Here is a 52,618-nt window from a genome sequence, read left to right as displayed (position 1 = left end):
GTTGGTACTGTTCGATAATCTTGTTAGCTAATTCTACGGAGTTTGGATCTCTTTTCAATTTTCCCATTGAAAACACTCCTTTAGCTTTATACTTATTATTCTATCAAACAAAAAAACTGTGTGAGTAAGGAATCGTACGCATTCCTTACTTACACAGTTAATATTACACTCCCAGGTTTCATGAAAAATTATTAGATATTTCTTATTTCTAGAAATTCACAACCAGTAATATTACTTTCTTCAACTAATTGCTTAAAAGTTTCTGACACGAATAATGGAATTTCATCTCCCTTTAATTTGAATAAATTTTTGTTATTAATTTTGTCCTCTGATACTGCATATTTTCTTACAGAATATATTTTTTCACCGTCTAAATCCAAAACACTATAATCAGAGTTTTCTAGGTTTAATGCGTCAACTATCCCTAATACATTTGCAACAAAATATTCATCATTCTCTATTTTATATTTACTTTCAAAATCAACAACATTTACAGGTAGAAATTGGACATCTTCTTCAATTTTTTTTATTAAATCCTTAAACTTTTTTGATACAATGAACCAGCCTAAATTATTTGCTAAATAGTCAGTAAATCTATTTCCATCATGTAGATTAAAATAAAAAGTGATATTGTCATTCCAATTTTCTAAAAAATTCCCTTCCTTTAACTCATACTGTTCAAATCCATGTGTATCCTCACAATGAACAACTACATCATCATCGTTGCTGTCATCTAAAATTAGTTTAAAATATTTCATTTTGACCTCCAATATTCTTTATATAGCATATCTGGATTATCCCTTACTTCCTGCTTTAACCCTTCATACAATTTAAGAAATTTCTCCCTATCTCCTTTAGCTAATCTATCATAAGTACTCAGTTTATCTAATACATAATCATGATATGCATTTGGATGTCTCCCTTGATGAGGTAATAATTCCTTATTCCATTCATCATCTAAATCTAAACCATACTTTTTTGTTATATTCTCCATTTGAAGAGTGTATTTCTTACTTTTATTTGTTGCATAGTGGTGATTTTGTAAAGGTTTAGTAGTACCCTTACCGCTCCCATAAACCTTATCGACCTCCGAATTTATCTGGGATAAAAGTTTATTGTCATCGATCACATTATAAGGTACAGGTTTTGAAACAGCTTGAACCCCAGCCAGTGCCGGCTCTGGATTATTATAAATATTCGGAATATATTTAGCAGACTTCGCCGTGAAATTTGTACCTTTAGCAAGTTTAGAAACTTTGTCGAGACCTTTTCCACCAATCAATCCTAATCCTATCTGCGTTAAGGTATAACTAAACCACCTTGTACCACTTTCTAAATCACCATTTATCACATCATTAATAAATGAATCTGACAATACATTCCACGTAGCAGGTAACGCTTCGTCTAAATGAGTAACTGCATACCCCATATTCTCCCACGTTTCCCATTTACCAAGTGCTACTATACCCTCTATCGTATCTCCAACAGCTTGCCCTGAACCATCCCAAACGCCACTCAAAAATTTCTCTGGGTTGGTTTTTTCAACCGATTCTTCTTCAAACAGACTGTCATCCTTAAATTTATCAGCTTCACGTACTTTCTCTTCTGCAATTTTTTGAATAGGTGTAGTCCACTCCATGTTCAGTCCTTGAGTACTAAATGTACCACTGGAGGCAGAAAAACCTTTTCCACTTTGAACTTCCGCAAGACCTTTAGTGATACTAGCGACTAGTTGAAGTGCCATATCATAATTACTGCTAGATGTTTGATTGAATTCATGCAGATGTATTAACAGTTCTTCAAGCTTCTGTTTCATAGCATAATAAATCTGTGTCATCGCTTGCGCGCCCGGCATGTTTTCACTCATTGCCTCCATCGCTGCTATCATTTGCTCAAGCTCTTTAATTTGTTCTAGTACTTTTTGTTCGATAACATCTGTTGAAGAGACTTGTGATTGAAAATTATTTGGAAAGGCATCGTTTTGGCGAATTAATTCTTCACACAAGTAAATAATCCCTTGAGCTAAAGGACGATAAGTTTGTGCAAAGAATGTTTTTGCACTATCATAGGCTTTTCCTTGAAGAACTACATCACATACAAAAGCGTCAATGGAATTGATGACTTGTTCCATACCTTGAATAGTGGCGATACACATATCATTCATACTTTTTGTTTGAGTTTGTACTTCCCCTAGGTACATATCTAAACTCATGAATTTATCTCCCGTGCTAGATTTTGCTTTTGATAGCAAAGGTCATTTTCTAAATCACTCAGATATTCTTTCTCTTTTAGCAACGTTTCTTCTTTGTCTTCCAATTCATAGGTGAGTTTTCGTTCGATTTGTTGTACATCTTGACGCATATTGTGAAAGAACTGCCCTAGTTTTCTATCTTTGTGCCAAGTTTCTAAAATGCGGTCAAACAAACGGCTGCTTCGACTTTTCCATTCATAAAAATCTGCTTCCGTTTGTTCTTGTCTTTGAATCGCCCGTTGATTTTGATGTTGTTCTTCGGATAGACTTCTTAATTTGTGATTCAGTTGATTGTACTGTTTTTCGAGATCATGCTTCATCTTTTCCCTCCTATTTTTTCTCGTTCGCGTAGATTGTCATATCGACTAAAGGAGCTTTCATGAAAGGAGACTGACTAAAATTCTTTTGGAGTTCGTTATCTATACGCACAAACTCTTGGGCTACAGAATGAATGTTGTTAACCCCTTGTTGAAAGGCCATATAAAATTGTTTAGTTAAATCTAAAGCTTGTTGATTGGCTTCTTGTGCTTTGGCGTTAGCAGACAACGTTGTACGTTCTGACTTAGTTATGACTTTATTTGTTGCACTTTGAACTGCATCAGATGCCGTCCCCATTTGCGTAGCAATTTGCTCTGCCTTTTGAAAATTACTTTGAATTTGTCCCATTTCTTAAATCCTTTTCATATTTTTTGAATACATCAAGAGAGTTATATATAGGAGTAATTGTTTCTTTAGTATATGTATCTACCTTAATTGAGCTGTTTTAAAACCTAGATTGTATGTCTTGTATATAAGTTTGCATTTGTTGAATGTTTTGTTCTATAGGTGTAAGCATACCTGTTGTTTGATAATCAAAGGTGTATACTTGTTCAATGGTTTGATTGATCTTTTGTTTTGCATGATCCACTTTTTGAAGGAACTGATCATTATGTAACCTGAAGTTAGTGAGTCCACTTCTACTATTTTCATTTTGGACTTCTCTCCCTATTTTAGTGCTTTTATAGTAGATGAAAGTTGATCATCTATTTTACGCATTGATTGTATTGCATGGTCCGTTGCTTCTTTATTAGAGAGTAATAATGATTTGTATGATTCATTTACTTGCTGCAAAGATTGTTTGATTCGGTTGATTACTCTAACTAAATTAAGTATATTATGCTTACCAATAGAAGTAGGTAGGGTTGTTTGAAACGCATTAGATGAGGCGTTTACCTTTGAAAGGACTTGTTCCACATCAGCGTATTGTATTTTGATTTCGTCACCCATGTATCGTGTCCTCCATGTATAAAGTCGAAATATGTCATGATATCTAGTGAAAAATAAACAAGTTACTTTTACTATACTGTTAGAGAATTATAATGCAAGGTAAATATAGGCTATTTTTCCATTCACCTAAACTACACTTTTTAGGATTGTGTAAGGGAATAAGGATTTGTGCATTACTTGAATAATCTAGTTTAATAGAAATGTATCAAGTCGTATTCACTTCAAATTACATGAGGAACAGCAACTTTTTTGTTGTTCGCCTAAAGGAGGTATAAAAGAATTCCTATTAACATCATTTGTATATGAAATGACGGACACATATGACAGTTTACGACTGTCAAAATTCAAAGTGTAGTTACTGTTCACAGGCAGTTTAGTTGAATTTATTAAGGAGGCGAGTTTTTTTGGAAAGGAAAAATTTAAAGGTATTCACTAAAATTTCGTTTTATATAGCATTGTCTACGATTATTGTTTTCCCGATTTCCTTATATTTATCCTCTATAACGTCGAACGATAGCTTGGATTCTATATTACGTCCCTTCACATTAATTGTGTTTTATAGTTCTTTGATTGGTATTCCTCTAAGCATTATTTCAATGTTCAGTAAAGAAAATTTAGTTAAACGAATTTTTGCTTTAATTGTAAATTTTTCGCCTATAAGCCTTAGTGTTTACGCTTTAATTATGGAATTTACAAATGAATTCTTCTGTACTTCATCTTGAAAAACACTAATTTACGGGTGTGTTCGTATTATATGGTTAACCAGTTTTTACTGGTTGACCTTTTTTTAATAGAATCTATTATATCAGTAGCCAGGGTAGGACGTACGGGTGCGTGGGACAAAGATCCCGTCAACTAAACTGTCCGCCCCCTACTTGGAGAAACATGTTTGAGGCTGGTTGGGACAATGATCTCGTATAACAAGCGAAGCTATGATACTGCATGGAGGAATAGGGGTTACTGGCAAATAAATGGAGAGGAAGAGATAAAAAATGAATCCAGTAGTTGGTCTGGATGTTTCAAAAGGGGAAAGTCAGGTTCAAGCATTTTTAGATAGAGGAAAGCCATATGGAAAAAGTTTTACTGTATCTCACACTACTGAGGAATTAACAAATTTACTTCGCTTTTTAGAGGAGGTGGAGAAGGAGTCTAAGGTTGAGCCAACAATTATATTAGAATCCACGGGGCATTACCACATACCTGTAATTCAATTTTTAGATGAACAGAATTACGTGTATATTCTGGTTAATCCGTTACTTTCTTATAACGCTAAAAAGTCAAGTTTACGAAAAGTAAAGACGGATGAAATAGATGCATTTCGTTTGTGTGAACTGTTTTACAAAGAAGATTTTGAGCCGTATAAGAAAAGGGGAATCCAACTTTTAAACCTTCGTAATCTTACAAGACAGCATGAAACAATTACTGGTCTATATGTTCAAGCTAAATTACAGTTCCATGCGATTCTTGATCAGGTATTTCCTGAATACAAAGGGGTATTTGGAGATACGTATTCTAAAGTGTCTTTAAATTTACTGTTGGAATTTAGTACTTCAGAATCTGTGTTACAAGCTGGAGAAACTAGATTAACAGAAAAGATTTCAAGTTTATGTTTGAGTCGTTCAGAGCGTTGGGCTAGGGACAGAGCAAAGAAGCTCCTTGAAGCAGCGAAACGCAATCCATTTAAGAGCACATTGTATCAAAGTCATTTGATAAGCCTTGAAATGTATATCCAAATGCTTCTCCAATACCAAGAGCATCTAGCAAAGTTAGATGATCAAATAGATGCCCTTGCAGGAGAAATAGAAGAATATAAGATTATCCAGTCAATCCCTGGCATCGGAGAAAAAATCGCGGCAACGATTATTTCCGAAATTGGAGAAATTGAACGGTTTAATCATCCTAAAAAACTGGCTGCTTTCTCTGGAATTGATCCAAGTGTACATTCTTCAGGTAAATTTACAGCGACAATAAATCGGATTACCAAGAGAGGTTCAAGCAGATTGCGTCATGCCTTATATATGGCTGTTCTCTGTGGGATAAGAGGTTCTCGCAATAAGAAACTTAAAGCGTTCTATGATAAAAAGCGAGAAGAAGGAAAGCCTTTTAAAGTAGCTATGATAGCCTGTACAAACAAACTTGTTCATTGGATTTTTGCCTTACTAAAAAGCAAAGAAACTTTCCTTGATTTGGCTTGAGAGATACAATTAAGTAACTAATGAAAAACCTTCCAATAGGATTGAGGAAGGTTATTTGGCATGAGCATTTTTAGTATAGCATTTATTTTTATAGAATTTTAATGAAAAATATTGACATCCTATTAGCTGGTTTAGTTGAACAAGAATTAAGGAAACTAAATAATTAGGATTTCCTTTAATTTTTAGGAATAATCAACATTAAAATTTAACAGAGCCAATCGAAAAAAGGGAGGAATTTACAAAAATTGCAAAAGAAGATAGAATTATTGATTTCTCGTTTAAAAATAATTATGTAGTTTACACAGAAGATAGATTAGTTAACATTTATAACAAAAAGAAACCAAATGAGCTCATGTCATTTGTTGCTGATGAACCTATACCATTAGATACTCCTATTTTTATTAACGCTAATACTATTATATTTCGTTCTGGAATGAGTGATATATATATACTTGATTTAAAAAAGGGAATAGCTGGCTCGATAACTAGTTCTAAAATGGAATTATCTAAACCGATCTTTACTAATGGGATATTATCTTATGGAGTATATGATAGTGATGGTGAGACTGTAAATTTAGATTTTTATGTGGTTAATATACAATAATTTGGGACATAAGGATAGGTCGAGACCACTGAAAAAGTACCCTTGTTTGAGGACTAAAAAGGCTCCGTTCCCTGATTACAACTGGGAAATGGAGACTTTTGTCTGTATTTTTGAAATAAATGTAAGTTAATTGAGTAGATGACTGCTTTAAAGAGGATAGGATACTCGCTATCCTCTTTAAATTTACGGCCAATACTGTTAATTTCGCTTGTATGGACATGCTTTTTAGACCGTACCCTCTGGCACGATCTAGCCCGTGGAAGTTTTTCATTTCCCCGTTTTTCCATTCATGACAAGCTCTATTTTTGTATTTTTCTTTGAACTCATCCGTTTTTTGTTCTTGACTATATTGATAGAATTCTGGGGTATTAACTCCTACCTCCAATATTTTCCCTACGTTTTTTCCATTTATACACTGCTCTCTTAAAGGACAGCTTCTGCATTTTTCCTTTTCAAAATAATATCGATAAGTTTGTTTTCCATTCTTACGTACCTTATGAACCTTTTTAACGGTTTGATTTCCCTGATCACAAAACCACTCATCTGAATCTTTGTTGTAGCTGTATCTTTCTTCATCTACACGATAGGCCATTTCACTTACAGGTATGTATGGCTTAGCTTCTATTTCTTTAATATTGTCTAAAATAGACTTTTTAAAATAGGCTTTATCTCCGTACACTTCTTTAATCATTACACCACTTTTTTTCGTTTGTTCCATTAGTTCATCGAATTGTGTTCCATCCACATAAGCTCCACTATTTACTCCTACAGCTGTGATAATGCGTTCCTCAGTGGTCATCATAAATTCCGTTTTATATCCAAAAAAGTGATCCGTTTTACTCTTGTGTCCTACCCGCGCATCCTGATCCACAATCGAACGTACCCCTTTTTGTTCAATAAATTGGGGGTCGACTAATATTTGTTTTGCGCTTTCAATGATTTCCCTCGTACGAGAATGGTTATTCAAATCAACGTTTTCTTCGACTTGTTTGATTGTTTCTTCTAGATATGTTTTCATTGTCTCTTTTGCTTCTTTTGGATTTTCGATTTCTTTATAATTCGGTATCTCTTGATTGACAGTTTCAGGCACTTCACCATTGTCTTCTTTCAGATTCTTAAAGATTTTTTTGGCTAATCGTTTCATTACTCTTTCAGGAGTTGCCTTGAAGGTGTTGGCTTCTGAATGAGTGGAGTCGATACTTAATCCGGTTCCCTTAATGATTCCCATTTCAACACATTGTTTCACAATGGCTGTGTTGATGTCATCAACGGTTATGCCTGCTTCCTCATCTAACTTATATCTTCTGAATTTGGCTAGAAGACTTGGATCTGGCAATTCATCATCAGGGTTTATTCCAAGAAAATACATGTAGGCAAGATTTAACGAAGCATCTTCAATTACACGGGCGTCAGAAAGATTATAAAGATATTGAAGGACTAAAAGTTTTACCATCAATACCGGATTTTTAGCTGGTCTACCATAATATTTACAGTAGGAGTCTTCTAATAATTCATTAATAAAACTGAAATCAACGTTTTCATTTAAAATTCTTAATATATGATTTTCCGGAATTCTATCGTATAATAATGAGTAGATATTCAATTGAATATGATCTTTAAGCATAAAGAAAAACCCCCGATTTGGTGATAGTTTCTGGACAATTCTATTATACCAAAATCCAAGGTTTTTCTTTTTTATGTTATAATTTTGATGTATTTCCAATAATTTGGAGACGTTTTTCAGTGGTCTCGGATAGGTCTCCTGTCCCGCTGAAAAATTTCAATAGAGTATTCTTGGAAACTAAATTTAAATAACCATGTAGAGAGTAAATCTCTTCAGGGCTTTACTTTTTGAAGGACATAGGAACAAGCACCTCGTCTTAACCATAAACTTAAAAAAGAGCCATCTTAGTAATAGATGACTCCCTTAATCTTGTAAACATTTGCTTATTTTATGATAAAACCTATCGCCAAATCTAGCACGATGGATAACACTTTTAGAAGTCCCTGTTATTCTTTAAAGCTATCTTATTTAAACACCATTCAAGCCCTTTAGCTTAGATATGGAAAAGGAACCTGTCCGAGATTGCTGAAAAAGTATCTAGCCATCAAAAACATCTTAATAGGAACATCTATAACTAGTATTTAAAGAATGTTGATTTTCAATATATTGTATTGTTTCGTCTTAGCTTTTAATCTAGTTGGACTTTTTCAGTGGCCTCAACCTGTCCCCGTGTCCCTAAGAAAAAACTTAATTATGATAAGATTCTCCTAATGCGTTTGCAGCAATAATGGCTTGATACACATCATCAGGAGTTACTGGATGAGGCATATTCCCCATTGTGTCTCCTTCAGCGCATGCTATTTCTGCTACTTTTCGCCATTCTTCTTCTCTAAATTCGTCAAGACCTAGATCTTTTAAAGTTAATGGCAGACCAACTTCTTTAATAAAATTAATAACCGTTTCAAATTCCTCTTTTGGTGCACTTTCTAAAACAAGTTGTGTTAATAAACCAAATACTACTTTTTCACCGTGTTGTGCATGGTGGAGTGATGGGACAGCTGTCATTCCGTTATGAATAGCATGTGCAGCAGCTAAACCACCAGATTCAGCGCCAACACCACTTAAGTAAATAGTTGCTTCAATTGTATTTTCAACAGCTGTTGTAGATATTCCATGATCAACTGCGGTTTTAGCTTGAAAACCATATTCTAAGATTGTATCATAGCACATTTTAGCTAAACCTAATCCAGCAAGAGTTGGTTTCAAATTTACTAGATTGTCACCATTTTTACGGTAACATGCACGTGCTTCAAAATATGTAGCAAGAGCATCACCGATTCCAGCTACAAAAAAGCGTGTTGGAGCTGCTGATAAAATATTCGTATCAGCTATGACAACGTCTGGATTCGATGGTAAGAATAAGTAACGATCAAATGAACCATCTGTATTGTAAATAACAGAAAGCGCTGTACATGGTGCATCTGTTGAAGCAATGGTTGGGAAAATCACTACAGGTAAATGCTCAAAATAGGCAGTTGCTTTAGCTGTATCTAATGTTTTTCCACCACCAATGCCAACAATTACATTTGCACCTGAATTTCGAACCGCTTCACGATGTTTATCAATTTCTTCTTGAGTAATTTCGTAATTAAATTTTACAAATTCACTTTTATGCCCAGCATCTTCAAATGATTTACTAGCTTCTTTATATGCGCGTTCCAGAATAAATTCATCACAAATAACATAAGCATGGTCACCATACGTCTTTGTATATGTAGATAATTCTTCTAATAAGTTTTGACCCAAAATAAATTTCTTAGGTGATGTGACAGACTTCACTGTTTTTGACATTTATAACATTCTCCCTTTGTTTATATTATTTACTTCTTAATTATTCTATGTGATTATTTACTATTAGTAAATTAATATGCACAATTTGTGTCATTAACTTTATCTATGACTTAATCAAGTGGAATCATATATCACAAAACCATTTTTTACGAAAAATATGATGATGGTATTACTCAACAATCTTGCCCTTTAATGGAATAACTTTATTATCACTTAACAGGTTCTTAATTCACAAGAAAAACCGAAATTCCTTCTTTAAAGAGATAGGAAATTCCGGTGCATCTTTTTTTCAAAACGGTGTAACTTTTTTATAAACTGTTCAACTTTATTTCAAAGCCACAAGGGAGGGGGTTCGCGTTAATCACGTTAGCGGATGATTACAGCATATGATGGGTAGAAACCTACTTGAAGAGGAGTTGCATGTCAATGCCGATTTCACCAGGCACCCATCTGCTGTATACCGTTCGCCCGGGTGACACCCTGTATTCGATAGCTGATCAATTGGGCACCAACGTACAGTCGCTGATGCAGATTAACACGTTATATCTTCCTGTTGCCGAGCCCGCCCAAATCTTTCCCGGACAAGTGCTGCTGGTGAGATTACCGGGTATGGCGGAGCAAAGTTCCGTTTTGTACCAAGTTCAGTCTGGAGATACGCTCTATCGGATTGCCGAACGGTTCTCCGTAAGCGTCGACATGCTGGCTGGACTCAACCAATTGCAACAGCCGGACATTCTTCGAGTCTCCCAACTGCTGTCCGTTGCCTCTTTCGTGTATGAAGTAGAGCAGGAAGATACTCTGTTCCAGATCTCCCGCCGTTTCGGAACAACGATGAGCGAATTGATTCGAGCCAACCAGAGACGCCCAGGTTTATCGCCTGATGTCATTTATCCTGGGCTCCGTTTAGTCGTCCCGCTTCCGTCCTCGACGAATATCGTCGTGTTCCAGCCCTTGCCCGGAACGAAGATTGCCCCCGGACAGCGTTTGACGGGCTGGGCTCGTGCGTTCGAAGCGACGATCAATTACCAAATTTGCAACGCGATGGGGCGTATCATTACGCAAGAACGGGCCGTAACGGCTTCACAAGGCGCTCCCGCATTCGGACTATTCGACGCACAGCTTCAATTCGATCAAACTCCCACTACGCAAAGCGGTATCTTGATGGTGTACACACGCAGCGCCCGGGATGGCAGTATTCAAGATTTGGTGGAGGTTTCCGTGACATTTTAATCTCAAAAGTGTGTGCTCTCTCGAATATTGAGTGAGGTACACCCCTTAAAGTAGACATTGGAAAAACCCTCTTGGTTTGACTGGCAGGTACTTGTGCTGTTGGCAAAAAAGAGCAGGCCGGCTCCCTGCAATAGGAGTCGGCCAACTCGACAAATTGGAATTTGAGAATCAAAATTTTGTTGCCATTGATTTAGAGAAAACTGGGTTCAAAAAGCGACTATCACAAGATATTTGAATTGCAGCAGTTAAAGTAGTTAATTTTTTCAGACAATATCTTCATAACATTTCCTGATTTGAAACAAACTTCATCCCACTATTCAAGTATTCTGAGACTTCAGTTTAAGTGAAAACCCCCACAATTTTCTCATCATTACCAATTTTCTTTAAATGTGTAAATCAAGAATATGGCCCGATTGTTGAAGTTGTTCTTATTTTAAACTTAATCATCTAAAGGATGTAAGGTGGTAATCACCTTTCATTTACTGATACATTCATTGTCATTTAGTGGTAAAAATTATGTCAACATTGGTACATTTCCTTGGCAGTAATCACATCAGGATTTAGAATCGCAGCTTCAAGCATTAGAAAAAGAAGGCTGTGAAGAAATCTATTCGGACAAATTCACTCGAACAAAAACAGAGCGACCACAATTTAAAAACTGCTACAACAATTAAATAAGGAGACACATTACTTGTTACCAAGATAGGCAGATTTGCCATGACAACAACAGATGGAATAAAAACTATTAAAGGCCTATTTGAAAGAGGAATAAAAGTACATGTCTTAAATATGGATTTAGTCGAAGATACACCTACAGGGCGGCTTAATTTTAAGTGTTATGTTAGCCTTTGCCGAGTTTGAAAAGGATATGATTGTTGAAAGGACACAGGAAGGAAAAGTAATTGTCAAGATTTTAAAGAGGGAAGGCCAAAAAAGTTCGGTAAAAAGCAAATTGAACACGCTTTGAAGCTCCTAGAAAAAAACTCCTACAAAGAGGTTGAAAATATGACAGGAATTAGTAAAAGTACGCTCATAAGGGCAAAGAGAACACAATCTGAGCAAAGATAATTGATTAGAAGTATTTTAAAGAACCATTCAATGCGGTTCTTTTTTTGTTTCCATAGTGCTCAAAATAGAAGTAAAAATAAGTATTTTTCCAGCTTTATTTAGGTTTTTTATTTTCTTTTAACATTAGAATGGAGAAGATCCCTAAAGCCATACATAGCACGAAGACCAATAAGATAAAAATTGAGCCATAACTATGAAAATTAGTATAAATAACTTCTTCTTCTTTGGTTTTATTATTTTTCACTTTTAGACCTGTAACACCATTTTCACCTGCTAACTTGCACATGAATTTTCAACTGAAGGAATAGCCTTTGGTATGCTTGTTAAATCGACTCCAAATACATCTTGTAGATTGGAAGCAGGATCCGTATTGACTAGTAATACCTATTTGCCGTAATCAGTTAATGCAACAGCTGTGGCACATGCTGTTAATGTTTTTCCTCCCCCACCTTTACCTGTCAAAAATACAAATTGAGCAGATTTCTTTGTGCAAATTTAATCCTTGTAAATGAAGACGATACTTGAACATGCAATAAGATACAGCCCTTTTTTAAACAATTTATAAATATTATTAAAGATCTGAAAGTAGCTGATGCTTGATTGCATAACGTACTAATGCTGATCTTTTAGATTCTCCAATTTTTTCAACAATTCTTGATTTATATGTTTCAACCGTTTTAATACTGATAAATAACTCTTCTGCAATTTCTTTCTGAGTATATCCTAAAGCAATAAACTTTAACACCTCTTTTTCCCGTTCACTTAAATTAATTTCCTTACTTTCTTTCTTTATTTCTTCATACTTCTTAGTAGTTTTATATAAATAAGGAACTAAGGTTGGATAGATATAATGTTCATTGTTTTCAACTGTATGAATTGCAGATATTAATTCAGTATCTACTGCTTTTTTTAATACATATCCTTGTCCCCCCGCATTTAGTCCTTCTTTTAGAAAGGCTTCGTCAGAAAACATTGTAAGATAGATAATTTTTACTTTAGGGTAACTTTTCTTTATTTCTCTTGCTGCTTCTATCCCATCTATTCCCGGCATATTAATATCCATAATAATTATATCTGGTTGCACTTCTTGAACTTTTATTATTGCCTCCTCTCCGCTCTGTGCTTCACCTACAATTTGAAATTCATCTTCATTTGATAAAATAGCCTTCAATCCAGATCTGAATACAGGATGATCATCTACTACCATAATATTTACAGACATTAATTATCGCCTCTCCTTACATGAGGAATTTTCGCCAAAATTGTTGTACCTTTCTTAGGTTCGGATTCTATGTCAAGGGTTCCATCGAGTATTGATATCCTCTCATGCATTCCAAGAAGTCCTAAATGTTCCTTTGATGGATCTCTTTCAAGTACTTCTTTTACATCAAATCCAATTCCGTCATCTTCAATGACAATAGAAACTTGATTTTCTACTGAAATCAAGATAATACTAACAAAAGTTGCACCTGCATATTTTGAGATGTTTGTTAATGACTCTTGTATCAAACGAAAAATAGCAGTTTCCGTTTCCTGCTTTAAGACTCCTAATTCTCCACTTATCACCAAATCCACTTCAACATTATTTACCTTTTTAAATTCCTCTACATACCTTTCAATTGCAACTTTCAAACCAAACTTATCTAAAATATTAGGTCTAAGTTGCCATGCCAACTGATGTACCTCCTCAATTGCTACTTGTACGAGCTTACGTAAATTTCCTATTGCTTCTATCTTCCTTTTTTCACTTCCTTCTTGTAACATTTTTAACTCTACAAGCATTGAAGATAAGGAATGGCTCGTCTCATCATGTAGTTCTCTAGCAATCCTCTTTCGCTCATCCTCTTGTGCATGGATAAGTTTTTCTAATAGCATTAATCGAATTTCTTCTTTCTTTTTAATTTCATTCCATAATTGTAAATTCTCTACTGATACTGCCAATTGATTAGCTAATGAAGACAATATATTAATGAAAGTATTACCAAGCTCATTTACACAACAGATTGATATTCTCCCAATTATTTTCCCATTATTCATCTTTAAAGGTATATTATGAATATAATTGACTTCTCCCTTTATACAGCTCCCCTGTGCACAAACATTTTGATTTTCATACAGATTCCTGCAAAAAGCTTTGCGATCAAAAAAAACTTCTGTTTGCCCCTCAATTTCAACCTCAATATATGCACTATTCAAGTTCAATAATTCAACAAGCTCACTAGCAAATTTACTCAACATATCTCTTAATTGATTAACATTTGTTAGATTTTTAGATAAATTATTTAGTAATGAAAGCTCTTTGTTTCGGTTTTTTATTTGTTCAATATACTCTTCTTTCTCTTTTTCAACTTTTTGAAGAGAATCTAACATTTTATTGAATGACTTTGTCAATTTTCCAATTTCATCATCCGCTGAAGAATGAATTCTTTGTGATAGCTTCCCTTTTGATACTTCGTTCGTAAGGTGAACTAATTGATTAATTGGATATGTTAATATTTTAGTTAACCCAAATACAATTAAAGCGGATATAATGAGGAGGCCAATCATCGAAAAAATAAGTTGATTGGTTATTTTATCCAACGCATCATAAAGACTACTATAATTTAATCCAACTCTAACAGTTCCTCCCTGTAGTATAGGGGAAGCAGAATCCAATATAATTCCTTTCTCACTATTAATTTTTTTTGTATGATTTACTTCATCATTTGAATTTTTGATAATAGGTTTATTCGCCGTTTTCAGTTCTTCACTAATTGGCATATTAGGTTTTGACTGAACGATTAATTCCCCTTTATCATTTAAAATAAAAATATATTCAATATCATGGTAACTATTTAATGTATCACTAATTAAACTTTGCATACCATAAATATTATTTGTTAATATCAAATCCACACTTCTAGAAGATATATCACTACTAATAGATTTTGCCCTATCTTCAATCTGTGCTGTAAGTGTATTTTGAATTGAAATTCTAATTACAAATAGGCTAATAGATGTTACTAGTAGAATAACCAAGAATACCATACCATAGATTTTTAATTGAATTGATACTGCTGAAAGAGCAGTATATATTTTTTTATTAATCTTGTTCATGGCTTTTCTCCAAATAAATATAGGGATTTCTCAATCGTTTTATAATTTTCTTGATGAATAGGAACATAACGATCGATACCTAATTCACCTAAAATATTTTTACCTTCATTTGTCTCAGCTAAATTAAATAAAATGGCTTGAACTTTATTTACAATTTCTTGATTTACTTCTTTTGAAGATACAAATGGGGGAGATCCGGACTCTTCTCCAAATCCAATAATTTTTGTCTGAGAAATTAAATCAGGGTTCGTAGTTTTCATCGACTCATACAATTGACCGTCAACACTTGCACCATCTACTATACCTAACGCAACAGATTTTATAGAATTATCGTGGCTATAGGTATAATAAGTATGGCTAAAAAACTGTTCAGGATTTTTCCCTAATGTATGTAACTCCATTAATAAGGATAGTCTTCCTGAATAAGAATACGGATCTGTGAAGGCAAACTTCTTTCCTTCGAGATCTTTTATATTATGATAATTACTATTTTTCCCTACTATTGTGTATGAACGATATAGTGTACTGCCATTTATCTCAGGAACAGCTACACCCTCTAAATATCCTTCTTTCATTCCAATAACATAAGAAAGTGAGCATATAAATGCAAAATCAACTTTCCCGTTCTTTAACATATCATTTATTTCCTTGTATGTTTGTTTCTGTATTACTTCAATTTTTAGATGTAAATTTTTCTCCAAATAGCGAATTAATAAATTATATTTAGAAAGTGACAATTGCGGAGAATTAACAGAAGCAATCCCAATTTTTAATCGATGATCATTTTGATCATGCTCTTTTGTTTGAATTGTTTTCTTTGCGGAATATAAGCTGAGTTCTTCCTCATTTGATGATTTATTACTACAACTAGTAAGTAAAATAGTGCTAACAATCAAACTTATTGTTAAAAAGAGATGAAGTACTTTCATTCCACTCACCACAGTTCAGTTGATAATTTATATTATATCTCTCTTAGAATCTACATTGTTTTTTATTCGGTAAATGTTATAAATTTGTTTAAAATAATAAAATAAGATGCAATTCTATCTTTCCATTTTATTCAACTTATTTGTAATTAAGAAAATAAAACAGAAAATAGGGATATCCTAGATATGGACTCCCTAATTCATTTAATTATTAATATTTCAAAAGATTAAACTTAGGAAAGTTTATTTTTTTCTTCATTAGTTACTGTTTCGAAATCATCCGTTAATTCACGTGTTGATTTTTTAAATTCTTTTAATGTCTGTCCAAAGGCCTTCCCTATTTCTGGTAATTTTTTTGGCCCGAACACTATAAGTGCCAAAACTAATATAAGAATTAAACCAGGAATTCCAATATTGGATAGCATATGACCACTCCTCTATGCAAAGAATTGAAACATATCATTTTCTAATCTATCTTTTCTTTTACATTCATCACATATCTTATTTTGTGAAACCTCACCACATTTTTCACAAAAATATAACTGCTTTTCATATAAATCAATTTGATCTTTCATCAAATCATTTACAGAAACATTATACTCAAATTCAATTGCCTCTTTCGGACAAGTTTTTTTACAAGCAAAACAATCCATACAATTCATTAACTGTTGTGAAAGAAAAACCTTGTTATCACTTTTTTTAATTAAAAGAGAACCCGTTGGGCAATGAGCAACACAAATTCCACAAAGATCACAGTTACTATTTATTTTAGTTTTAGCAATCCCAATAGAACTTGAATCTATCATTAAATTTTTCCCCGAACCATCAACATCCTTAAGTAGTTGTTTTAAGCAATATTCAAGTAAAATATTCTCTTCATTCCTATTAAGCTTCTCTTTTAAGGAAATTTTTTTATTCCAATCTGGTAATACTTCTGATGTTGCATTAGTAGTATTATTAGCGATGTATTTAAAAAAGTCTGATCGAGAAAATATCTTTTCATCAGAATTCAAATTTTGATTATTAAATATCATCGTTATTTTTTTTTGATATTGTATTTTTTCGAGAATATTGCTCGCGTCCTGAATAAGGTTTTTTATATGATCTATTATATTTTCATTAAAATTTGAACATGTATAGCACAGATTTTTATCATACTTAATTCTAATTTCTTTATCTTTTAAAGCCGCATAAAGAATGTGCGGTAATTTAAGCTGTAAGAGGCATGTTAAGGGGAAAAATTTTTTCTCTTTATCTATTTTTTGACATGAAAATGTTACACTTTTTTGATATTTAATATTTTTTAGCTTCTGTATTAAATCTATATCTATAAAAACTGAACTATTACATGTATATGTACATTTCTTACAGTCTGTACAATAATTCACATCATACAATATTTTTTGATCTTGAATTACTAATGCTTTAGGTGAGGGACAAACGTCCACACATTTTGTACAATTCACATATTTATTTCTATTATTAATACATCTAGAATCATCAAAATGTATGGAAGAACGGCTCAACCATGAAGATAATAGTTTAAATGCTAAGCTCATATATTGTCCCTCCTTTATGAATATAATTTTTAAATGAATATTGACCTTTCTTCTTCTAAAAAGTCAATCGACATTTGTGCAATAGATCGATAAAAATCTGTTTCCGCTTTTTCCTCCATATTCTTTAATACTTCAAATCCCCATTTAAAGAGATGATCATTTAAAAATCCTTTTTGCCACTCAAAAAGCTTTTGTGCATCTACTTTTTGATTGTTTTCACTATTTGCACCCTCTAAGTAACAAAGTTCTGACATAAATAATAACTCAATACCAAGGTGATCTGGGATTTCTTTCTTATTAAATCTTATACTAAGGACTTTATAAATTTGGCTGACTTCTAGAGTAGTGCATCCATAAATTTTACCTATCGAATCATCAACAAGTCTTTCACGATAACAAGATTCAAAAGGATAAATATATTTTGGCCCAGGAATACAAAATAGTTCATTAAAATCTTCAATCATTTTCTCCTTGAATCCTGGTTCACATCTCCAATCAACAATTGCTTGAATTAAATTATCTCCATAGACAGTATATTCAACCATTTTTTTTATTGCATCAATAATCTTATTACTTACTAAAAATTGAAAGTTCTGTTCATTCGGTTCCAGTAAAATCATATTTGAAATCCATTGGTATACAATTCCTCTAGTTTTAGAAAGTTCCAGTGAAGTCTCAGTAATCATAGCAAATCACCCCCACCAAAATATAAGTTTATCTTTATCTGAGCTAATTTTATACTAAACCTTTAGTACTTTTATCTTCGTGTCATTAAATGAAGCACTGCCACCAACAGGATCTTCTAAGCAAACATTACCAATCGAAGTATCCAATCTCATAACTGGATTAGGATTAATTCCACCTTGCCTCATTTTATCCCCTTTTATCTTTTTACCATTTACAACAACATCTTGAGAACCTAAAGCCCAGTGCCCATAATGTCCCGAAACAGCTACGACCCCTGGTCTAATTCCTTGTAGCAATCTTGCTTTTCCTATTTCACCTTTTTTATTTGTTGCAGAAACAATACGAACTAGATTTCCATTTTTAATACCTAACCTTTTGGCATCATCTGCATTCATATCTACAAAATTTTCAGGTAAGATCTCCATTAACCATGGATTTGTAACTGTCCTTGATTGAGTATGAAAAGGAATCTTATATGTTATTAATGTAAAAGGATACTCCTTATCGTCAATTACATTTCCTTTTAAATCCTTAATAGGTTCATAGGTTGGAACCCCTTTGAAGAACTCTCCAGTAATGCTGTGTCTTGATGAACCAACTTCTTCTGAATAAATACGAGTTATATTTTCATACCTGTGAGCTAAATAAGATCCATCATAAGCCTTATCTGGACTTTCAAATATTCCTCCACGGTCTAAGACATATTTAATCTTAGCTTCTTCTGTATCACCAGGTACTCCGCCTTCAATCGCTATATTTGCTACTAACTTTAAATAAAAATCTTCGGGTTTATTTAATGGCATTCCTGAACCAAATCCATTATCACCAAATCCTGATAGATTCATTTTTTTTGAAATTGCAATAAGGATTTCCTCTAATGATTTAGTTTCAGGAAATACTTTTGTCATTGGCTGACGAACTTTTGATAATGCCGAAACAATAGTAGGTGCAGTATGTGGGGTATCCCACTGTTCAAGATACGAAACATCCGGCAATATATAATCTGCATACATAGATGTTTCCCCAATTAAAATATCACACGCGATAAATAGCGGTACTTTTTTTGTATCTTTTAATGTATTGATGACAATATTTTTAATACCTGGTGCAGTATAAGCAGGGGTTCCCATATGAAGGAATAATATTTTTGTTTTGTATGGATATCCATCCGCAAGACCTGCAATTACTTCTTGATACATACTTTCAGAAAACGGGAACCATGGTCTTTTTGCGGGATAACCGTTCTTTTTATATTCTGTTGAATCTTCATAATGCTTTCCTTCTCTTGAAAGTGGAATACCTGATGCAGTAAATTTATTAGGATGCATGTTCACTACATCATATTTTGTATTTTCTTCACCACCCATTTCATGAAGACTTCCTCCACCAACAGATAATCCACCCTTCCAATCTATGTTTCCTATTAAAACATTTAACAATATGATAGCGCGTCCATTATAGAAACCATTCGTATGTTTAACTGGACCACGATAGAAGTCAGCAACAGCTGTTTTTCCATAGGAAGTAAATTCCTCAGCCGTTTGTGCAATTTGTTTTTCACTTATTCCTGAAAGCTTAGCATACTCTTTCATTGAGAGTTTCATAACTTCTTCTTTTAAGAGAGTAAACGATGTTTTACATTTTATTCCGTTTATCTCCAATAATCCTTCTAAGTCCCCTCGATTAGCAGAAGTATTTAATTTGGGAACCCCACCATTTATAACAACGAAATCACTTTCGCTCCCCTTAATACCTACTTCTGAAGGTCTTAAGAACTTTCGTGTTTGTAAATTAACTAAATATGTCGCATCAGACCATGAAAATTCACCATCTGCATTGGCAGCCGTTTTTGATGGATTTTCTAAAAAATGTTTATCATATCGGTTGTTTTCAATTATCCACCTAAGCATTCCTAGTGCTAATGCACCATCACCACCGGGTTTTACCGGTAACCAAATATCTGCTTTAGCTGCAGTACCAGAAAATCTGGGCTCAACATCTATCAGTTTACCGCCCCTTTCTTTAAACGCACCTAACTTATAAGCTAGATTATTCATTGGAAAGTTAGCTTCACATAAAGAACCCCCGAACATGATAATATAATGTGCGTTAGCAAAATCCGGTTTAAAATTGTTTTTACCTGGCATTGTTTGCGTATATGCGATATGATGACTGATCTCACAAATACTTGTATGATCAAAGAAATTAATAGACCCAAATGCATTTTGTACAAATCGCTTTGCAAATTGTTTTCTACCATCTTCAATACGACCAGCCAAGAAAGTAAATTGGTTTGATTTTGGACCAAGCTCTGGGGCACTAGGATTAATAGGAGTGTTTGGATCATAAACATCCTTAAACCCATCTACTTGTCCTTCATTAAATAAATCTCCCCCATTAACTATTTCTTTAAATGCCTCATCCCAACTAATTGCTTTCCATTTTCCTGAACCCCGTGGGCCAACGCGTTTCAAAGGTTGTTTTATTCTCATAGGGTCATAAGCTGTTTGAATCCCAGCTTGCCCCCGTGCACACATTTTTCCTCGTATATTTACAACATCTTTTGGATTAGTTTCATAAGGAACAGGTTCAGGCATTGTCATAATACTATAAGGACTGCCATCAAGTTTTAATATTTGCCCGTTTTTTACCTTCCCTCTAATCGTGCAATCTGACCGGCATTGTAAACAAACACTATAAATAATATCAACATCCTCTGATGTGTCCAAGGTATCATAACCTGGTGCACCTGAGATGTAATCTGGGATTTCTTTATTTTTATCACTAGCAAGTACTTTAATAGAAGAACCAACAGCCAATGCTGTTCCAAGTACTGCTGAACCTTTAATAAAACTTCTCCTTGAAGTTTTCATAATCTTACGCTCCTTTCTGAGAACCTATTTGGTTCTTGTTTTTACCATGATTTGGAGTATAGTTATGATTCATTGGTAGTAAATAATAGAAGAAAGCTAAAATAATTGATGCTGCTATAGCAAACGAGATTACGATTGTCAATTGGGATGGTTCGATTTGATACTGTAGTATTTTGTTCCCTGTTAAAGGGATCTTTTGCCCTCCAATAACAAAATTTATTCTCATAGCTACTACGCCAATAATCGCTAAAATCGAAGAAATAACGATACAAACATTGCTTTCTTTTATCTTAGGAAGTGACATCAAGATTAAAGGTACTAGCAGACCCAAAATAAGTTCGATTCCGATGAAACCAACTTGTTCATCTCCCCTTAATAAAAAGTAACCTGCTGCATATGACTCTTGATTCCCATACCAAAGTGTAATGAAAGTAGAAATCAACATAGCACCGTCAATGACAATAAACCATTTCATTAGTTGTGTCATATCTACAATTACTTTTTTTACCTCTGGTACAAGCATTCCTACCTTTGATTTTTCTACAATCATCAATACAACTATAAATACTCCAGTACCTGATACCAAGGCAGACATCAAGAAGATCCATGGCATTAACGCATTATGCCATAATGCTCTTGTTTGTACATCGGCTAAGAGAAATCCCGTATACCCTTCTAGGAGCAATGCTAATAGTATTCCGAAAATTCCTAATCGCCTTTTCCAAGCAGCATCTCTATTCAAGGTCTTATTGTCTAATCGTTTATCCTTTAAAATAATGAGACTATAGAGTTTTGATCTCCAATTATTTTTCTCTATTAAATATCTTGCAAGATCCTCTCTAAATATAAACCATGCATAAATAATACAAGTAAGAAAATATATCAATAGTAAAAATACTCCATATGACATTGCAGAAGTAAAATGTATATTTACTAGTAGATGCCAGAACTTTGCTGGTTGCTGTAAATCTGCAATTAAGTGCAATGGAGCGATTGCTAAAAATACGATAGATAATATTACACCTGTTTTTTCAACCATTTTATATTTTTTAATTCCAAATACATTTCCCAAGCTAGAAATCAAGAAGGCTCCTGCACTTATTCCTGTATAAAAAAAATAAATGGCAATTAAGATTCCCCAATAAACATGATGATTCACATTATAAAGATAAGTTATATTATCCATTATTCTTCTCCTCCGAAAATAACCGAATAATCTGGTCTCGTTAATTTTTCGTCAGGCATAATATAGAATGTTTTTGGGTGAGTATTTTTCTCAGGTTTCAACACTTCAACTTTATTTTTGGCGATTATCATTGAAATTTCGCTTTTTGGATCGTTGATATCTCCAAAAACACGAGCATCACCAATACAGGTAGATACACAAGCAGGAAGTTCGCCTTTAGCAATTCTATGATAACAGTATGTACACTTCTCAGCCGTTTTTCGTAAAGGATTAATAAATCTAGCATCATATGGACAAGCCTGAATACAATAACCGCATCCAATACACTTATCATAATCAATCTGAACAGTACCATCATCAGTATAATAAGTTGCTTTAACTGGGCAAACTTTTTCACATGGTGCATTTTCACAATGATTACATAGTCTTGGAAGTGGAGACCTTGATACATCTGGAAATTTACCTTTTTCAATTTCTGAAACCCAATTTCTAAAATAGCCTAGTGGAACATTGTTTTCGCTTTTACATGCAACTGTGCATGCATGACATGCAACACACTTTCGTAAATCAATAAGCATTGCATATTTTACTTTATTTTCCGACATTTTTTTCCCCCCTTAAACGAAAACTATTTACATCCTTATTTTCTATAAAATAATTAGTATTGGGTATCAGGATTTTAACTAAACTTGCGATTTATTACCCTGACTTAATGTAAGGAATTTCCCCACAAGGCTTTTCTTTTTTTAAATTAGTTTATTGAAATTCAAAGAATCTTCCATAAACTGTATGTAATGATAAATTCAAAAAAAGAATGCCCTAATTTCAGAGGAAAGCAAATTTATATAATGAAAACAAAAAAGACCAGTCCTCCAATTCATTAAGTTTGAAGGCTGATCTTTTTTAATATTACGACCTACAAATCTACAACTGCTGAAGGTTTAAAATAAAGTTTAAACAAAATATGTTCGTATGCCTCTTTTTTACAGGTAGATTAAATGAATCTATTTTAAAAAAAGTTTGATCATTTTGTGCTCACTCTAACAAAAAGGATTCTTTTTACAATTCCCATTAAAAAGAATCTTCGATTTGTTTCAGATTTAAAGTATCCACTATTGGAATATCCGCTGTGCTCCTTATATTAAAATCTTCTCCATTACCATTACATCGACAAATTTGTTGTCTAATTTACCTTGATTCTTTAAAATACCAACTTCTCGATACCCAATTTTTCTATATAAGTATTGTCCCATTTCATTAAAAGGAAATGTAAATAGAACTATTTTATTGAAATCATTAATTTTTGCATTTCGTTCAATCTCTTTCAACAGAGTAGAGCCAATTCCTACCCCTCGTTGAAATCTTTTTATGTATATGGATAGATCTGTTACTCCATTGTAAGCGCAACGGTTAGAATACCGGTTTAAAGATGCCCACCCTACTATTTCTCCATTTTTCTCCGCAACCATAACCAGGTACCTTTGATTATGTTCTTTTTCAAACCAGTTTTGCATATAATTCAGGTCTTTAGGATTTTCTTCTAACGTAGCAATTCTGTCTTCAATACCTTGGTTATAAATGTCCAAGATGTCCGTCAAGTCTTTTTTGGTCGCAAGTCTTACTTTTAGATTAGATATCACAGTTACTCCTCCGTTAATTTTTTAACTTTATTATACAAAAAATATTTGTATTTTAAAAGTATAAATACTTGCAAATCACAAATATATAGTGTATAAATAAATTAGAGGTGAAAACATGAAAAATAATAACCTAAGAAACGTTTTCCAAATGATCGTAAGAAGATTTGGTTTCTTAAACGAACGTTGCTGTGAAGACTGCTGTGGAGATGATATTAGTCTCATTCAAAGTCACATCTTATACGAAATTTCAAGACAGAATGAGCCTTCCATGCAGGATGTTGCTGGAGCTTTAGGTTTAGATATCACGACCTTCAGCCGACAGATCAAGACACTAAATGAAAGAGACTTGGTTAAAAAGACTCCACATCCTAATGATAACCGTGTTAATCTTTTATCACTAACATCTAAGGGAAAAGCCACAGAACAAAAGATTAATCAAGAAATGAATATTTATCTTAACCAGATATTTTCTTCATTAAGTGATTTTGAAAAGGAAACTGTAATCCGTTCACTATACTTATTAGACGATGCAACGAGGAAGTCGGAAAGTAAACGCTGTCCTCCCAGATAAAGGAGGACAGCATTTGAGAATATAGTTGCAAATCACAAATAATATTAGAGAGATTTATACATGAAAAGATGTATTTTTCAGTTTTTTTATCTATTGCCTTAGAATTAACAAAAAATATATAGAAGGTGATTTCCATGAGGGAAAAAGAAGAAATTAGGGAACAAATTCAAAAAAAATATACAGGGATTGCATTAAATAACTCTAATAGCAATTGCTGCAGTGGAAGCTGTGGTTGTAACGAAACAACAACGGATATACAGGGTATATCACTCAAATTAGGATATACAGAAGATGACCTTTCAAATGTGCCATCAGAAGCTAATATGGGATTAGGGTGTGGGAATCCTACTGCCATTGCAGCACTAAAAGAAGGAGAAGTAGTCCTTGATCTTGGAAGTGGAGGTGGCATCGATTGCTTCCTCTCAAGAGAGCATGTAGGTGAAACTGGATTCGTAATAGGTGTTGATATGACTCCTGAAATGGTTAAGTTGGCTCGTAAGAATGCAGAAAAAAGAGGTTATACCAATGTGGAATTCAGGCTAGGAGAAATCGAACATTTACCGGTTACTGATGAATCAGTAGATGTGATCATATCAAATTGCGTAGTAAACCTATCACTTGATAAAATGCAGGTATTTAAAGAAGCATATAGAGTTCTTAAGCCTGGTGGAAGATTATCTATTTCTGATATTGTTGCAACAGCAAAATTACCACAAAAGATACAACAGGATTTAGAATTATTTGCAGGATGTGTTAGTGGGGCTGAATATGTGGGTGAAATAGAACTCATGCTTCACAATGCAGGATTCAAAGACGTACGAATGACTCCAAAGGATAACAGCAAAGAAATATTAAAAACATGGGTCCCTGATAAGAATATTGAGGACTTTGTTGCGTCCTTTATAATAGAGGCAGTTAAAGAAGAAAACAAAAGTGAAAATTAAATCCAATCATTGTTGACTACAATATTAAAAAACAAGGCTCAGAATAAACTGGGCCTTGTTAACTTATGTATTTACGCTTATGTGAATACCTTTAGCACTACTCCTTATTCCTATATTCGGATTAAACGGTATTTGGTGAAGTATCGCTATATCCTCTTTCATAAAAGGCATATTGTCGATCGTAATATTTAACGTTATATATAGGAGGAAATACCAACATGAAATTCAGTCTTTTTTCTAACCTTTCAAATAAGCAAATATTAGATGCTAACTTCGGGATTGAAAGGGAGGGATTGCGTGTTACTGACAGTGGTATGCTTTCTTTAAGTCCACACCCCAAAGTTTTCGGCGATAAAAAAGAAAATCCTTATATCACTACGGATTTTTCGGAAAGTCAATTAGAGCTTGTCACACCCGTATTTCATACTACAAGTGATGCTATTGATTTTTTAGATTCTTTGTATAACATAGCCGCATTGGAGCTGGATAATGAGTTTATTTGGCCACAATCTATGCCTGCTGTTACACCAGAAAATAAAGATATTCCAATCGCTACTTTCTCAAACCAAGGAAAAGATGAATGTTATCGTGAGTATTTAGAACAAAAATACGGAGGGAAAAAACAGTTAATCTCAGGTATCCATATCAATTTCTCTTTAGGTGAAAAATTAATACACACTTTATATAGCAAAACTAAAAAGCAAACGTCACTACATGATTTTAAACAAGAACTATATTTAAAACTTACACGTAACTATTTACGTCACCATTGGCTCTTAGTCTATTTTCTTGGTGCCACTAATACCATTCATAAAACATATGAGCAACAGTGTGTAAAAACACTTCAAGAAATTTCAGAGGAAACGTACTCTAATGAAAAAGCAATCTCATACAGAAATAGTATCTGTGGTTACCAAAACAAAGAATTCATTACGCTCGATTATTCTTCCATTGATCAATATGTGAATTCCATTACTTCCTATATCGATAAAGGTGTGATTAAAAATATAAGAGAGTTATATTCACAAATACGCTTAAAAAGTAAAGGAACCCCATATTCAGCTGAAAATTTATTTAACAATGGTATTGAATATTTAGAAATTCGCACTATCGATATTAATCCTTTTGTAAAGAGTGGATTATCTGTTGAGGATATGAATTTTATTCATCTATTTTTATTATATTGCCTCGAAAAAGAAGAAACATTGTATGATAACTGGCAACTAGAGAGTGAACTAAACTCCAAAAAAGTAGCGATTGAAGGACAAAATCTGCAATTAAGTCTCATTCAAAATGGTTCAACAATTTCATTACAAAGTTGGGGTATTAGCATTTTACATGACCTTCTAGAAATGAATCAACAGTATGAACTGCCTTTTTATAATCTTCTTAAAGAAAAAGAGGAATTGATGATTAACTATCAAAAGACTTATTCTTATCGTCTTGCTAGTCTGTGCAAAGAAAAAGGTTATATAAAAGCTCATTTGGAACTAGCTGAAAAACACAAAAAAGAAGCTTTCTCAGAACGCTTCAAGTTAAAACCTTATACAGATATGGAACTTTCCACTCAAATACTTTTGAAAGAAAGTATTAAAAGGGGTATTCATTTTCACGTTCTAGATCGAAAAGATAATTTTATCGAATTAACCAAAGAGGAAAATACACAATACATTAAACAAGCAACCAAAACGAGTAAAGATCAGTATGTCACTGTATTGATTATGGAAAATAAAAGTGTGACTAAGCAAATACTTATGAGAAATAACATAGTCGTTCCTGAAGGCGAAGAATTTTTTGATATTAATTCTGCAAAGGAATCGCTGAGCAATTGGATAGGTGTTCCACTCGTGATAAAACCTAAATCAACTAATTTTGGTTTGGGCATATCAATCTTTCCTAATGGAACAAATGAAGAAGATTTAATCAAAGGTTTAGAAATCGCTTTTAGTAAAGATTCCACTATCCTTATTGAACCTTTTATTAAAGGAAAAGAATATCGCTTCATGGTAATTGGAGATGAAACAGTCGCTGTCTTGCATAGAGTCCCTGCCAATGTTACTGGAGATGGAATATCTACAATTCAACAACTAATCAGCAAAAAAAACGTAGATCCACTAAGAGGTAAAGGATACAAAACTCCGTTAGAGAAGATTGAAATAGATGAAAACATGAAACTCTTCTTGCAACAAGAAGGTCTTACAATCAATACAGTGCTTCCTGAAGGTAAATTACAATATTTACGTGAGAATTCAAACATCTCAACTGGTGGGGACAGTATAGATGTAACAGATCAAATACCAGAAGTATTTAAACAAATTGCTGTTAAAGCATCACAAGCAGTGGGAGCAAAAATTTGTGGAGTGGATATGATGATCGAAGATTTAGAAGATAAACACTCCTCTTACGCAATCATCGAATTGAATTTTAATCCTGCAATCCATATACATTCTTATCCATTCAAAGGAACAGAAAGAAATGTTGCAATGAAAATCCTTGAGCTTGTAGAGTTAAATGAAAAAGAATAATTGTTTATATAAAAAATAAAAAGGTACCCTTTAAATCGAGTTCGTTCCCTTTTTATAATCTAACAAAATCCCCATTTTAGTAGTAAAAAACAACCTTGTCCTTCAAAAACCATCGGACAAGGTTGTTTTTTTCAACTCATTTAGCAACAAGATGAAGGGTTATAACCATCTAATATGATACCCATTTCACCATCTTGTTCTTCCACATCGATAGTTACATTGTTAAGTTGATCTTTAACATCTGGATGAATAGCAATTTGTACTCCATTTATTTGTTCAATTACATCATGTTCTTCAGCTTCTTGTAAACCTACACCTAAGTTCACTCCACAGCAGCCCGCAATACCATAAAAACGAAGTGTATTGACATTGTTATCTTTCATAGTTTGTTGAATGTATCCTTTTGCCTGTTCAGTTATTTTCATGGTTAAATCCTCCTTAATCATACAATAGTTGTTGCTCTTTTTTTCACATCAGCCATTAAATCTTGTAATTTTTCTTTATCATTAGTTGGTTGTTTTGCTTTCTCTTCTAATAATGCACCTAGCACTACGCAAAGAAGAGTTTCTTTTCGTTTCAAATCCACTCATGTTTGGTTTTCGTATACATATCAAAAAACTCCTAGATGATAAGATATTCTTATTTGTCTAATTGAAGTAATTGATGTAAACCTGTCATGCCTTTCGGTTCTTGAATACTCCACGGAATAATCGCAAACTGTCCATGTGATAATTCTTTTACATTTTCAATCCATACTTGTTCTTCTTGTGCTTTTTTTACTAACACAGGATCAGTAGTACTTGTTACATAGAAGCTTTGATTAATAACCCACCAATGAATCGCAATACCTGCACGATGTAAATCTTCTTCTAAACGCTTTGCCTCTAACACCGGCGTTGTTTCTGGTAAGGTCGTAATGATTATACTTGTATAAGCCTCGTCTCTTAACTTTGGTAATAAGTTTCGAACCGATTCTGGGATTTCGCCTGAAGAACGTGAAATCTCTTTATGATACGCTTCTGATGCATCTAGTAAAAGTAATGTGTGTCCTGTTGGCGCCGTATCAATCACAACGATTTGATCTTTCGATTGATCAACCACTTCCGCAAAAGCACGGAACACAGCTATTTCTTCTGTACAAGGAGACTCTAAATCTTCTTTTATAAAAGCCAAACCTTCTTCATCCATAGTCTCACTAGCCTTTGTTAAAACTTCATCTTTGTAATCCTGTACAGCTTTTTTCGGGTCTACACTACTAATCGTTAAATTTTCATGTAATGTATTACCACCTAATGTCCAAGCAACATGCGCAGCAGGATCGGTAGTTGTTAAATGTACTTTTTTCCCTTTTTCAGCTAATCCAAGAGCAACTAAAGAAGCTACTGTTGTTTTACCAACGCCTCCTTTACCCATTGTAAACACCACTCGGTGATTGTGCTGAGCATAGTAATCCACTAGTTCTCGAATCGTATGGTACGAAATAAATACTTGTGGACATTCTTTTAAAAAAAGGTCAAAATCATGTGACATCCACTTATCCATTTGATTTAATCCTAAAATCGTAAACGGTGCTAATGGTAAATAATAAATCGGATACTGTTTAATTTCGCTTGGGATATCCTGAATCGCTTGTTGCTGACGTTCATATAATGCTTTCGCATACTTATCTTCTAAGGCTGAATGTTCAAATAAACCATTCACAATTACTTGTTGATTTTCAATTCCAAGCTCCTTCAACTCTTTAGAGGCGCGTGCTGCCTCTAATAAAGGTCCTTCTTCTGGACGGCTTACCAATAAGAGCGTTGTTAAATTTCTATCAGAAAGTACTTGAACGGCTTCATTATACATCTGCTTTTGACTTTCTAGTCCAGCTAATGGACCTAAACATGAAGCACCACTCGTATTATCTTCTAAAAATCCTGACCAAGCCGTAGGCAATTGTAATAGGCGTAACGTATGACCTGTTGGTGCAGTATCAAAAACAATTAAATCAAATTCATCTGTAATTCGTTGATCGGTTAAGAGTGTTGAGAATTGGTTAAAGGCCGCAATTTCTACCGTACATGCTCCTGACATTTGTTCTTCCATTGTGGCAAGTACCGCATCTGGCATTTTTCCTTTATAGGGTGCAATGACGCGTTCTTTGTAGTCTGATGCAGCTTGCACTGGATCTAAATTTAACGCATACAAATGGGACGTACCTTGAATAAGCGATGGTTCATTAGATAACGTTTGACCAAAGACATCTTGTAAATTAGAAGCTGGGTCTGTACTAATCAAAAGAACTTTCTGTCCTTTCTTTGCTAAAACAAGTGACAATGAACTTGCAACAGATGTTTTACCAACTCCTCCTTTTCCGGTGAAAAAGAGAAATTTCGTTGTAGGAAAATGTTCTTCTGAAAACCACTGCATGATAATTGCCCCCTTTAGTTTCCTTTAGTTTCCTTTAATGACAAACGTATTTTTGGCTTTTGAGTCAATTCACTAGCAGGAATTCCTGTCCATCCTTCCATTTCTTCATTCGAAGGGTACTGATTTGTTAATGCTACTTCTCCTTCTACTAAGACGATTGGTAATACATCTGGGCCTTTGTCATTCAATAAATTGTTTACCTTCTCTTGGTTAATAAAAGCATCCGTATCCGTTCCCAAATTAAAGCGTTCAATAGGATAATTACGTTTCTTCAAATTACTCACAATAAACGACATACGTAACAACTCTGGATCAATAGAAGGTCCACAAACTCCTGTTGAACAGCACATAGCAGGATCAAAAATCTGTATTTTTTTCAAGTTAGTCAGCTCCCTCATATATTTTTTTAGTAGGTAATAATAAGCATTTACTTATATAACTAACAAATAGAAAGCCAAGAGTTTAACTCCTTGGCTAAAAGTTCTAAATCATTCTCCTGTTTCAGCGAAACATTTAATACGTGCTTCAATTTCATCACGCACTCGTTGGAAGAATGCCCATTTTTCTTCTTCTGTTCCCTCTGCTTTTGCTGGGTCGTCAAATCCCCAATGAACCCGTTTTACGCTTGGTGGTGTAACAGGGCATTTATCAGCAGCGTCACCACATAGGGTTACAACTAAATCAGAACTGTTTAAATACTCAGGGTCGATAAGATCGGATGTATGATTAGAAATATCAATCCCAACTTCTTTCATCGCTTTGACTGCATTCGGGTTTAATCCGTGAGTTTCAATTCCTGCACTTCGTATTTCCCATTTATCACTTAAATATTTTTTTGCCCATCCTTCTGCCATTTGGCTACGGCAAGAATTTCCTGTACATAAAAAGTAAATTCTTTTTTTGTTTTCCACGATTCGTTCCACCTTTTTTTAAAGTTTATACGGATTGCTCGTTAAAATATTTTCGTTTAAATCGTAATGCCACATTGACTAACCCAATCATGACAGGTACTTCTACAAGTGGTCCAATGACGGCTGCAAATGCTGCACCAGAATGAATTCCAAATACCCCAACAGCTACGGCAATGGCTAATTCAAAGTTATTGCTGCCGGCTGTAAAGGCAAGTGTAGTCGTTACAGGATAGCCCGCACCAATTTTTCTCCCCATAAAAAAGGAAACGAAGAACATCACCACAAAGTAAATCAATAATGGAATAGCAACACGAACAACATCCAATGGCAAGCTGACAATGACATCTCCTTTTAAGGAGAACATAAGAATAATCGTAAATAGCAAAGCAATTAATGTAATTGGGCTAATCTTTGGAATAAATACCTTTTCATACCATTGTCTGCCTTTTGCTTTCACTAATGTAAAACGTGTAATCATACCAGCAATAAATGGTACACCTAAGTAGATAAAAACTGATTTGGCTACCTCTGCCATTGTAATATTGACTATTGCCCCTTGAATTCCTATCCATTTTGGAATGACGGTCACAAATAAGTAGGCATAAACTGAATAAAATAGCACTTGGAAAATGGAGTTGAATGCTACTAAACCAGCAGCATATTCTGTATCTCCTTTTGCAAGATCATTCCATACAATCACCATTGCTATACAACGGGCTAAACCAATCATGATGAGACCAACCATATACTCTGGTTTATCAGGAAGAAAGATAATGGCTAACAAAAACATAAGAATTGGTCCAATGATCCAGTTTTGCACTAGTGATAAAGAAAGAACCTTTACATCTTTAAATACTCGACCAATCTCTTCATAACGAACTTTAGCCAGTGGTGGATACATCATTAATATTAAACCAATGGCTAGTGGAATGGATGTGGTTCCTACCTGCAACTTATCCATACTGTCTGCAAATGTTGGAAAGACAAATCCCAATCCGATTCCAACTGCCATAGCTAGAAAAATCCACAGTGTCAGGTATCTATCCAAAAAAGATAGACGTTTTTTTTCTGCATTACTCATGTCTCGCACTCCCCATATATATATTGTTTAAATTAACTGCCGCACTTTTGTGTAGGATTGCTCCTTTCAATCATCTTGATTTGCTCCTCTTGTTCAGTAACATATTCCAAAATATCTTCAATAAGTACATACAGCTCATTATGGGCATTTAATGAATAATACACCCACTGACCTCTACGTTCTTCTTTAACAAGTCCTGCATCCTTTAATTTGCGAAGATGCTGACTGATGGAAGGCTGACTCATTTCAAATACCTCAAGTAATTCACAAACACAGCATTCTCGTATTCTCAAAATTGCAATAATGGATAAACGTGTTTTGTCACCTAATAACTTTAAAATCTTGGCAACTTGTTCAATTTGTAATTTTGATTTCATTAGATACACCTCTTTTTTAATTACATATAAACATATAACAATAAAATTATTATTAAGTCGAATTTTAACTTCTTTACTGTAATTTGATAAAGTATTATTTATTAATAATTTCTTTTTAAACATTCTTTAGTCGCTATATACACATATAACTATTTACTTATATGATATATTACTGATCCCTTAAATTCAAGTCTCTTCAATGTAAACTTTTTGTAAAGAAAAGGACAGATGTTAAAGTTAATGCGTGAGGAAAGAGGAAGCTATTTTAACATCATGAAGGTTTAAAAAAGGAGCCAGCTGAACACTCTTAATTTAAAGAAGGAGAAATGACAATAAAAAGGATGGAATCATCTTTTTTATTGCGTTATCGTCCTAATTAATATTCTTCAGAAAGACCAAGGATTAAGAATAATTGATTGTACCACTGACTTAACATCCTATATATAAGGAATTTTATCAATAGTATTCTTAATCAGTATGAACAACATAACCGATGTTGCTCCACTCAACTATTGCCCCGTTAATTAAATAAGAAAAGGCTTTCCCATGTTAAAGTAAAGCCACCGTTCGTAATATAGGATTAGCCAAATTTTAAAGTGTGCCCATTGTGTAAAGGAAAATTTGAAAAAGGTTATGCTACATTATGAAGATGATTTATGTATTCAACGAGGCCACTGAAAAAGTCCAACTAAATTAAAAGCTAAGACGAAACAATACAATATATTGAAAATCAACATTCTTTATACACTAGTTATAGATATTCTTATAAGCTGTTTTTGATGGCTAGGTACTTTTTCAGCAATCTCGTATTCAACAGAGGTCATCTTATTTACATTCCATTGATATCAGAAATTGTTATAGTAGGTCATATAAATCCTTTGAATTTTTATTGGGTAATATTTACAAACTTAACTGGTTTATCCAATATGAATATTGCTCTTAATCAGGCTTCTGTATTTATCAAAATAGACGCTCCATCCAAAAGGAGTTACGTCCAGAATTTATTTTATCAAATTTTACATTGTAACGTGGATTTTTATAATTCAAAATGGCCCATTTACCAATAACGTAAAAAATGTGTAACTTGAGGTCTATAACTTACATGCGACAAATAATCATCCAAATGAGAAATGAGTTTAAGTATATTTTTGCCTATTTTATATTTAAGTATATCGTTGCCACAACGGCAAAAATATCCTTAAATTCACACATAAATAAAAAACCACCAAATATGTATTTGGTGGAGACGGTGGGAGTCGAACCCACGTCCAAAAGTATCGGCACTTAAGCTTCTACGAGTGTAGTCGACATATTAGGTTTTCGCTGATCCTTATGCCTATCGACAGGCGTCCAGCCAGCTAGTCTGGTTGTTCTCTTCCTTCATCCTCAGACGGTGGAATCCGGCGTAGTCCACTAAAGTTGAGTCCGCTACCCTACCACATGGACGATGGAGGGGCGAACAGCCTAAGCGCTATTAAGCAGCGAAAGCTAAGTTATTGTTAGTTTTGCCAGTTATAGGCTTTGACGTTTTAACGAGGCCGATCCCCTCGACTCGCAACCTAAGCTCGAACTACCCCTGTCGAATCCGTAGCGTCCCCATTATAGAAAAGTTCGAAGTGGTATTTCACACATTCGACCATATGAGAATAACCGCAACTGGATGCTCGAAATAGATGAGCTATAGTTTGTTTCACTTGCTTGTGACATTTATTATTATAGCATATTGTTTCATAATTTCAATTGTAAGTTATTGTAAGACGTACTTACTTTTGTCTTTCCCGGAAAGCACGTTCAATATCACGCTTTGCTTCCTTCCTCTTCAAGTCTTCCCGCTTATCATATTTCTTCTTCCCTTTGGCAAGACCCAATAAAATTTTCGCATAGCCATTTTTTAAATATAGCTTTAAGGGAACAAGCGAATAGCCAATTTCCTTCGTATCACCAATCAGCTTTGCGATTTCACGATTATGGAGCAGCAGTTTTCTCGTCCGAAGTGGGTCATGGTTATAACGATTTCCCTGCTCATACGGACTGATGTGCATGCTGTAAAGAAAAACCTCTCCATTATGGATTCTCGCATAAGAATCCTTTAAATTCACCTTTCCAGCACGAATCGATTTGATTTCCGTACCTTGCAGCACAATCCCCGCTTCATATGTATCCTCAATAAAAAAATCATGATAGGCCTTCTTATTTTGGGCTATCATTTTCCCTGTACCTTTTGGCATGATGAAACACCCCCATTCTGCTCTCTTAGTTTATCAAAAAACAAGTCCGCCTACAATCTGTTTGGTCTCCGTCATTGTTCCACAGACCCTTCTCTATAATAAGGAAAAAACGAGTGATGACAGCACTAGATTGTCATCACTCGTTTTTTATTTCCTTCTTTTCTTTTTCCGTTTTGCCGCTGGAGCATTTTCATAAGATTTTTTACTTTTTCTTTTTTTCTTTGCATGGCTTCCTTCACTTGATTTAGAGTCTTCCCTGCCATGTTTTTTAGTTGAAGAGCCTTTGCGAGGTTTTCTCTCTGAGCTTCCCGTTTTAAATACCTTTGGAGCGTCATTGCGCTCGCGGCGTCGAGTGCCTTTCATACCCACAATTTCAAAATCAATCGAATGCTCATCCTTATTCACATTAATGACACGAACAGTAATTTCGTCTCCAATTCGAAAAACATTTCCAGTCCGTTCCCCAATCATCGCAAAATGCCGTTCATCATAGCGATAATAATCGTCGGTCATATAACTGACATGAACTAAGCCTTCAATGGTATTCGCTAGCTCGACAAACATTCCAAAGTTCGTCACGGAGCTAATAATGCCATCATACTCTTCCCCGATTTTATCCAGCATATATTCTGCTTTCTTCAACTCATCGGTTTCTCTTTCAGCATCAACTGAACGGCGTTCCATCTTCGAAGAATGCTCGGCAATATCCGGTAATCTTGCTCCCCATTTTTCGCGTGTTGTCTGATCTAATTTTCCTTCTATTAAATAAGTCCGAATTAAGCGATGCACAATTAAATCCGGATAGCGGCGAATTGGCGATGTGAAATGAGTATAGAATTCCGTCGATAACCCGAAATGGCCCAAACATTCCGGATCATATTTCGCCTGCTGCATCGAACGAAGCATGACCGTCGAAACCACCATTTCTTCCGGTTTCCCTTGGACTTCTTCAATAATCTCTTGCAATGCCCTTGGGTGTACATGATTCGCGGTACCTTTTACAATATAGCCAAAGTTCGTAATAAACTCGAAAAATCTTCTTAGCTTATCTTCTTTTGGATCTTCATGAATCCGATAAATAAATGGAACATCTAACCAATGAAAATGTTCAGCCACCGTTTCATTCGCAGCAAGCATAAATTCTTCAATCAATCGTTCTGCAACAGATCGTTCGCGAAGAACAACATCCGTTGGCTTTCCATCCTCATCGACTAAAACCTTTGCTTCTTTAAAATCAAAATCAATAGCTCCACGCTTCATCCGCTTATTTCGGAGAATATCAGCAAGCTCGTTCATTAATTCAAACATTGGCACCAACGGCTCATATCGTTTGACCAGTTCTTCATCTTTTTCTAATAAGATTTTATTCACATCGGAATAAGTCATTCTTTCCGTTGTTTTGATGACACTTTGAAAAATTTCATGACTGACTACCTCACCTGCATCATTAATTTCCATTTCACAGGATAAAGTTAACCGGTTCACCTGTGGATTCAATGAGCAAATTCCATTCGATAAGCGATGAGGAATCATGGGAATAACTCGATCAACTAAATATACACTGGTCCCGCGATCTGCAGCCTCTCGATCAATTGGAGACTCTTCCTTCACGTAATAACTAACATCAGCGATATGTACACCTAGTTTATAACTCCCATTTTCTAATTTTGTCACCGTAACCGCATCATCTAAGTCTTTCGCATCGGCTCCATCAATCGTGACAATCATTTCATTTCTTAAATCACGGCGATTTTCAAGTTCTTTTTCTTCAATCGTATCTGGAGTAGCGTTTGCTTGCTCAAGAACCTCAGCTGGAAATTCCATTGGCAGACCATGCTTATGGATGACTGATAAAATATCAACACCTGGATCATTTTTATGTCCAAGTATTTGCACGACTTCCCCTTCCGCACTCTTACGTCCTTCTGGGAAAGTGATTAATTTTACAACAACCTTATGACCTTCAACGGCCCCATGTGAACTTGCCTTCGGTATAAATATATCACTCGTAAACTTCTTATCATCTGGAATCACAAAACCGAAATTTTTACTTTCAACATATGTTCCGACGATTTGTTGAATCCCTCTTTCTAAAATGCGAACGATGGTTCCTTCTCTTCGTTGTCCAGAGCTTTCAGTCGTTACACGAGCCAACACTGTATCTCCATGCATCGCATTATTCGTTTCATTTGGCGGGATGAAAATATCATCCATTCCTGCCTCATCTGGAATCACAAAGGCAAACCCTTTGGCATGACCGACTAATTTTCCTCTGATTAGATTCATTTTTTCCGGCAAACCATAGCGATTGCTTCTTGTACGCACAACGAGACCTTTTTCTTCCATAATCACCAGTGCCTTGACAAAATCCTTGAAATCAACCGAGTCCTCAATTCCAAAAGCTACTTCAAGTTCTTGAACTGTTAACGGTTTATAAGCTTCATCCTTCATATATATCATGAGCTTATCAATATGCTGCCTGATATTTCCGTCCATCTTTATCCCTCCCTCTTGGGAATTTCTTTTAGTCCTTATTCTTTCCAACTTAATTGATTTAAAAACTGTAAGACATCCTCATGAAGCTGATCTCTTTGCTTATCTAAAGTAATGACATGACCGGACTCCTCATACCATTTGATTTCCTTCAAATCAGATTCAACCTCTCGATAAATAATATTTGCACTATCTGTATTAATCATTTTGTCATGACGTGCCTGCACGACAAAGGTTGGAGCATAAATCATGTCCACATGCTCTCGTACATCTGCAATTAGCGCCTGCAACGCTTTTAAGGTTTTCATCGGTGTCTTTTGAAACTCTTCCATTTCCCTTTCTATTTGATCAGTTGATTTCCCTTCCATCGTTTTATACTGCTTCGCATAATCCAATACACCCTCATACATCGTCTTTTCGCTTTTTATATACATTGGGGCACACATCGGGATTACTCCCTTTACAGGTACAGTGTAGCCCAATTTCAAGGAAAATACGCCACCTAACGAGAGACCTGCGACCGCAATTTCATCATGTCCCTTGCTTTTTAAATACTCATAGCCCTCTAAGACATCCTGCCACCAGTCCTCTGCTCCCGAATGGACTAGCTTTTCTGGAGGAACCCCGTGTCCTTTATATAATGGCGCATAACTTGTATATCCATGTTTTTCAAGAAAGCGACCAAGCATTCGAACATCTGCCGTATTGCCGGTAAATCCGTGCAAAAGCAATACTGCCCTTTTTCCACCTTCAAAAGTAAAAGGTTTTGGTGTAACAATTTTCATACAATAAACCCCTTTAGAATATATCATTAATTTGTAGAAAAATATCCTTTTTAATAAATTCTACCCGTAATTAGTTTTATCAAAGAAAATGTAGACATGCCAATAGTTTGACTAAAAATCAGGAGAGAAGGATATGAACATTGAAGTGAGGAAGTAGCAGAACCTAATTCAAAGACTTTAATAAGCAAAAAAAACCTGACTTGAGGAAGCCAGGTAAATTTTCTCTTATAATTTGAAATAAGTAACTAATAACGTTAGCACGAAAAATAACACGGACAATACAATTGTAATTCGCTGTAAAATTAAATCCATGCCGCGCGCTTTTTGTTTACCAAACAATTGCTCAGCTCCACCAGAGATGGCTCCGGATAGTCCTGCACTTTTACCTGATTGTAGAAGCACCACAATAATGAGTGCAATAGAAACGATAACGAGCAATGTGACTAATAATGCATGCATATAGCCAACCTCCTGAAAAACGTACATTTGACAATGTTATTAGTTTAACATGTTTTACTATATTTCACAATATTGATTTAGGGATGACCTCATTTAAAGAATGACTATCTTGATGAAAATCAGGACTTGTGGAAGATCGGGGTCTAATCTGCATCCTTTCTCCTATTTTTTCTAAACCCTGTAAAATATGTGAGGAATATAATAGATTTTCATATTGTTATCCTTTATCATGTTCAATGTAAAATTCAAAGACCAAGGGGAAACTAATCAAAGCGTTATTTCCCTGAATAGCCATTTAAGTGGCAAAAGAATAATGATCATTCATGGAGCTTTTGATTGGAGTTGAGATAGTGAAGCAAAAAATATTACCTGCCTCCTCAAGCATGAAGGAATTCGAGAAATTTCTGGAAAGTCCTTATGAAATCGGGGTTTTTCTTGAAATGCATCTCGCGCAATTAAAGAATATTAGTGCGCTTGCGAAACAATATAAGAAAAAGATGATCTATCATGTCGATATGATTCATGGCATCAAACATGATGACTATGCCACTGAGTTTATTTGTCAGGAATTTAAACCCTATGGACTCATTTCCACCAAAACCAATGTTATCTTAAAAGCGAAACAAAAAGGGGTGGTGGCAGTCCAAAGAATTTTTCTCATCGATACGCATGCCTTAGAAAAAAGCTATCGCTTAATTGAAAAAACCAAACCTGATTATATTGAAGTTTTGCCTGGCGCTATGCCTTGGATGATAAAAGAAGTGAAAGAACGTCTTCAAACACCGATTTTTGCAGGTGGATTGATTCGCACGGCCGATGAGGTTCATAATGCGCTCGAAGCTGGCGCAACTGCCATCACAACATCTAAAACGGATTTATGGAACTTGTTTTAACAACGGGGTAAAAAAATATTGACAGCGTTTTCATCACATAATATACTTTGAACTAAGTTAATATGATGTGACGGAGAAATGGAGATTCACACAGGCATTACCGGTTTGGTTTGGTATATCTGTGCTATGAATCTTCTTTTTTGTTTTTCCGATGCAGATATTTTCATTTACATCAGGGAGGGAGATTACATATGTCACCATTTATGGGAGAAATTCTTGGTACGATGATTGTGATTGTTTTCGGTGCCGGGATAGGAGCAGGATCCTCATTAAAAAGGTCTTATTCAAACAATGCAGGTTGGATTGTTATTACAATTGCTTGGGGTTTGGCTGTAACCATGGGGGTATTTGCTGTTGGTTCCATCAGCGGTGCCCATTTAAATCCAGCTGTAACTATTGCTTTAGCCATTGAAGGAAGCTTTGCTTGGAGTAAAGTTCTTGGCTATATTCTAGCTCAAATGATTGGAGCCTTTTTAGGGGCAACAATTGTTTATTTACACTATTTACCACATTGGAAAGTTACCGAGGATCCTGCCACTAAGCTTGGAGTATTTGCAACTAGTCCAGCCATCCCACATTCATTTTCAAATCTTTTAAGTGAAATAATTGGCACCTTTATTCTCGTTTTAGGGTTATTATTTATAGGAACAAATAAATTTACAGAAGGTTTAAATCCAATTGCTGTTGGTCTGTTAATTGTCGTCATTGGGATGTCACTCGGCGGAACAACCGGCTATGCGATTAACCCTGCACGTGACTTGGGTCCACGAATCGCTCACTTTGTCTTGCCGATTCCAGGCAAAGGGCGTTCCAATTGGTCCTACGCTTGGATACCAGTAATTGGACCTATTTTAGGAGGAGCATTAGGAGCCGTTGCTTATCAAGCCTTCTATTTAAGTCAAGTGAACTTGACCTTCTGGCTCGTGTTAGCCTTAAATATCATTGTACTTACTTTAGCAAGCGTTTTCGGAAAGCAACAAAATCGAGAAGTCAATATGGAAAAAAACGCAGCATAAAAATTTAGGGGAAACTTCAAGAGGGGGATTTTAACGATGGAGAAATATATCCTATCTTTAGACCAAGGAACAACAAGTTCAAGAGCCATTTTATTTAATCATAAAGGGGAAATTGTTCATTCCTCGCAAAAAGAGTTTACGCAAATTTTTCCAAAACCAGGCTGGGTTGAGCATAACGCCAATGAAATTTGGGGCTCCATTTTAGCCGTGATTGCCTCCGCTTTATCCGAAGCCAATATCGAGGCCCAGCAAATTGCTGGAATAGGCATCACGAACCAACGGGAAACAACGGTTGTTTGGGATAAAGAAACAGGACTTCCTGTTTATAATGCGATTGTCTGGCAATCTAGGCAAACGAGTGAAATTTGTGAGGAATTAAAAGAAAAGGGATTCAATGATACTTTCCGTCAAAAAACTGGATTATTAATTGATGCCTATTTTTCCGGAACAAAGGTGAAATGGATTTTAGATCATGTAGAAGGGGCTAGAAAAAAAGCAGAAGAAGGAAAATTGCTATTTGGTACCATTGACACTTGGCTCATTTGGAAGCTATCTGGCGGTCGGGCTCATGTAACGGATTACTCTAATGCCTCTCGCACACTCATGTATAACATCCATGAATTAAAATGGGATGAAGATCTGCTTGAAATCTTAAATATTCCTGCTTCTATGCTGCCAGAGGTTCATCCATCATCTGAAATCTATGCACATACTGACCTGCACCATTTCTTTGGAGAACAAGTACCTATTGCTGGAGCGGCAGGGGATCAGCAGGCTGCCTTATTTGGGCAAGCATGCTTCCAAGAAGGGATGGCAAAAAATACATACGGAACTGGCTGCTTTATGTTAATGAACACAGGAGAAAAAGCGGTTGTTTCTAAAAACGGATTACTGACCACTATTGCCTGGGGGATTAATGGAAAAGTCGAATACGCATTGGAAGGAAGCATTTTTGTAGCTGGTTCTGCCATTCAATGGCTGCGCGATGGCTTGAGAATGTTCAAGGATGCAAAGGACAGCGAAGCCTATGCGACAAAAGTGGAGTCAACAGATGGTGTTTATGTCGTTCCTGCCTTCGTTGGCCTTGGAACACCCTATTGGGACAGTGATGTCCGCGGGGCAATTTTTGGCCTAACACGCGGGACACAGAAGGAACATTTTATCCGTGCAACTCTAGAATCTCTGGCCTATCAAACCAAAGATGTCTTAGGCGCCATGGAAGCAGATTCCGGCATTACCCTCAAAACTTTGCGCGTCGATGGCGGAGCTGTTAAAAACAACTTCCTCATGGAATTCCAAAGCGATTTATTAAATGTTCCAGTCGAACGACCACAAATCAACGAAACCACTGCCCTTGGTGCCGCATACTTAGCAGGACTTGCCGTTGGCTTTTGGAACAATCAAGAGGAAATTTCAAAGCAATGGTCCATCGACCAAGCCTTCCGCCCCACTATGGGAGAGACAAAACGCCATGCACTATATGATGGCTGGAAAAAAGCAATCCATGCGACAATGGCCTTTAAATAAGAAGGCAGTTTTCTCAATAAAATGAGAAGTAGCCTGTGGTATTTTCAATAAAGCAGAGACCACGCGAGCTCATCGTTCGCCCATGACAAGCAAAGTGGATTCATGCTGCGTTATTAAAGCAACTAACGATACAAAAATAGCAAATAAAAATGAGACTGTTAAAAAAACATCCTTATGTTATAATAAAAATAAGTTAATAGCTCGGTAGGAGAAATGGAGAGACCACAAAAACATTATCGGTATGTCGATAATGCTTTTTGTGGTCTCTTTTCTTTTTCCATCCAAACATGAGCGAAAATTCTTAATGGAAAAGGGGAAATGAAGATGGCAAACTTCACAAACAAAAATCGCGATAAAATCATGAATCAACTACAAACAGAAAAATATGACGTGCTAATCATTGGTGGCGGAATCACAGGCGCCGGCATTGCACTAGACGCCTCTACACGCGGCATGAAAACCGCCTTAGTCGAAATGCAAGACTTTGCTGCCGGAACCTCCAGCCGCTCCACCAAACTCGTTCACGGAGGCTTGCGCTATTTAAAACAATTTGAAGTCAAAATGGTCGCAGAGGTCGGAAAAGAAAGAGCAGTCGTATATGAAAACGGCCCACATGTAACGACACCAGAATGGATGCTCCTCCCTTTCCATAAAGGCGGGACATTCGGGAAATTTACGACCTCCATCGGCTTACGGGTATATGATTTTCTCGCTGGCGTGAAGAAAAGTGAAAGACGCTCCATGCTCACTGCAGCAGAAACTTTAGAAAGAGAACCTCTCGTTAAGCGTGACGGTTTAAAAGGCGGAGGAAAATATGTAGAATACAGAACGGACGATGCTCGCCTCACCATCGAAGTCATGAAGGCTGCCATTGATAAGGGTGCCACTGTCTTAAATTACTCCAAGGTTGAGGAGCTCCTCTATCAAAATGGCAAGGTTGTAGGAGCTCAAGTTAAGGATCTTTTAACAGGAAAGGTCTATAAAATTCAAGCCGAAAAAGTCATTAATGCAACGGGACCATGGGTTGACTTAATTCGTGAAAAAGACCATTCCAAAACAGGTAAGGTCCTACGATTAACAAAGGGTGTGCATGTTGTCATCGACCAATCCAGATTTCCATTAAAACAAGCAGTTTATTTTGATACACCAGACGGACGTATGGTCTTTGCCATCCCACGTGACGGAAAAGCCTATGTAGGGACAACCGATACCTTCTACGACCAAGATGCAGCCATCCCCAAAATGACATCTGAGGATCGAGAATATATTATCAAATCAATTAATTACATGTTCCCGAATGCTAAAATCACGAAACAAGATATCGAATCCAGTTGGGCTGGGGTTCGCCCATTAATTTATGAAGAGGGAAAGGATCCATCTGAAATCTCACGGAAGGATGAAATTTGGGAATCCCCATCCGGACTATTAACGATTGCTGGCGGAAAATTAACCGGCTACCGCAAAATGGCGGAAACCATTGTCGATTTACTGGCAAAAAGACTTCAAGAAGGAGAGAATATTACCTATCCAAAATGTACAACGAAACATATGCCGATTTCCGGAGGAGATGTTGGCGGCTCAGCTAACTTTAAAAAGTATGTTTCTGAACAAGCAATAATTGGTAAAAGGCTTGGCCTTACAGAAAAAGAAGCCACTCACTTAGCTTCTGTATACGGATCTAATGTTCCTATCGTTTTTGATATCATTAGAGAAAAAGGCGGAAAAGCGAAGGAGTCCAATCTTCCCATTCCATTATTTGCGAAGCTTCAATACGCATTGGAAAAAGAAATGGTCACTACTCCAGTAGACTTTTTTAATCGCAGAACCGGCGCCATCCTCTTTGATATTGATTTAGTCAGAAAGTATAAAGAGCCCGTTATTCAATTCATGAGTGAATACTTTGGCTGGGAAGCTGAAGTAAAGTTAGGCTATAAGCAGGAATTGGAGGCTGCGCTTTTAGATGCTGTGGTACCGGTGGATGAACGGGAAAAAGAAGATTTGCATAAAATAGGCTAAAAATAAATCCCATTGATGTGAAATCTGCATCAATGGGATTTTTATGTACTGAATGAAGAAGGGATTTCCAAATCTATAAAGAAAATATATACATAAACTGACAAGGAGTGATCTTTTTTTGATACAAAAGGAACGAGAATTTCCTCTAGCCATTCAATTATTAGAAATATTGCTCTCTAGATTAGCCCCGAACCATCCAAAGAAACCAGATATTGAAAAGGAATTGGCCAAACGATGGTTGGGCTACCGTGGTGAACAAAACTTAGACTATCATCTTCACTTTATCCCCGAAAAGCAATATACAATCCTTCATAACCTCCGCTTAACGAACAATGAGAAATACTATTTTCAAATGGATACCCTTCTCTTACATCAAAATTTCCTATTAATTATTGAGGCAAAAAATATCATGGGCAAGCTTCTGTTTGAAGGGAATCATAACCAACTTATTCGCAATATGAAAGACCATGATGAAGCATTTCAAGATCCAATCACTCAGGTGAAGAATCAACAATTTCAATTAGCCTCATGGCTTCAATCAAAGAAGCTGCCAAGTATCCCCATCGATCATTTAATTGTGATCAGCAACGACTCTTCCATTATTCAAACCCAGTCAATCAGCACCTATAATAAACATCGAATTATTCATGCTCCACTATTAAAAGAACGAATTGAATCCATAAGATCTCAATATAAGCAAGAAGTCCTAAATCAAAAAGTATTGAAAAAAATCACTAAACTATTGATATCTGAGCATACCCCTCTAACGATGGATTTTCTCCAAAAATTCAACCTTTCAAATTCAACAATAAGAAATGGAGTTCGCTGCCCTAATTGTAACTCGATCCCGATGGAAAGAGCACACAGTACTTGGTTATGTCATTCATGTGGGACAACAAATAAAAATGCTCATATTGAAGCAATTTACGAATACTTTTCCTTAATAAAACCTTTCATCACCAATCAAGAAGCTAGGAAATTTCTTCTTTTGAGCTCAAAAGATACTGCATCACGTTTATTAAAAGGGATGAACCTTCCCTCAACTGGGTCGTATAGAGATAAAAAGTACTTTCCATTAGGAAAATAATTGCTGAAATCTATTTTATTCGCGAAAATCGAAATTTACTCGCGACTTTCCTGGAAATATTCGCGAATTTAAAAATTTACTCGCGAAAAGAAATCTTTTATTCGCGAAATTTTTATTTATTCGCGAATCATATAAATTACTCGCGATACTATCGATTTATTCGCGAAATTTTTTTGTTACTCGCGAAAAATAGTACTTTCTCGCGAGTTTTCTTCAATACTCGCGGTAAGATTGAAATACTCGCGACTTCCCCAGGGTGCATATTTTTGAATGATGACTTATTCGCGATATCTTTCAATTATTCGCGAATAAAATTTTTTACTCGCGATTTAACAAAAATTTAAATTTGCTCGCGAAAAAATAAAAAAATGGGTGCTCTCTAAAAAGAGGACACCCACTCATCATCAAACAACTATTTTCTATTATCGCTTAATATTATAGAAAGATTTAATACCATCATAGACAGCTAATTCACCAAGTTCGTCTTCAATGCGAAGTAATTGGTTGTATTTAGCGATACGGTCTGTACGAGACATAGAACCGGTTTTGATTTGGCCTGCGTTTGTTGCAACTGCGATGTCAGCAATTGTTGCATCTTCTGTTTCACCAGAACGGTGAGATACAACTGCTGTGTAGCCAGCGCGTTTAGCCATTTCGATTGCTTCGAAAGTTTCAGTTAAAGTACCGATTTGGTTAACTTTGATTAGGATTGAGTTAGAGATTCCTTTTTCAATACCTTCAGCAAGCTTTTTAGTATTAGTTACGAATAGGTCATCCCCAACTAGTTGAACTTTTTTACCGATGCGATCAGTTAAAAGTTTGTGGCCTTCCCAGTCGTTTTCATCTAGACCATCTTCGATTGAGATGATAGGGAATTCGTTAACTAATTCTTCGTAGAAGTTAACCATATCTTCAGAAGTTAAGCCAGTGCGGCCTTCTCCTGCAAGATCGTATTTACCAGTTTCTTTGTTATAGAATTCAGAAGAAGCTACGTCCATTCCTAAGAATACGTCTTTGCCAGGTTCGTATCCAGCCTTTTTGATCGCTTCGATGATAACTTCTAAAGCTTCTCGGTTAGAACCAAGGTTTGGAGCGAAACCACCTTCGTCACCGACAGCAGTGTTTAAGCCTTTGCTAGAAAGAACAGATTTTAATGAATGGAATACTTCAGCACCCATACGGATTGCTTCTTTGAATGTTGGAGCTCCAACAGGTAGGATCATGAATTCTTGGAAGTCAACGTTGTTATCAGCATGAGATCCACCATTGATGATGTTCATCATTGGAGTTGGTAATTGTTTTGCGTTGAATCCTCCGAAGTAACGGTATAATGGAAGTCCCACATAGTCAGCTGCTGCAATTGCTACTGCCATAGAAACACCAAGGATTGCGTTAGCACCAAATTTACCTTTGTTTTCAGTACCGTCTAAAGTGATCATTGTGCGGTCGATACCGATTTGATCTGTAACATCCATGCCGATGATTTCTTCAGCAATTATGTTATTTACATTATCAACTGCTTTTAATACACCTTTACCGCCGTAACGAGATTTGTCACCATCACGAAGTTCAACTGCTTCGTATTCACCAGTTGATGCACCAGATGGAACAAGAGCGCGTCCAAATGCACCTGATTCAGTTAAAACTTCTACTTCTACTGTTGGATTTCCGCGAGAATCTAAAACTTCACGAGCGTATACATGTTGAATATAAGGCATTATATTTCTCTCCTTTAATGGTCAAATTTATTTTTTAAAATTATTTTTGAATCAATGATGTTCCAGTCATTTCTGCTGGCTTTTCAATATTAAGAAGGCCAAGCAAGGTTGGAGCTATGTCCGCTAGGATTCCTCCATCGCGTACAGTGACGCCTTCCTTCGTGATAATCACTGGTACTGGGTTTGTTGTATGAGATGTCATTGGATTACCTTCTAAAGTAATAACCTCATCAGCATTCCCATGGTCAGCAGTGATAATCGCTGTACCACCCTTTTTCGTAATTAAATCGATGACTTTGCCTAAGCATTCATCAACCGTTTCGATCGCCTTTACAGTTGGTTCAAGCATACCTGAGTGTCCAACCATATCAGGGTTTGCATAGTTCAGAATGATCGCGTCAAATTTATCTGCTTCAATTTCCTTCAGCAATGCATCGGTAACCTCATAAGCACTCATTTCTGGTTGAAGATCATATGTAGCCACTTTAGGAGAAGCAATCAGGATTCTCTCTTCACCAGGAAATTCAGCTTCACGGCCTCCGTTAAAGAAGAAGGTTACATGAGGATATTTTTCAGTTTCCGCAATACGAAGTTGTTTTAAACCATTTTGTGATAATACTTCACCAAATGTATTATCTAGACCAACTGGTTTAAAGGCAACATAGCCATCAACCGTTTCACTGAAATGCGTTAAGCAGACAAAGTATAAATCTTTTGGATGCTTTGGTCCACGATCAAATGAGCGGAAATCCTTATTTGTAAAAGTATTAGAAATTTGGATCGCACGGTCAGGACGGAAGTTATAGAAAATAACCGCATCGTTGTCTTGAATCGTCGCAACCGGTTCGCCGTTTTCTTTTGTGATCACAGATGGAATTACGAATTCGTCATAGATTCCGTTAGAATAAGAATCCTCTACTAATTGTAATGGATCACTGTAAGAAGGGCCTTCTGCGTAAACCATGGCACGATAAGATTTCTCTACACGTTCCCAGCGTTTATCGCGGTCCATGGAATAATAACGTCCAGAGATGGTGGCGAATTCACCAACGCCATACTCTTTCATTTTATCCAATGTTTCTTGAATATATTGACCAGCTGTTTGTGGACCTACATCACGTCCGTCTAAGAAGCCATGTACATAAACTTTTTCTAGGCCTTCGTCTGCTGCTAAGCGAAGAAGAGCAAACAAATGGCGAATATGACTATGAACACCGCCATCAGATAATAGACCAAATAAATGAAGAGCTGTGCCATTTTTCTTGGCATGTTGAACAGCATTCAATAAGGTTTCGTTCTTTTGGAACTCTCCTTCACGAATCGCTACATCCACTCTTGTTAGGGCTTGATAGACGATACGTCCCGCACCGATATTTAAATGTCCTACTTCAGAGTTTCCCATTTGTCCATCAGGAAGACCAACTGATTCACCGCTAGCCCCTAGATGATTATGTGGGTACTGTTCCCATAGGCGATCAAAGTTTGGCTTTTTCGCATGGTAGACAGCATTTCCTTTATGTTCACTACGGCAGCCAAATCCATCTAAAATGATTAATGCAACAGGTGCCTTACTCATATTTACCAGCCTCCAAAAGTTGCAAGAAGGATTGAGGTTCTAAGCTAGCTCCGCCAACTAAAGCACCATCAATATCAGATTCTGCCATATATTCTTTAATATTTTCCGGCTTCACGCTGCCGCCATATTGAATGCGAATGCGATCTGCCACTGCTTGTGAAAATTGTTCAGCAACCACTTTACGGATATGTGAGCAAACTTCATTTGCATCCTTAGATGTAGAAGATTTGCCTGTTCCGATTGCCCAGATTGGTTCATAAGCAATAACCGTTTGTTTTAATTGGTCGTCAGACAGACCTGCAAGAGCTTTTTTCACTTGATCGCCAACTAATTGCATCGTTTCGCCGTTTTCACGTTGCTCTAAAGTTTCTCCACAACAAATAATCGGAATTAAATGGTGGCTGAAAGCTGCTAACGCTTTTTTATTCACAGATTCATCTGTTTCATTAAACATTTCGCGGCGTTCTGAGTGTCCAATAATTACATATTGAACCCCTAAGTTTTCTAATGCTTTTGGGCTGATTTCGCCTGTAAAAGCACCATTTTCTTCAAAGTGCATGTTTTGTGCTCCGATTTTGACGTCGGTGCCTTTAGACATTTCCACTAAACGTTCTAGAAATAAAGCTGGAGCACAGACAACAGAATCAACTTGATCGTTGCTTGGTACAGACCCAATAACTTCTTCTAGAAATTGTTTTGCCTCTGGAAGGGTTTTGTTCATCTTCCAGTTTCCTGCAATAATTGGTTTACGCATGGGGCACATCCTTTCTGTATTACACAAGCAGATTTTTGTTCTCTCTATCAGGTTGCTTTATCTTGGTGTAAAAAATACTACATGAGAGCGGCAGCGATTGGATATTTCCCAATTACGCAAAATCTACCTTTTTCGAAATTTAAATTGATCAACAATTCAAATTTTATTACTTATCGTTCAAAGCTACAACACCTGGTAGTGCTTTTCCTTCCATAAATTCAAGAGAAGCTCCTCCACCAGTTGAAATATGGCTCATTTTATCAGCTAAATTGAATTTTTCTACCGCAGCAGCAGAGTCTCCTCCACCAATAACAGAGTAAGTATTGCTTGCTTCAGCTAATGCTTCTGCCACAGCTTTTGTTCCACCAGCAAATTTATCAAATTCAAATACGCCCATTGGTCCATTCCAGATAACCAATTTTGAATTCTTGATGACATCACGGTAAAGCTCAGCTGTTTTCGGTCCGATATCAAGAGCTTGCCAGTCTGAAGGAATTTCTTCGATAGCGACAACTTTTGATTCAGCATCTTTGGCAAATTCTTTTGCGATAACAGCATCTACTGGCATATAGAATTTAACGCCTTTTTCTTCTGCTTTTTGCATAAAAGATTTTGCAAGATCGATTTTATCTTCTTCTAAAAGAGATTGTCCGATTTCATGGCCTTGAGCTTTTACGAATGTGTAAGCCAATCCTCCGCCAATGATTAGATTGTCTACTTTTTCTAAAAGATTATCGATGACACCGATTTTGTCTTTAACTTTCGCCCCACCAATAATGGCTGTGAATGGTCTTTCAGGATTGGATAAAGCTTTTCCTAATACATCAAGCTCTTTTTCCATTAAGAAGCCAGAAACAGCTGGAAGATGATGCGCAATGCCTTCTGTTGAAGCATGTGCACGGTGAGCAGCGCCAAATGCATCATTTACATAAAGATCTGCTAATTCAGCAAATGCTTTAGCAAGTTCTGAATCGTTCTTTTCTTCTCCAGGATAGAAACGTACGTTTTCAAGTAAAAGTACGTCTCCTTCTTGCATGGTAGCGATTTCTGCTTTTACTGCTTCGCCGTATGCTTCATCTGCTTTTTTCACATCTTTACCTAAAAGCTCAGATAAACGTTTTGCAACAGGAGTTAAGCGCATTTCTTCGACAATTTTTCCTTTTGGACGGCCTAAATGGCTAGCAAGTAAAACCTTTGCTCCTTGTTCCATTAGGTATTGAATAGTTGGAATCGCTGCGCGAATACGTGTATCATCCGTTACTTGCCCATCTTGCATAGGAACGTTAAAATCTACGCGGCAAAATACTGTTTTGCCCTTTAAATCGACATCTTTTACGCTTTTTTTGTTCATTGCCAAAAGACCTCCTAAGACTCCATTTTATGTGAAAAAACAAGGTTGTTCACTTTAATTGCAAAGATAAGGGGAGTGGGGAATCCTCCCCGCTCCCCTTTTTTAAAAAATATAAGCTCATCATTATTGGAAGAAATGATCTTAATGTTTAAGTTTCACCTTAATTATTATAGACTTTTCATCCAAATAAATGAATTATGAACTTTATCATTTTTTAAGAACTTAGAGATTAAAGTCCTTTTTGAGCAATGTAATCAACTAAGTCTACTACACGGTTAGAGTAACCAGTTTCGTTATCGTACCATGAAAGTACTTTAACCATGTTACCTTCCATTACCATTGTAGATAATGCATCGATTGTAGAAGATTGAGTAGAACCATTGTAATCACGAGATACAAGTGGAAGTTCACTGTATACAAGGATTCCTTTTAATTCATTTTCAGCTGCTTCTTTTAATGCTGCATTGATTTCTTCTGCAGTTACTTCTTTACCAAGTTCAGCAACAAGGTCTACTACAGAAACGTTTGGAGTTGGAACACGCATTGCCATACCGTTTAATTTACCTTTAAGTTCAGGCAATACTAGAGCAACGGCTTTAGCTGCACCAGTTGTTGTAGGAATCATAGATTCTGCAGCTGCACGTGCACGACGGAAATCTTTATGTGGTAAGTCAAGAATTTGTTGGTCATTTGTGTATGAGTGAATAGTTGTCATCATACCGCGTTTGATTTCAAATTTTTCATGTAAAACTTTTGCAAAAGGAGCTAAGCAGTTTGTTGTACAAGATGCGTTGGAAATAATATGATGGCTAGCTGCATCGTATTTATCTTCGTTAACACCCATAACAATTGTAATATCTTCATCAGTTGCTGGAGCTGAGATAACTACTTTCTTAGCACCTGCTTCTAAGTGTTTAGCTGCATCTGCGCGTTTTGTGAAACGTCCAGTTGATTCAACAACCACTTCAACACCAAGCTCGCCCCATCCAAGATTTGCTGGTTCGCGTTCTGCTTTAACGATGATTTCACGACCATTTACAACAAGGTTGTTTCCATTTACTGATACTTCAGCATCTAAAGTTCCGTGTACTGAATCATATTTTAAAAGGTGGGCTAACATTTTAGCGTCTGTTAAGTCGTTTACAGCTACAACCTCTACATTAGGGTTATTTAATGCTGCACGAAATACAATACGTCCAATTCTTCCAAATCCGTTAATACCAACTTTAACTGCCATGATTTTTTCCTCCTAGTCTTCTGAAAACTTTTCTCTCTTTTAAAAAATATTATAAGGGGGCATCCCCTTGTAATAACTGTTTTGCGGCACCTTCATCTGTGATGAGGACCGTTTTGTTTTTTGCTGGGGCCTGTTTCATGTATGAGCAAATCGCTTTACCCTTAGATGCTCCACCTGCCACAGTGATAATGTGGCGGACATGTTCTAAATCATTCAGTTGCAGCCCAATGGTTTGAACCTTATGAATTATTTTTCCTTCTTGATTGAAGTAATATCCAAATGATTCTCCAACTGCTCCTGCTTTCATGATTTCTCCCACAATTTTCGCATCTGTTTTACGACGTTCAGCCATTGTCTTAGCTTCTCCAATACCATGCAAAACCATGCTCGCCGATTTAATCAAGCCTAATACCTCTTTGATGTTTGGTTCTCTCATGATTGATTGGTACGTTTCCTGGCTAACTTGATCAGGGACATACAAAACGCGGTGTTTTGAATTGGTGTTTTCCGCCATTTTTGCACAAATCGTGTTCGCTTCATTCTGGACGTCTTCGCCAATTCCACCTCTTGCTGGTACGAACAGCATGTCTTTATCCTCTAAATCAGGAGTTAGCATATCTGCTACCGAAGCCATCGTTGACCCTCCAGTAACAGCGATGATATTATGCCCTTCAAGTAAAACTTTCATGCTTAAAGCACACGCTCTTCCGAGTTCTTTCTT

Annotated in this window: 44 protein-coding genes, 1 other RNA gene and 4 pseudogenes (1 of these 49 running past the window's edge); 12 read left to right on the top strand and 37 right to left on the bottom strand. The window is 35.8% G+C overall.

What is annotated here, in order from left to right; genetic code table 11:
• Window positions 1–191: 191 nt before the first annotated feature.
• The 6 genes and pseudogenes from ACE38V_RS18040 to ACE38V_RS18015 form a co-directional block, all read right to left on the bottom strand.
• The gene (locus ACE38V_RS18040) at window positions 192–758 is read right to left on the bottom strand and encodes an imm11 family protein (RefSeq protein WP_375843403.1); all 567 of its coding nucleotides are present in this window, start codon (window positions 756–758) and stop codon (window positions 192–194) included.
• The gene (locus ACE38V_RS18035) at window positions 755–2,212 is read right to left on the bottom strand and encodes an AHH domain-containing protein (protein ID WP_375843401.1); all 1,458 of its coding nucleotides are present in this window, start codon (window positions 2,210–2,212) and stop codon (window positions 755–757) included. The genes ACE38V_RS18040 and ACE38V_RS18035 overlap by 4 nt, the downstream gene beginning before the upstream one ends.
• Entirely contained in the window at window positions 2,209–2,571 is a 363-nt protein-coding gene (locus ACE38V_RS18030; protein WP_375843399.1) for a DUF3958 family protein, read from the bottom strand. The genes ACE38V_RS18035 and ACE38V_RS18030 overlap by 4 nt, the downstream gene beginning before the upstream one ends.
• A 76-nt stretch (window positions 2,572–2,647) precedes the next feature.
• Window positions 2,648–2,917 (bottom strand): annotated as a pseudogene (locus ACE38V_RS18025) (TIGR04197 family type VII secretion effector); the annotation flags it as partial.
• 97 nt (window positions 2,918–3,014) lie between these two features.
• Complete coding sequence (locus tag ACE38V_RS18020; protein WP_375843416.1) at window positions 3,015–3,239, bottom strand: T7SS effector LXG polymorphic toxin; 225 nt, start codon at window positions 3,237–3,239, stop codon at window positions 3,015–3,017.
• Complete coding sequence (locus tag ACE38V_RS18015) at window positions 3,236–3,517, bottom strand: YwqI/YxiC family protein (protein ID WP_375843397.1); 282 nt, start codon at window positions 3,515–3,517, stop codon at window positions 3,236–3,238. Before ACE38V_RS18015 ends, ACE38V_RS18020 begins: the two co-directional genes overlap by 4 nt.
• Before the next feature lie 992 nt (window positions 3,518–4,509).
• Between ACE38V_RS18015 and ACE38V_RS18010 the strand changes: the two genes are divergently transcribed.
• Window positions 4,510–5,712, top strand: a complete 1,203-nt coding sequence (locus ACE38V_RS18010; protein WP_375843395.1) for an IS110 family RNA-guided transposase — start codon at window positions 4,510–4,512, stop codon at window positions 5,710–5,712.
• Window positions 5,713–6,064: 352 nt separating this feature from the next.
• Complete coding sequence (locus ACE38V_RS18005; RefSeq protein WP_375843393.1) at window positions 6,065–6,316, top strand: hypothetical protein; 252 nt, start codon at window positions 6,065–6,067, stop codon at window positions 6,314–6,316.
• A gap of 109 nt (window positions 6,317–6,425) precedes the next feature.
• Here ACE38V_RS18005 and ACE38V_RS18000 read toward each other — a convergent pair.
• Both ACE38V_RS18000 and ACE38V_RS17995 read right to left on the bottom strand, forming a co-directional pair.
• A pseudogene (locus ACE38V_RS18000) lies at window positions 6,426–7,940 on the bottom strand (IS1182 family transposase); the annotation flags it as partial.
• Window positions 7,941–8,567: 627 nt separating this feature from the next.
• Window positions 8,568–9,671, bottom strand: a complete 1,104-nt coding sequence (locus tag ACE38V_RS17995; protein ID WP_375843391.1) for a glycerol dehydrogenase — start codon at window positions 9,669–9,671, stop codon at window positions 8,568–8,570.
• Between the two features lie 426 nt (window positions 9,672–10,097).
• Here ACE38V_RS17995 and ACE38V_RS17990 point away from each other — a divergent pair, with 426 nt between their 5' ends.
• Window positions 10,098–10,901 (top strand): LysM peptidoglycan-binding domain-containing protein, encoded by an 804-nt coding sequence (locus ACE38V_RS17990; protein WP_375843389.1) that lies wholly within the window; start codon window positions 10,098–10,100, stop codon window positions 10,899–10,901.
• Between the two features lie 605 nt (window positions 10,902–11,506).
• Window positions 11,507–11,969 (top strand): annotated as a pseudogene (locus ACE38V_RS17985) (recombinase family protein).
• 288 nt (window positions 11,970–12,257) lie between these two features.
• Here the strand turns inward: ACE38V_RS17985 and ACE38V_RS17980 are convergent.
• The 11 genes and pseudogenes from ACE38V_RS17980 to ACE38V_RS17930 form a co-directional block, all read right to left on the bottom strand.
• Window positions 12,258–12,464 (bottom strand): annotated as a pseudogene (locus ACE38V_RS17980) (ArsA-related P-loop ATPase); the annotation flags it as partial.
• A gap of 76 nt (window positions 12,465–12,540) precedes the next feature.
• Window positions 12,541–13,191 carry a response regulator transcription factor gene (locus ACE38V_RS17975; protein ID WP_375843387.1) on the bottom strand — a complete coding sequence of 217 codons (651 nt, stop codon included), beginning with the start codon at window positions 13,189–13,191 and terminating at the stop codon, window positions 12,541–12,543.
• Window positions 13,191–15,065: a sensor histidine kinase gene (locus ACE38V_RS17970; protein WP_375843386.1), complete on the bottom strand. Its 1,875-nt coding sequence runs from the start codon at window positions 15,063–15,065 to the stop codon at window positions 13,191–13,193. Before ACE38V_RS17970 ends, ACE38V_RS17975 begins: the two co-directional genes overlap by 1 nt.
• Complete coding sequence (locus ACE38V_RS17965) at window positions 15,062–15,994, bottom strand: substrate-binding domain-containing protein (RefSeq protein ID WP_375843384.1); 933 nt, start codon at window positions 15,992–15,994, stop codon at window positions 15,062–15,064. The genes ACE38V_RS17970 and ACE38V_RS17965 overlap by 4 nt, the downstream gene beginning before the upstream one ends.
• A gap of 230 nt (window positions 15,995–16,224) precedes the next feature.
• Window positions 16,225–16,416, bottom strand: coding sequence for a twin-arginine translocase TatA/TatE family subunit (locus ACE38V_RS17960; protein ID WP_375843383.1), 192 nt, complete (start codon window positions 16,414–16,416; stop codon window positions 16,225–16,227).
• A gap of 12 nt (window positions 16,417–16,428) precedes the next feature.
• Window positions 16,429–17,550, bottom strand: coding sequence for a 4Fe-4S dicluster domain-containing protein (locus ACE38V_RS17955; protein ID WP_375843381.1), 1,122 nt, complete (start codon window positions 17,548–17,550; stop codon window positions 16,429–16,431).
• Between the two features lie 29 nt (window positions 17,551–17,579).
• Complete coding sequence (locus tag ACE38V_RS17950) at window positions 17,580–18,236, bottom strand: TorD/DmsD family molecular chaperone (protein WP_375843379.1); 657 nt, start codon at window positions 18,234–18,236, stop codon at window positions 17,580–17,582.
• Between the two features lie 54 nt (window positions 18,237–18,290).
• Entirely contained in the window at window positions 18,291–21,110 is a 2,820-nt protein-coding gene (locus tag ACE38V_RS17945) for a molybdopterin-dependent oxidoreductase (RefSeq protein WP_375843378.1), read from the bottom strand.
• Window positions 21,111–21,114: 4 nt separating this feature from the next.
• A complete protein-coding gene (nrfD, locus tag ACE38V_RS17940; protein WP_375843376.1) occupies window positions 21,115–22,296 on the bottom strand; it encodes an NrfD/PsrC family molybdoenzyme membrane anchor subunit in 1,182 nt (393 codons plus the stop codon).
• Window positions 22,296–22,901 (bottom strand): 4Fe-4S dicluster domain-containing protein, encoded by a 606-nt coding sequence (locus ACE38V_RS17935; RefSeq protein ID WP_375843374.1) that lies wholly within the window; start codon window positions 22,899–22,901, stop codon window positions 22,296–22,298. Before ACE38V_RS17935 ends, nrfD begins: the two co-directional genes overlap by 1 nt.
• A gap of 531 nt (window positions 22,902–23,432) precedes the next feature.
• On the bottom strand, window positions 23,433–23,933 hold the full coding sequence (locus ACE38V_RS17930) for an arsinothricin resistance N-acetyltransferase ArsN1 family A (RefSeq protein ID WP_375843414.1): 501 nt from the start codon (window positions 23,931–23,933) through the stop codon (window positions 23,433–23,435).
• Window positions 23,934–24,051: 118 nt separating this feature from the next.
• Between ACE38V_RS17930 and ACE38V_RS17925 the strand changes: the two genes are divergently transcribed.
• The 3 genes from ACE38V_RS17925 (at window position 24,052) to gshAB (ending at window position 27,976) form a co-directional block, all read left to right on the top strand.
• Window positions 24,052–24,507, top strand: a complete 456-nt coding sequence (locus ACE38V_RS17925; RefSeq protein ID WP_375843372.1) for a MarR family winged helix-turn-helix transcriptional regulator — start codon at window positions 24,052–24,054, stop codon at window positions 24,505–24,507.
• A gap of 134 nt (window positions 24,508–24,641) precedes the next feature.
• On the top strand, window positions 24,642–25,451 hold the full coding sequence (locus ACE38V_RS17920; RefSeq protein WP_375843371.1) for an arsenite methyltransferase: 810 nt from the start codon (window positions 24,642–24,644) through the stop codon (window positions 25,449–25,451).
• A gap of 218 nt (window positions 25,452–25,669) precedes the next feature.
• The gene (gshAB, locus tag ACE38V_RS17915; RefSeq protein ID WP_375843369.1) at window positions 25,670–27,976 is read left to right on the top strand and encodes a bifunctional glutamate--cysteine ligase GshA/glutathione synthetase GshB; all 2,307 of its coding nucleotides are present in this window, start codon (window positions 25,670–25,672) and stop codon (window positions 27,974–27,976) included.
• A gap of 140 nt (window positions 27,977–28,116) precedes the next feature.
• Here the strand turns inward: gshAB and ACE38V_RS17910 are convergent, their stop codons facing one another.
• From ACE38V_RS17910 to secG, 12 genes are all read right to left on the bottom strand, one after another.
• Window positions 28,117–28,401: an iron-sulfur cluster biosynthesis family protein gene (locus ACE38V_RS17910; RefSeq protein ID WP_375843368.1), complete on the bottom strand. Its 285-nt coding sequence runs from the start codon at window positions 28,399–28,401 to the stop codon at window positions 28,117–28,119.
• A gap of 17 nt (window positions 28,402–28,418) precedes the next feature.
• Window positions 28,419–28,556: a hypothetical protein gene (locus ACE38V_RS17905; RefSeq protein WP_375843367.1), complete on the bottom strand. Its 138-nt coding sequence runs from the start codon at window positions 28,554–28,556 to the stop codon at window positions 28,419–28,421.
• Between the two features lie 59 nt (window positions 28,557–28,615).
• Complete coding sequence (gene arsA / locus ACE38V_RS17900) at window positions 28,616–30,388, bottom strand: arsenical pump-driving ATPase (protein WP_375843365.1); 1,773 nt, start codon at window positions 30,386–30,388, stop codon at window positions 28,616–28,618.
• A 14-nt stretch (window positions 30,389–30,402) separates the two neighbouring features.
• Window positions 30,403–30,768, bottom strand: coding sequence for an arsenite efflux transporter metallochaperone ArsD (gene arsD, locus ACE38V_RS17895; protein WP_375843362.1), 366 nt, complete (start codon window positions 30,766–30,768; stop codon window positions 30,403–30,405).
• A gap of 108 nt (window positions 30,769–30,876) precedes the next feature.
• Window positions 30,877–31,299, bottom strand: a complete 423-nt coding sequence (arsC, locus tag ACE38V_RS17890; RefSeq protein WP_375843360.1) for an arsenate reductase (thioredoxin) — start codon at window positions 31,297–31,299, stop codon at window positions 30,877–30,879.
• 25 nt (window positions 31,300–31,324) lie between these two features.
• Window positions 31,325–32,380, bottom strand: coding sequence for an ACR3 family arsenite efflux transporter (gene arsB / locus ACE38V_RS17885; protein WP_375843358.1), 1,056 nt, complete (start codon window positions 32,378–32,380; stop codon window positions 31,325–31,327).
• A 32-nt stretch (window positions 32,381–32,412) separates the two neighbouring features.
• Entirely contained in the window at window positions 32,413–32,757 is a 345-nt protein-coding gene (locus ACE38V_RS17880) for an ArsR/SmtB family transcription factor (RefSeq protein WP_375843357.1), read from the bottom strand.
• Window positions 32,758–33,995: 1,238 nt separating this feature from the next.
• Window positions 33,996–34,355: a transfer-messenger RNA gene (gene ssrA, locus ACE38V_RS17875) on the bottom strand.
• A 165-nt stretch (window positions 34,356–34,520) separates the two neighbouring features.
• Complete coding sequence (smpB, locus tag ACE38V_RS17870; RefSeq protein WP_375843355.1) at window positions 34,521–34,985, bottom strand: SsrA-binding protein SmpB; 465 nt, start codon at window positions 34,983–34,985, stop codon at window positions 34,521–34,523.
• A gap of 147 nt (window positions 34,986–35,132) precedes the next feature.
• Complete coding sequence (rnr, locus tag ACE38V_RS17865; RefSeq protein WP_375843353.1) at window positions 35,133–37,481, bottom strand: ribonuclease R; 2,349 nt, start codon at window positions 37,479–37,481, stop codon at window positions 35,133–35,135.
• 35 nt (window positions 37,482–37,516) lie between these two features.
• Window positions 37,517–38,263 (bottom strand): alpha/beta hydrolase, encoded by a 747-nt coding sequence (locus ACE38V_RS17860; protein ID WP_375843352.1) that lies wholly within the window; start codon window positions 38,261–38,263, stop codon window positions 37,517–37,519.
• Window positions 38,264–38,488: 225 nt separating this feature from the next.
• Entirely contained in the window at window positions 38,489–38,722 is a 234-nt protein-coding gene (secG, locus tag ACE38V_RS17855) for a preprotein translocase subunit SecG (RefSeq protein WP_375843350.1), read from the bottom strand.
• A 350-nt stretch (window positions 38,723–39,072) separates the two neighbouring features.
• On the opposite strand from secG, the gene ACE38V_RS17850 reads away from it, so the two are divergent.
• The 5 genes from ACE38V_RS17850 (at window position 39,073) to ACE38V_RS17830 (ending at window position 45,261) form a co-directional block, all read left to right on the top strand.
• Window positions 39,073–39,615: a glycerol-3-phosphate responsive antiterminator gene (locus ACE38V_RS17850; RefSeq protein ID WP_375843349.1), complete on the top strand. Its 543-nt coding sequence runs from the start codon at window positions 39,073–39,075 to the stop codon at window positions 39,613–39,615.
• Between the two features lie 191 nt (window positions 39,616–39,806).
• Window positions 39,807–40,631 carry an MIP/aquaporin family protein gene (locus tag ACE38V_RS17845; RefSeq protein WP_375843347.1) on the top strand — a complete coding sequence of 275 codons (825 nt, stop codon included), beginning with the start codon at window positions 39,807–39,809 and terminating at the stop codon, window positions 40,629–40,631.
• A 36-nt stretch (window positions 40,632–40,667) separates the two neighbouring features.
• Window positions 40,668–42,158, top strand: coding sequence for a glycerol kinase GlpK (glpK, locus tag ACE38V_RS17840; RefSeq protein WP_375843346.1), 1,491 nt, complete (start codon window positions 40,668–40,670; stop codon window positions 42,156–42,158).
• Between the two features lie 324 nt (window positions 42,159–42,482).
• Entirely contained in the window at window positions 42,483–44,174 is a 1,692-nt protein-coding gene (locus ACE38V_RS17835) for a glycerol-3-phosphate dehydrogenase/oxidase (protein WP_375843345.1), read from the top strand.
• 118 nt (window positions 44,175–44,292) lie between these two features.
• Window positions 44,293–45,261, top strand: coding sequence for a nuclease-related domain-containing protein (locus ACE38V_RS17830; protein WP_375843344.1), 969 nt, complete (start codon window positions 44,293–44,295; stop codon window positions 45,259–45,261).
• Window positions 45,262–45,683: 422 nt separating this feature from the next.
• On the opposite strand, the gene eno is transcribed toward ACE38V_RS17830, so the two are convergent.
• From eno to ACE38V_RS17800, 6 genes are all read right to left on the bottom strand, one after another.
• Window positions 45,684–46,979 (bottom strand): phosphopyruvate hydratase, encoded by a 1,296-nt coding sequence (gene eno / locus ACE38V_RS17825; RefSeq protein ID WP_375843341.1) that lies wholly within the window; start codon window positions 46,977–46,979, stop codon window positions 45,684–45,686.
• Window positions 46,980–47,019: 40 nt separating this feature from the next.
• Complete coding sequence (gpmI, locus tag ACE38V_RS17820; RefSeq protein WP_375843340.1) at window positions 47,020–48,555, bottom strand: 2,3-bisphosphoglycerate-independent phosphoglycerate mutase; 1,536 nt, start codon at window positions 48,553–48,555, stop codon at window positions 47,020–47,022.
• Window positions 48,548–49,309, bottom strand: coding sequence for a triose-phosphate isomerase (gene tpiA / locus ACE38V_RS17815; protein ID WP_375843338.1), 762 nt, complete (start codon window positions 49,307–49,309; stop codon window positions 48,548–48,550). Before tpiA ends, gpmI begins: the two co-directional genes overlap by 8 nt.
• A gap of 166 nt (window positions 49,310–49,475) precedes the next feature.
• Window positions 49,476–50,660, bottom strand: a complete 1,185-nt coding sequence (locus tag ACE38V_RS17810; protein WP_375843337.1) for a phosphoglycerate kinase — start codon at window positions 50,658–50,660, stop codon at window positions 49,476–49,478.
• 229 nt (window positions 50,661–50,889) lie between these two features.
• Window positions 50,890–51,897, bottom strand: a complete 1,008-nt coding sequence (gene gap / locus ACE38V_RS17805) for a type I glyceraldehyde-3-phosphate dehydrogenase (protein WP_375843336.1) — start codon at window positions 51,895–51,897, stop codon at window positions 50,890–50,892.
• Window positions 51,898–51,946: 49 nt separating this feature from the next.
• On the bottom strand, window positions 51,947–52,618 hold the 3' portion of the coding sequence (locus tag ACE38V_RS17800) for a sugar-binding transcriptional regulator (RefSeq protein WP_375843334.1). The gene runs 369 nt beyond the window's last position; 672 of the gene's 1,041 nt are visible here — the last part of the coding sequence; the start codon falls outside the window, past its right edge; its stop codon occupies window positions 51,947–51,949.

Origin of the sequence: Cytobacillus sp. Hz8 (assembly GCF_042263505.1) — a bacterium.
Lineage (GTDB): Bacteria > Bacillota > Bacilli > Bacillales > Cytobacillaceae > Bacillus_BE.
The sequence above is the reverse complement of the archived record's forward strand: the minus strand, read 5'-3'. Positions and strand labels throughout refer to the sequence as shown.

Excerpts from the sequence above, each read along its gene's own strand:
- glpK (WP_375843346.1), top strand. The coding sequence starts at position 40,668 with ATGGAGAAATATATCCTATCTTTAGACCAAGGAACAACAAGTTCAAGA.
- ACE38V_RS17970 (WP_375843386.1), bottom strand. The coding sequence starts at position 15,065 with ATGAACAAGATTAATAAAAAAATATATACTGCTCTTTCAGCAGTATCA.
- ACE38V_RS17965 (WP_375843384.1), bottom strand. The coding sequence starts at position 15,994 with ATGAAAGTACTTCATCTCTTTTTAACAATAAGTTTGATTGTTAGCACT.
- gshAB (WP_375843369.1), top strand. The coding sequence starts at position 25,670 with ATGAAATTCAGTCTTTTTTCTAACCTTTCAAATAAGCAAATATTAGAT.
- ACE38V_RS18015 (WP_375843397.1), bottom strand. The coding sequence starts at position 3,517 with ATGGGTGACGAAATCAAAATACAATACGCTGATGTGGAACAAGTCCTT.
- ACE38V_RS17845 (WP_375843347.1), top strand. The coding sequence starts at position 39,807 with ATGTCACCATTTATGGGAGAAATTCTTGGTACGATGATTGTGATTGTT.
- ACE38V_RS17880 (WP_375843357.1), bottom strand. The coding sequence starts at position 32,757 with ATGAAATCAAAATTACAAATTGAACAAGTTGCCAAGATTTTAAAGTTA.
- ACE38V_RS18010 (WP_375843395.1), top strand. The coding sequence starts at position 4,510 with ATGAATCCAGTAGTTGGTCTGGATGTTTCAAAAGGGGAAAGTCAGGTT.
- arsA (WP_375843365.1), bottom strand. The coding sequence starts at position 30,388 with ATGCAGTGGTTTTCAGAAGAACATTTTCCTACAACGAAATTTCTCTTT.
- ACE38V_RS17990 (WP_375843389.1), top strand. The coding sequence starts at position 10,098 with ATGCCGATTTCACCAGGCACCCATCTGCTGTATACCGTTCGCCCGGGT.
- ACE38V_RS17975 (WP_375843387.1), bottom strand. The coding sequence starts at position 13,191 with ATGTCTGTAAATATTATGGTAGTAGATGATCATCCTGTATTCAGATCT.
- ACE38V_RS18030 (WP_375843399.1), bottom strand. The coding sequence starts at position 2,571 with ATGAAGCATGATCTCGAAAAACAGTACAATCAACTGAATCACAAATTA.
- gpmI (WP_375843340.1), bottom strand. The coding sequence starts at position 48,555 with ATGAGTAAGGCACCTGTTGCATTAATCATTTTAGATGGATTTGGCTGC.
- ACE38V_RS18005 (WP_375843393.1), top strand. The coding sequence starts at position 6,065 with ATGTCATTTGTTGCTGATGAACCTATACCATTAGATACTCCTATTTTT.
- ACE38V_RS18035 (WP_375843401.1), bottom strand. The coding sequence starts at position 2,212 with ATGAGTTTAGATATGTACCTAGGGGAAGTACAAACTCAAACAAAAAGT.
- tpiA (WP_375843338.1), bottom strand. The coding sequence starts at position 49,309 with ATGCGTAAACCAATTATTGCAGGAAACTGGAAGATGAACAAAACCCTT.
- gap (WP_375843336.1), bottom strand. The coding sequence starts at position 51,897 with ATGGCAGTTAAAGTTGGTATTAACGGATTTGGAAGAATTGGACGTATT.
- ACE38V_RS17950 (WP_375843379.1), bottom strand. The coding sequence starts at position 18,236 with ATGATTACTGAGACTTCACTGGAACTTTCTAAAACTAGAGGAATTGTA.
- secG (WP_375843350.1), bottom strand. The coding sequence starts at position 38,722 with ATGCATGCATTATTAGTCACATTGCTCGTTATCGTTTCTATTGCACTC.
- ACE38V_RS17960 (WP_375843383.1), bottom strand. The coding sequence starts at position 16,416 with ATGCTATCCAATATTGGAATTCCTGGTTTAATTCTTATATTAGTTTTG.
- smpB (WP_375843355.1), bottom strand. The coding sequence starts at position 34,985 with ATGCCAAAAGGTACAGGGAAAATGATAGCCCAAAATAAGAAGGCCTAT.
- eno (WP_375843341.1), bottom strand. The coding sequence starts at position 46,979 with ATGCCTTATATTCAACATGTATACGCTCGTGAAGTTTTAGATTCTCGC.
- rnr (WP_375843353.1), bottom strand. The coding sequence starts at position 37,481 with ATGGACGGAAATATCAGGCAGCATATTGATAAGCTCATGATATATATG.
- ACE38V_RS17835 (WP_375843345.1), top strand. The coding sequence starts at position 42,483 with ATGGCAAACTTCACAAACAAAAATCGCGATAAAATCATGAATCAACTA.
- ACE38V_RS17810 (WP_375843337.1), bottom strand. The coding sequence starts at position 50,660 with ATGAACAAAAAAAGCGTAAAAGATGTCGATTTAAAGGGCAAAACAGTA.
- ACE38V_RS17925 (WP_375843372.1), top strand. The coding sequence starts at position 24,052 with ATGAAAAATAATAACCTAAGAAACGTTTTCCAAATGATCGTAAGAAGA.
- arsB (WP_375843358.1), bottom strand. The coding sequence starts at position 32,380 with ATGAGTAATGCAGAAAAAAAACGTCTATCTTTTTTGGATAGATACCTG.
- ACE38V_RS17995 (WP_375843391.1), bottom strand. The coding sequence starts at position 9,671 with ATGTCAAAAACAGTGAAGTCTGTCACATCACCTAAGAAATTTATTTTG.
- ACE38V_RS17955 (WP_375843381.1), bottom strand. The coding sequence starts at position 17,550 with ATGAGCTTAGCATTTAAACTATTATCTTCATGGTTGAGCCGTTCTTCC.
- ACE38V_RS17935 (WP_375843374.1), bottom strand. The coding sequence starts at position 22,901 with ATGTCGGAAAATAAAGTAAAATATGCAATGCTTATTGATTTACGAAAG.
- nrfD (WP_375843376.1), bottom strand. The coding sequence starts at position 22,296 with ATGGATAATATAACTTATCTTTATAATGTGAATCATCATGTTTATTGG.
- ACE38V_RS17920 (WP_375843371.1), top strand. The coding sequence starts at position 24,642 with ATGAGGGAAAAAGAAGAAATTAGGGAACAAATTCAAAAAAAATATACA.
- ACE38V_RS17910 (WP_375843368.1), bottom strand. The coding sequence starts at position 28,401 with ATGAAAATAACTGAACAGGCAAAAGGATACATTCAACAAACTATGAAA.
- ACE38V_RS18040 (WP_375843403.1), bottom strand. The coding sequence starts at position 758 with ATGAAATATTTTAAACTAATTTTAGATGACAGCAACGATGATGATGTA.
- ACE38V_RS17860 (WP_375843352.1), bottom strand. The coding sequence starts at position 38,263 with ATGAAAATTGTTACACCAAAACCTTTTACTTTTGAAGGTGGAAAAAGG.
- ACE38V_RS17945 (WP_375843378.1), bottom strand. The coding sequence starts at position 21,110 with ATGAAAACTTCAAGGAGAAGTTTTATTAAAGGTTCAGCAGTACTTGGA.